Genomic DNA, 57,345 nt, shown 5'->3' with positions numbered 1-57,345 from the left:
GTCCCGCACCCGGTTGATGAAGCCGTCGTCGATGCCCGCGTCCGACAGGGCACCGGAGAGCGCTCCCGTGGCGGCACCGACGGCCGCCCCCAGCAGGGGCACGAAGAAGATCATGCCGAACAGCAGGCCCCAGAAGGCCCCGCCGAAAGCGCCCGAGGACGTCAGGTCGTTGGCCTGCCTGGTCTTCGGCTTCTTCTTGCCCTCGGGCCACGAGGCCGTCGCGGCGTCGTGGACGTTGATCAGCTCCTGGCTGGTCAGGGACGACAGCGTCCGGACTGCCTCCTCGGCTCCATCGGCATTGCTGAACTTCCAGACGGTCAGGGTGGCCATGGCGGTTCCTCTCGGGGTCAGGTGGCGGCCGGGGCGATGGTCCTGATGCGCCCCGCGATCATCAGCGACAGTCCCTCGGCCAGGACCTGGATACCGAGGATCACTCCGAGCACGGTGAAGCTGGCGGAGAAGAGGTTGAACAGCACCATCAGTCCCAGCAGTGTCGAGACGCCTCCGCCCAGGAGCAGCGCGGCACGTCCCGCCTCCTCCTGGAACGCCGCGACCAACCGGACCACGCCGGAGACGAGGAAGGTGGTGCCGGCGATCAGGGTGAGGCTCACCGCGGCGAGGCCGGGGTTGCGCACCATGACCAGTCCGAGGACGGTCAGCAGGCCGCCGGCGAGCAGCCCCGTCCAGAAGCCGTCCCTGCCGACGCCGATGACGCTCACCACGAGTGCCATCACACCGCTGAGGAGCATCGCCCACCCGAGGAAGAGGACCGACACCGCCGTGGCCACCACGACGTGCAGGAGCAGGACGATCGCGGCCAGGACCAGCAGGCCTCCCAGGACCAGGTCGCCCTTGGTCCGGCGTGCCTCCCAGGTGGGGCCGGTGGCAGCAACGGCGTCGGTCATGGGGACTCCTCCACGGGTCGGGACGGGTGTCTCGGTGCCGTGCCCGATTCTCCGCGTGGCGACCGCCCGCCGGCCTCGCCCGTGCCGGGTGAGATCGCGACGCCTCAGTCGGGGAGCCGGCGCATCTCGAGCACCGACAGGCCCAGGGTCTGGAACCGCGCGAGGATTCCGTGCAGGTGGGCGTCGTCCTCGACCTCACCGAAGAACACCGTGCCCCCGGCGGCACCGGTGGTCGCGGTCAGCTCGGGGAACGCCGCCCGCACCGTGTCCGATACGCGCACCCCGAGCAGGAACTCATAGCGCCACGTCCTCGGGGCCGGGGCGCCGACCGGTGCGACCATGACCGCCTCCTCACTACGGCATCCCCACTGTCCGGCGACGTGCGTCACCTCGCGTCATCCGTGCCGGGTGACCCGGCCTCACTGCAGGGCCGAGGTCAACCGGAAGACGTTCTCGCCGAACCGGGTGCGGCGGGGTCGTCGTTCCCACTCCTCGAGCAGGAGCTCCCGGGACCGGGCGCGGTAGCCGTCCTCGACCGCACGCATCGCGACCACGACATCGGTCCCCGTCAGCAGGGTGGACACCTCGTAGTTCAGCGCGAACGACCGCAGGTCCATGTTGCTCGACCCGAGGACCACCACGTCGTCATCGATGGAGAGGTGCTTGGCGTGCAGCACCAGCGGTGGCTCGTAGAGCCAGATCCGGACTCCCGCCTCCAGCAGCGCTCGGTAGTAGGAGCACTGCGCCTTGTGGACCATCAACTGGTCCCCCTCCTCCCCCACGAACAGCTCGATCTCGACCCCGCGGTGGGCGGCGGTGGTGACGGCGTAGAGCAGCGACTCGTCGGGCACGAAGTAGGGGCTGGTCAGGGATACCCGGCGGGTCGCGCCGTAGACCAGTGCGGTGAAGAGCCGCAGGTTGTTCTCGGCCACCACCCCGGGACCGCTGGGGACGACCTGACCGACGCCGGGGTCCGACGCGGCCGAATGGTCCACGGGCGCGGTGTTCCCGGCGGTCGGGGCCTCCCCCAGCAGTTCGCCGGTCTCGGTGTACCAGTCGGTGACGAACACCCCGTCGAGCAGCCGGGCGAGCGGCCCCTGGACGGTCGCCGTGAGTTCGACCCATCGCCGGCCGGCTCGCTGGTGCTGGGGCTTGTGGTAGCTCGGCTCGATCAGGTTCTGCGAGCCCGTCACGGCCCACGTGCCGTCGACCACCAGCAGCTTGCGGTGGTTGCGGAGGTCGGGACGACGCAGCTTCCCCGCGCGCAACCCCAGTGGCAGCATCGCCCGCCAGGCGACGCCGGCGTCGTCGAGTCGCCGACACATCTCCTCGCGCCCCGGCAGCTTGCGGCAGCCGAGGTGGTCGAACAGGAGTCGCACGGTCACCCCCCGCGCAGCCGCTGCGACCATCGCGTCGAACAACGGCTCGGTGGTCTCGTCCCACGTGGTGATGTAGGACTCCACGTGGACGCGGTGCTCCGCCCGGTCGACCAGCGCCGCCATGGCCGCAATCGACTCGTCGTAGTCGGTGTGGAGCACGACCGGCCCCGCCGGCACCGCGGGGAACGCCCCGAGTCGCCGGTTGAGGTGAAGCACGGAGGGCAGGTAGGCCGGCGCCTCCCCCGGGTCGGCGTCGGCGAGCTCCCCCACCCGTTCCCGGACCCGCCGCAGCGCCTCCGCCTGCCGCTCGCGACGTACGCGACCGACGTCGGTGCGGCCGAGCAACCAGAAGAGCAGGAACCCCACGACCGGCAGGGCGAGGATCATGACGAGCCACGCCGCGGAGGACGAGGGCTTGCGGCCCTCGGGGATGACGCCGAGTGCGACCAGGCGCAGCACCAGATTGAGCACCACCAGCCCGGCGCCGAGGGCAGCGACGACGAGGGTCACGGGGCCCTCCGGGTGTCGCCGAGGAGGAACTCCAGCTCCAGCGCGAGGTCGTCGAGGCCGGCGTCGTCCAACGCGGACCGCAGGTCGGCCAGGCCGGGGTCGGCACGCGGGCCGAGCGCCTCGACGTGCAGGGTGTCACCGCGCACCGAGGTGTCGGTGACGCTCCATCCGCGGTCCTCCGCCCACGCGGTGACCACGGGCTCGGCCGACCGCAGTGCGAACTCCTCCCGCGCGACCTGCACGCTGCCGCCCCCCAACGGCACGGAGACCAGGGCGAGCGAGAGCCCGACGGCGGCCAGCGTCCTGCCACGCAGCTCGCCGACGGGATGACCGGCGCGACCGACCTCGCGACGGATGTCGGAGACCAGGAGGAGCAGGGTTCCGGTCGCGATGATCGCGGCGACGTTGGTGCCGAACAGCAGGAGTGCGCCGAACGACTCCGCCCCTGCCCCCGACTCCAGGGTGAGGCCGACCACCGCCAGCGGCGGCACCAGCGAGATCGCGATGGCAACCCCGGGAAGGCTGTCGGAGACGTCTGACCGGATGAGCGCGAACGCCCCGACGAAGCCGGTCGCGAGTGCGGCCACCAAGTCGATCAGGCGCGGGCTCACCCGCCCCGCCACCTGGCCGTTGGACGCAGCCACCACGTCGGCCTGGGTGAGCAGGCCGATCGTGAACCCGACTGACACCACGAGCGCGGCTCCCCCCAGGACCAGCACGACTGCGCGCACCAACTGCCTGCGGTCGACCAGCACCATCGCGCAGGCTACGCCCAGGATGGGACGCATCAGCGGAGCCACGATCATGGCGCCGATGACAGTGGCGGTGGAGTCGGCCACGATGCCGGCCGCGGCGATGACGGCGGCCAGCACCAGCAGCACCCAGAACCCCGACAGGTCGCGGCGCGGGTCCCGCGACCCGACGTAGAGCGTCCCGGTGATCCGAGCGACGTCGCCGGCCTCCAGCCGCAGCGCCAGGTCCATGGCCTCAGTCGCCGGGCCGCGACCCGATCAGGCCGCCGATCCACCTGGTGGCGGGGTCGACGTCGACGAAGACCGCGCGCACCAGGAGGGAGAGCGGGACGGCGAGCACGGCCCCCAGTGGGCCGAGGATCCAGGACCACACGACCAGGGAGAGGAAGGTGACGCTGGCGGAGAGCCCGACGGCATCGCCCACCATCTTGGGTTGGATCACCGACTGGATGACGACGTTGACGACCGAGTAGGACACGATCACGGCCAGCATCAGGCCCGGCCCGCCCTCGAGGAGTGCCAGCACCGCCGGCGGCACCAGCCCGAGGACGAAGCCGATGTTGGGGATGTAGTTGGTGATGAACGCGAGGAGCCCCCACAGCAGCGCACCGGGTATCCCGAGGAGGTAGAGCAGCACGGTGTCGATCACGGCGACGACGAGTCCGAACCCGGTCGACACCAGGAGGTAGGTGCGGGTCCCGCTGGCGAAGGACTCCAGCGCCTCGACGATCGCCGGTCGGTTGGTCCTCACCTGTGCGAGGTGGCGACCGAAGGCGCCCGCGTCCAGGCTCAGGAAGAGCACCAGGGTCACCACGAAGGCGAGGTCGGTGGCCAGTGACGCCAGGCTCGCGAGGACACCGGTGACGAGACCGGCGAGGCGCCCGAGGTCGAAGGACTCGACGACGGCCTGCGCCTGCGCGCTGCCGACCCCGAGGTCGGCCAGGCGCGACGTGACCACGGCCAGGAGCTCTGAGAGCTCGTCCTGGTACTCCGGGACGAGGGACGCGAAGCGCGCGGCTGCCACCACCAGCGACACCGTGAGCAGCACCAGGACGACGTAGACGGCCAGGATCGACACCACCGTGCCCACCCACCGCGGGACGCCCCGTGCCGCCAGCCCCGAGCGGATGGGTGCCGACGCGATGCTGAGCACCACGGCCAGGAGCACCGGCGCGAGAATGTCCGACACCGCGCGCACCCCGGCGACCGTCACGGTGATCGCGGCGAGGCCGACCATGATCAGGACTCCGCGCGGCAGCCCGGACGGGGTCGGCAGGGTGGGGGCCGCGGGTGAGGACACCTGCCAAGACTGGAGGCTGCCGGACCGACTGCCCTCACCCGACGCGGGTGAAGGCAGGCCGACCGCCACTGCCTACCGTCGATGCGGTGAGGCCCGACTGGCGCGCTGCCTGCTCGGCCACCTGCCTGGTCCTGGCCGTGGTGCTGGTGCCGTTGTCGGTCACCGGCTGGTGGCTGCGCAGCACGCTCACCGAGACCGACGACTTCGTCGCCACGGTGGCACCCCTGGCCGAGGAGCCGGCGGTCCGGTCCGCGGTCGCCGACCTCCTCACCGAGCGGATCATGGAGGGCCTGGACGGGGTCGACCCGCTGCCGCGGGCCGCCGAGGCACTGGAAGCGCGCGGCGTGCCTCCGGAGCTCGCCCGGGTGTTGAGCCTGCTCGCCGAGCCCCTCCGGGAGCGGTTGGACGAACGCGTCTCGCGGGCCGCCCACTCCCTGGTCGCCAGCGAGGCGTTCGCCGACTCGTGGGCGTCCGCGAACGAGGTGGCCCACACCGAGCTGGTCGCGGTGCTCGAGGACGACAGCGACCTCGTCGAGCTCGGTGCCGACCAGACCGTCAGCGTGCCGGTGTCGACGCTGCTGGAGACGCTTCGCGCGCGCCTGGTCGAGGGCGGCGTCCCCGGCGCCGACCGGATCGAGGTCGCGGACGCCTCCTTCGCCATCGGATCGGTCGAACAACTCGAGAAGGCGCAGACCGGCTACGACGTGCTGCGCCGCTGGGGCCTGCTCCTCCCCTGGGCGTGCGCAGGCCTGCTCCTCGCCGGGGTGGCGCTGGCGCGGGATCGTCGGCGGGCGGTGATCCGTTTCGCCGGCGGCTCCCTGGCCGTCCTGCTGCTGCTCGTGCTCGGGCTGTCGGTCGGCCGCGAGCAGGTCCTCGGCGGACTCCCACCGGGCGCCTCGGCGGCCGGGGAGGCGGTGCTGGAGGTGGTGGCCGCCCGGTTGCGGACCGTGGCACGGCTCGGGATCGTGGTGATGGCGCTGGTGGTCGGCACGGCCCTGGTGACCGGTTCCGGCACCCGCGCACGTCGGTTGCGGAGCGCGGTGGCCGACACCTGGCGGCGCTGCTGGGCCGCTGTCACCGGTCACTCCCTGTCCGGCTGGATCGGCGTCGGCGTCGCCGCGTCGGCGCTCTTGGCCGTGCTGGTCCTCCCCGACCCCGGTCCGCTGCTGCTCGCGGTGCTGGTGGTCGTCGGGGGCGTCGGTGCCACCGTCGCGCGTGCGGCCCCGTGGAGCCGGTGAGCCCCCGGCGCCGGCACTCGTGGGCGCAGCGCGGCCGGCGGCTGTACGACGAGCTGGTCGACACACCTGCCGGACAGCTCCTGGTGGCGCTGCGCGAGGTGCAGTTGCGCGACCGTGCCCTGACCCTCGCCGGACAGGCCTTCATCGCCCTGGTGCCCCTGCTGATCGTGGTGGCGAGCTGGATCGGGACCACCGGCGGGGCCGAGGTCGCGGAGTGGCTCGTCGATCGTTTCGAGCTCTCCGGGGAAGCGGCCAGCGCCGCCCGCGCGCTCTTCTCGCGCCCGCCCGACCCCACGGGCGGCATCTCGGTGCTGGGACTGGTGATCCTCCTGGTCTCGGTCAACTCCTTCGGTCGCGCGCTCCAGCGGACCTTCGAGGCGGCCTGGCGGCTGCCGCACCGAGGACCGGGACGCGCCCTTCGCGGTGCCCTGGGGACCGCGACCTTGATCGCGAGCATTGCCGTCGTGGCGATCGTGACCGGGTTCTCCCGGGACCTCCCGGGTGGCCCCCTGCTGGCAGTGCCGGTCCAACTCGCGGTGGCGATCCCGTGTTGGTGGCTGCTGACGCGGCTGCTGCTCAACCTCCGTGTCGGCTGGCGCGCCTGCCTGCCCGGAGCCGTCCTGGGAGCGGTGTCACAGGTGCTGACCGGCTGGGCCGGCAGCATCTACGTCCCGCTGCTCATCGAGCGCGACGCGGCGCGGTACGGCGTGGTGGGCGTCGCCGTGGCGCTCGTCTCGTGGCTGGTCGTGATCGCGTTCGTGGCGGTCGCGAGCGCCGTGGCCGGCGCCTGGGCGAGCCGGATGCTGGTCGAGCTCAGAGCAGTCCCGCCCGCCGGGCCTCGCTGACCGCCTCGCGCCGGGAGGACACCCCCAGCTTGCGGTAGATGTTGCGTAGGTGGGTCTTGAGCGTGTTCACCGAGACGACCATGTCGTGGGCGATCTCGTCCACGGTGCGCAGTGTCGGCAGCTCGCGCAGGACGTCGACCTCGCGGTCGGTCAGCTGGACGTGGGAGGGACCACGCTGGGCCGCCACGTACTCGAGGACGCGCTGCACGACCTCCTCCTGTGGGCCCCAGGACCCCTGCCCCTCCGTCAGCAGGGCGAGCCCGTCCGCCTCGAGCCCGAGCAGTGGCCGAGGCGTCCCGAGCTGCTGGGCCAGGCCGAGCGCCCTGCGCAGCTCGCCGATGGCACGGAACCGGTGGTCCTGTGCCAACGCCAGTCGCACGGCCAGGACGTGGGCCTCGAGCAGGGTCAGCGGCCAGACCGCGGGGGCGTCGCCGTCGAGCACGGCAGCGAGGGCGTCCGTGCCCCGCGCGGGACGTCCGCGCGCGAGTTCGAGGTACGCCGATCCGAGGCGGGTCTCGGCCGTGGGGCCGAACTGGTGCAGCAGGCCCTCGACGACCTCCCGGAGGCGGTCCGTCCGGCCGAGGTGCAGGCTGACCCGCGCGTCGGCCAGCGCCACGCCTGCGACGAGGTCCGGCGCGAGGCGCGTCTCGCCCTCGTGACGCCAACACTCGTGCACCCAGTTGGTGTCGAGCTGCGCTGCACCTTCCACGACACCCTGCACGAGGCTGTCGACCGCCACCACCGTCGACGGGTCGTCGTCGGGATCGACCAACTCGGCCGCTCGTGCTCCGAGCGTGCGCGCACGGACGTCATCGAGGTCGAGGTGGGCCAGCCACCCCTCCAGCATGTGGAGCAGGGCGGCCCGCGGCGATCCCGTCCATCCACCGTCCTCGGCCACGGTCCGTGCCCGGCCCAGGTGTTCCCGCATGGCCGGGAAGTCACCCGTGGCCGCGTCGTGCCCCGCCTGGAAGGTCAGGGCGTCCACGAGCAGTGCACCGTGCGCCCGCCCCTCGGCGATGTCGACGGCCCGGCGCAGCAGGGGGCGGGAGTCGGCGAGCTCCCCGGCCCGCAGCAGTTCGGCGCCGTGGTGCAGTGAGTAGGACATCTCGACGTCGAGGCCGGGGTGGTCGGGGATCGCGACGAGGTCCCCGCACGGACGTCCCCGCCGGCGCCGTAGCAGCGCGCCCACGGACGCCTGGGCCGCTCGCAGGTCGTCGTCGTGCGCCTCCGGATGCATCTCGTGGAGTGCCGCGGCCGGTGCGGTGCGGCCCTGGTCGACCAGGGCGGCCGCACCGACCACGGCGGTCCACGGACCGGTGGCACCACGGAAGAGGCGGGATCCGAGTGCCTGCACGAGCTGTGGCGCGAGGCCGTCAGCGACGAGTCCCGGCCCCACAGCCGCCAACGTGGCCTCGAGCACCTCGCGGGACTGGGATGCCACGGCGTGCCGCACGGCGCGCAGGCCGTCGCCTCGATCGAGGAACCAGGCGGCGCTCACGATCTCCGCGTCGCGGGCGGCGGACGCGTCGCGACGGACCAGCTCGCCGTGGAGGTAGGCCCGCAGGATCGGGTGCAGGCGGTAGTCGGGGACGCCCGAGGTCCCCGAGGACTCACGCAGCAGGCCCGACCACCCACCGACCCGCGCCAGCACCTCCCCCGCGTCCTCGCACCCCGCCAGCCGGACCAGCAGCGCCAACGGCATGGGGTCGGCCACGGAGCAGCGCAGCAGCACCTGCTGGGCGTTGGTGTCCTGCGCCTGGAAGACCTCCCCGAAGAGCCGGTCGGCGAGCCCGTCCACGCCCGGCCAGTCCGCGTCGTCGAGGTCGCGGGACCGCTCCAGCGCCAGCGCCATGAGCTGCACCATGGTCGGCCAGCCCTCCGTGCGTTCCCAGACCAGGTCCTGCTGTTCCGGGGTGAGGTGGGGGCAGCACTCGGCGCACTCCTCGCGGGAGAAGGCCAGGTCGGGTGCGGCCAGCACGTCCAGCTCCCCGTGGATGCGGAGGTCCGTCAGCGCGGGCAGCGGTGGCCGCGTGCGGCTGAGGAGCACCAGGCGTAGCGAGTCCGGTGCCCCGGCGAGCAAGCGGTCGAGGTCAGGGATCGCACCGCCGCTGACCTCGTGCACGTCATCGAGCACCAGCACGATCGGGACCCCACCGAGCACGTCGAACAGCTCGGTCACGAACCCACGGCCGCCGGAGCGGTCCGGCAGGGGAAGGCGCCCGAGTGCCTCACCCACGGTCTCGTCGGTGACCCTCGTCAGGGCCGTCAGCACCCGCTGCCACAGCGAGCGCCGGTCGTCGCCGATGTCGCGCAGGTGGGTGAGCGCCACGGGCACGCCGACGGCCGGCTCCTGGAGCCAGGAACGGACCAGGGTCGACTTGCCGAACCCGGGCGGGGCCGCGAGCAGTGCATGGCGTGCTGCCGGATCGTGGCGCAGTCGTTCCAGGCGCGCGACCAGGCGCGACCGGTACACGACCGCTGCGTACTGCTGCCCCGTGGTCATGGGCGCCCTCGCCGAGATCTCCACCCCGGACCCTCCACCGGGGCTGGTGCGGCCATTCAACCCCACCCCGTCCGCCGGCACCACCCGTACCACCTCGACCGGCCCGTCCGGACCCTCGTCATCCGTCCCGGGTGACGCGCCGAACCCCGGGCGCCGAAACCATGGGACCGGGAGGTGGGCGAGATGCTCCGGAGGATCGCGATGCACTGGGTGCTCCTCGCCGTCGTGCTCGCCGCGGTCGCGGCCGTGTCCGAGGGGGTGGAGGTGAGCGGTGGCGTGCTCGGACTGGCGGTCGCGGCAGCCGTCGTCGGGCTGGTGAACGCCGTCGTCGGCCCCGTCCTCAGGCTGCTCACCGCCCCGATCACGCTGGTCACGCTGGGGCTGTTCTCGCTCGTGCTCAACGGCCTGCTGCTCGCCCTCAGCGCCTGGCTCACCGATGCCCTGTCGGTGGGCGGACCCGTCCGGACCGTCGTCGCCGCCGTGGCCATCTCCGTGGTCAATGCCGTCCTCGGCAAGCTCGTGCTGGACTGATCCCACCGTGCCCGACCGTTCTCGTCGCCGTTGGCGACCCGGCCGTCGGCCGTCGATGGCGGAGCTGCGCCCGGACGCCACCGCCGGGATCGTGCTGGGCGTGGAGAGCGTGCCCGACGGGCTGGCCAGTGGGGTCCTGGCCGGGGTGAACCCGGTCGCCGGTCTCTACGGGTACCTCTTCGGGATGGTGGGGGCCGCCGCCTTCACCAGCAGCACGTTCATGGCCGTGCAGGCGACCGGAGCGATGTCACTCGTCGTCGCCGACACCGACCTCGCCTCACGTCCCGACCCCGAGCGGGCGCTCTTCACGCTCGCGGTGCTGACCGGGGGCGTCATGGTGGCGTTCGGCCTGCTGCGGGGAGGTCGGATGCTCCGGTTCGTGCCGACTGCGGTGATGACGGGCTTCGTGAGCGCCGTGGGCGTCAACATCGTCCTCGGGCAGCTGTCGAACTTCAGTGGCTACGAGTCCGACGCCGCCAACCGCGTGCTGCGCGCGCTCGACCTGGTGCTGCATCCGTGGCGCGCCGACCCGTGGTCGGTGGCCGTCGGCACGCTCACGGTCGTGCTGATCATCGCGCTGGGACGCACCCGCATCGGTTCGCTCGGACTGGTCGTCGCCGTGGCGGCCGGGTCGATCCTCCCCGAGGCGCTGCAGCTCGACGTACGCCTCGTGGCCGACCTGGCCGACCTGCCGGGCGCGCTCCCGGCGCCCCGCCTGCCGGTCCTGGGCGACGTGGTCGTCCTGCTGCTTCCGGCCCTGTCGCTCGCCTTCGTCGGGCTGGTGCAGGGGGCAGCCGTGTCCGCCGGCATCCCCAACCCCGACGGACGACGGTCCGACACCTCGCGCGACTTCATCGGCCAGGGCGCCGGCAACGTCCTCTCCGGCGTCTTCCAGGGAATGCCCGTGGGAGGCTCCATGTCGGCCTCGGCGCTGGTGCACTCGGCCGGGGCGCGCAGCCGGCTCTCCCTGTTCATCGCCGGGATCACGATGGCGGTGGTCATCCTGCTCCTCGCCGACGTGGTCGGACGCATTGCCATGCCGTCACTGGCGGCGCTGCTCATCGTGGTCGGGATCCGGACAGTCAAGCCGGCCGCGCTCCTCTCCGTCGTCCGCACCGGACCGTTGCAGGTCAGCGTGCTGGCGGTCACCTTCACCCTGACCCTCGTCGTTCCGCTCCAGTTCGCCGTCGTGACCGGGGTCGGGTTGGCGATCGTGCTCCACGTGGCCAACCAGTCCAACCGGGTCGCGCTGCGTGCCATCGACCTCCGCACCGACGGCCGCTTCCGGGAGGCCGATCCGCCAGGGGTGCTCGCCGCGGACTCGGTCGTCGTGCTACAGCCCTACGGCAGCCTGTTCTTCGCCAGCGCTCCGGTCCTGGAGGCGCAGCTACCCGCGGTCACGGCCGGCAGTGAGCGTGCCGTGGTCGTCCTGCGGTTGCGCGGCGTCGACCAACTCGGACTGACCCTGCTCGACGTGCTGAGCCGCTACGGCTCCTCCCTCGCCTCGCGTGGCGGTGCGCTCAAGCTGGTGCTCGGCAACGAGCAGGTGCTGCGCCAGCTGCGCGGTGAGGGCCTGGTCGACCAACTCGGCGAGCACAACGTCTACCTCGGCACCGAATGGCTGGGCGAGACGGTGCGACGGGCCTGGAGCGACGCGATGGAGGACCAGGGCCGGCAGGAGTGATCCGGTCAGTCCAGGGTCGCAGCGACCACGTGCGGATGGATGCGCCCCTCGAACCGGGCGGCGAGGCCGGAGCGCTCCAACTGCCCGCGCGCCCGGCGGTGGATCCTCGCTAGCCGCAGCTCGACCCCGCGCTCGGCCAGGCGGCCGTCGAGGGCGAGCAGCGCCTCGGCACCGGTCGAGTCCAGGTCCGCGATCATCTCGGCGTCCAGGACCACCCGTCGGAGCAGGGAGCGCTCCTCGAGCAGCGTGTCGACGGCACGGACGAGCCGGTCGGCGTTGGCGTAGACCAGTGACGCCTCGAATCGGACGACGGCGACGTCGGGGTGGGTCAACGCAGGTGCGTCGTCCTCCACCTCACGGAAGGTCCCGTCCTCGCTCCGCCGGACCTCGACGACGTCAGGGAAGCTGGCGCGCCGCACGAGGAACACGAGGGAGAGCGCGACGCCCACGATCATCGCGGGCAGCGTCTCCCACACCAGCACGAGGACGTAGGTGGTGAGCCCCGCGGCGAAGTCCAACCGGTTGACCGACCACAGGTCGAGCACTCGGGACGGCTTGGCCGCGGGCAGCACCGCGGCGATGACCACGGCCGACACGACGGCCTCCGGCAACAGCTCGAACACCGGGGCGAGCACCACCAGGGTGAGCACCAGGATCGCTCCCGCTGACAGGTTGGCGACCTGGGTGCGGGCCCCGGCGGCCTGCGAGGCCGCCGACTTGGTGAGGCTGCCCGACACGGCCTGCCCGCCGAACAGCCCGGCCGCGACGTTCGCGGCGCCGGCGCCCACGAGCTCCTGGTCGCCGTCGACCTTCTCGCCGGTGCTGTCCGACACCGCGCTCGCCGCCGCGTAGCCCTCCGAGAAGCCCACCAGGACCAGCGCCGCCCCCGCCACCGTGACCTCGAGCCAGGTCCGGACGTCGATGCCGGGGAGTGCCGGGGCCGGCAGACCCTGCGGGATCGAGCCGAGCACCGCGATCGTGCCGTCGTCGAGCCCGAACGCCCACACCGCCGCAATGGCTCCGACGACCACGACCAAGGCTCCGGGCACGCGGGCCGCCCAGCGCTCGAGACCGACGAGCAGCCCCAGGGCGAGTACGCCGAGGACCACGGTGGCCGGATCCCACTGTCCGACACGTGCCACCACCTGCCCGGCTCGCACGACAGCGCTCTCGGCGTCGATCTCCACCCCGAGCAGGTCGTCGAGCTGGCCGATGATGATCGAGAGCGACAGACCCGCGACGAAGGCGTGCAGCACCGGTCGGGAGATGAAGTTGACGATCCACCCGAGCCGCAGCAGTCCCGCGAGGAGCAGCAGCAGCCCCGAGGACACGGCGAGCGCAGCTGTGAGGGCGACGGGGTCGGCTCCGTCGGAGGCGAGCTCCGCGACCAACGAGGCGCTCAGCGCCGCGACCGCGGACGCCGGCCCCACGACGAGGATCGACGTGCCGCCGGTGAGCGCGTACACCGCAACCGCGGCGATCGCGGCGTACAGGCCGACCTCCGGCGGAACCCCTGCGATGCCGGCGTAGCCGATGGACTCGGGGATCAGCAGTGCGGCGAGTGCGATGCCCGCGACGAGGTCCGGCCGCAGGTCCCTCCCCACGCGGTAGCGCGGCGCCCACCCCAGGATCGGCAGGAACGTGCTCGGGTTCCGGGCGGGTCGACGCGTCAGCCCACCCGCGTCCTGCTCGGAACTCACCCTCGGCACCGCCTCCGCATCGTGCCCTCCCCTCCGGAGCCTCCACCCTCACCGCGGGGCCACCGCACCGCCTCCCCCGCTGCGGGTGATCATCCTGCCGGGGTGAGGTGACCCGCCCCCCTCGCTGCTGGACTCGTGGCATGGAAGCAGCCGAGGTCCTCATCCCCCTCGCCCGCGTCGGCATGCTGGTCTTCGTCGTCGCCAGCATGCTCGGGACGGGGCTCTCCCTCACTTTCGGTGCCGTCGCGCGCCCGCTGCGCGACGTCCGCCTCGTCCTCGGCCTGCTGGTGGCCAACTTCGTCGTGGTCCCCGCCACCGGCGTGCTGATCGTCACGGCGCTGCCGGTCGACGAGGCCTCCCGGACGTCCCTGCTGCTCGTCGCCTGCGTTGCCGGTGCCCCGTTCCTGGCACCACTGGCCAAACTGGCCGGCGGCGACGCCGCCACCGCGGTCGGCAGCATGGTGCTGCTGATGGTGGTGACCGTGGCCTACGCCCCCGTGGTCGTACCGTGGCTGGTCCCCGAGGCCGCGGTCGCACCCGGTGAGATCGCCGGATCCCTGGTCTGGCTGATGATCCTGCCGCTCGCGATCGGGCTGCTGGTCCACGCCCGTCACCCCCACCATGCCGGCCGGTGGGCCCCGGGAGTCCAGCGGCTCTCGACGACCGGCCTCGTCCTCGGCCTGGCAGCCGCTCTGCTCGCCGGCTGGCGCGACCTCCTCGGCGTGGCGGGCACGTGGGTGCTCCTCGGCGTCGCCTTCCTGATACTGGCCGGCCTCGCGGCCGGCACGCTGTCGGGCCTCGGACGTCCGGGCAGCGAGCGGCGGGTCCTCGAGCTCGCCGCGGCCCAGCGCAACATCGCTGCCGCCATCGTGATCGCGAGCAGCCTCTCCCCCGACGTCGTGGTCCGGACCCTGGCCGCCGCCGTGGCGATGCCCGTGGTGCTCCTGCTCTTCGCCGCCGAGCTCGGCCGGCGCAGCGGGGACACCCCGGACGCGCCGGGGAACCCTGCTCAGCGAGCCTCCGGGAACACCTGAGCCCAGTCCCGCGCCATGCTCACCACGGTCCACCCCAGTGCGGAGCCCACCTCGGTGATCGGCTCCGCCTCGGCGAAGCTCTGGGCCACGCTGGTGTAGGCGACCTCACGGTCGGCGTCGTCGTGGTCGACCAGGAGCGCCAGGGACGGCCCGTCCTGACCGGCTGCCCACTCGAGCATCTCGCGATCGCCCCCGGAGTTGCCCGCAGCCAACCGGGGTCGCCGCCCGAGCTGGGACTGGATGGCACTCACCTTCGCCGCCCCCTCGTTGGGGCCCTTGTCGACCTCCGCCGTACGGCGCAGGCGTGGTCGTCCGCCCGCATCGCGGTCGTAGTCGTAGGCAATCATCGTCCCGACCACGAGTTCGGGCGGTACGCCGTAGAGGTCGTCACTGACGGCCCGCACGAACTCCGTGCCACCGCCGCTGACGATGCTCACCGTGACGTCGCGAGCGCGGAGGGCGTCGAGCAGCTCCAGCATCGGCTGGTAGACCGCCCAGCGATGCCGGCGGCCGAGGGTCGGATGCGGGGCACGCGCCATGAAGGCACCCACGCTGGCGGTGAACTCCTCCGGGGTCCAGCCCTCGCAGAGCTCGGTGAGCGCGAGCGCCACCCTCACCAGCCCGAGGTCGCCGATCGCCTCGGGGTCGCCGTCGAGGACCGCGGCGTACTCCGGCCGGTCCTGGATCGTCGCGTCCGCACGGTCCGCGGCCCGGAGCAGGTCGATCAGGTAGTCGAACTGCACGTAGGTCGGCCGCTCGCACCACAGCGTCCCGTCGTTGTCGAAGCAGGCGAGGCGGTCCGCCACCGGTACGTCGGTGACCGCGTCGAGGAACGCGACCACGGACTCGCGCACCGCGCCGGGACGCCACGAGGGAAGCGGGTCACCCATCGTCGCTCCCCGGGTCCCGCCGGACGCACCGGAAGCCGACGTGACTCATGCCGGTGTCGACCATCTGTGGCCGCCGGGCGGCCGGGCGGTAGCGCAGGCAGTAGCTGTCGGCGCACAGGTGGGAGCCCCCCTTGATCACCTTGCGGCCGGTCCGGAACTGCGGCTGCCGGGGGTCGAGGCTGCCCTCGAGATCTCCCCCGCGCGGGTCGACCGGTGCGCAGCAGGCCGTCTCCGCGGCCTCGGGGTGGCGGCTGGTCCACCAGTCCTCGGTCCACTCCCAGACGTTGCCGGCCATGTCGAAGAGCCCGAATCCGTTGGCGGGAAAACTGCCGACCGGCGCCGTGCGGAGGTGGCCGCTCTCCCTCGAGTGTCGCCAAGGGAAGTCGGGGCCGTCCCAGGTGTTGGCCATGATCCGGCCGTCGGGGCGCTTCTCGTGACCCCAGGTGTAGGGGGCGCCGTCGAGGCCGCCGCGAGCGGCGTACTCCCACTCGGCCTCGCTCGGCAGGTCGAGTCCGGCCCAGTCGGCGTACGCGCGCGCGTCCTCGTGGCACACCTGGACGACCGGATGGTCGGGGATCCGCTTGACCGAGCTCCCCGGACCGTACGGCGCGTGCCAGTGCGCCCCCGGCGTCCACGTCCACCACTGGCTGAGGTGGCGCAGGTCGACCGGACCGTCGGTGGGCGTGAAGACCATCGAGCCGGGGACCAGGTTCGCCGGTGGGGCACCGGGGAAGCCGGCTGGGTCGAGCGGTCGCTCGGCGACGGTCACGTAGCCGGTCGCCCGTACGAAGCGCGCGAACTCGGCGTTGGTCACCGGTGTCGGACTGATCGAGAAGGCACCGACCCGCACCGGGTGGGTCGGCGCCTCCTCCGGGTAGTGGTCGTCAGAGCCCATCCGGAACGCGCCGCCGGGCAGGGCGACGAGCTCGCGGCCCCGCTCAGGCGCTCGAGATTCCGGCACGCATCTTCTCCATGACCTTGCCCACGGTGAAGCTCGCCGACTCCTGGCGCGGTGGGAAGTCCTGCAGCGTCTGCAGCATCCGCGCGACGTAGGTCTGTGAGGGAACCAGGACCCAGGCGTGGTCCAGGAGCCAGTCGTAATAGGTGTTGGAGGTGATGTCGGCGCGCTCGAAGGGATCGGTGCGGAGGTTGAAGATCTTGGGCACGCGCAGCTCGGTGTAGGGCTCGGCCCACACGTTCAGCGTGCCGGTGGCGCGTTGCTCCATGAAGACGATCTTCCAGTTGTCGAACCGGAGCGCCGTCAGGTCGCCGTCGTCGGAGCAGTAGAAGAAGTGTTGCCGGGGGCTCGCCGCGACCGTCCCGGTGATGTAGTCGAGCTGGTCGTGACCGTCCAGGTGCACCCGGTAGGTCGAGCCGGCCAGGTCGGTGCCCTGCTTGAGCCGGTCCGCGACGTCGGCGTCGCCGGCGGCGGCGAGCAGGGTGACGAACCAGTCGTTGTGGCTGACGATGCCGTTGCGCACCGCGCCGGCGGGGAACCGGCTCGGCCACCGGACCAGCGCCGGCACGCGGTAGGCACCCTCCCAGTTGGAGTTCTTCTCGTTGCGGAACGGCGTCATGCCCGCATCGGGCCAGGTGTTCATGTGTGGGCCGTTGTCGGTGGAGTACATGACGATCGTGTCCTCCGCGAGGCCCTGGTCGTCGAGCCAGTCGAGCACCTCCCCCACGAGCTCGTCGTGGTCGCACATCGTGTCGTGGTACTCCGACTGCCACCGCCCGGCCTTCCCCCGGCTGCTGTCCTTGGCGTGGGTCCGGAAGTGCATGTGGGTGGTGTTCAGCCACAGGAAGAACGGGGTGTCCGCGTCCCGCGCCTCACCCATGAAGCGCAGCGCCTCGGGCAGCACCTCGTCGTCGATGGTCTTCATCCGCTCCTTGGTGAGCGGGCCGGTGTCCTCGATCCGGTGGGTGCCGTCTCCGTTGGCCCAGGAGTGGATCACGCCGCGTGGCCCGAAGTTCTTGCGGAAGTCGGGAAAGTCCTCCTCCGAGGGGTAGTCGTCGAGCTCGGGCTCCTCCTCGGCGTTGAGGTGGTAGAGGTTGCCGAAGAACTCGTCGAACCCGTGCATGGTGGGCAGGAACTCGTCGCGGTCGCCGAAGTGGTTCTTGCCGAACTGGCCGGTGGCGTAACCGAGGTTCTTCAGCGCGGTCGCGATGGTGGGGTCCTCGGCCCGCAGGCCGATGTCGGCTCCCGGCATGCCGACCTTGGTGAGGCCGGTGCGGTAGGGGTTCTGTCCGGTGATGAAGGCGGCGCGGCCCGCGGTGCAGCTCTGCTCGCCGTAGTAGTCGGTGAACCGCACTCCCTCGTCGGCGATCCGGTCGATGTTGGGCGTCCGGTAGCCCATCATCCCCTCGCTGTAGCAGCTGAGGTTGCTGATCCCGATGTCGTCGCCCCAGATGATCAGGATGTTCGGCATGTCCGACATGGCTGGCCCTTCTCGCGTGGGTGATCAAGCTCCACGTCGAACATAGGGAGCCCCGCCCCCCGGCGCCCTCACCCTGCGCGGGTGACTCACCCCGGCGGGGATCGCCGGGCCGGCGCAGGCGCCCTCACCGTTGGTGGGCGCCCGCCGGCTCCAGCAGGGCGACGCACTCCACGTGGTGGGTCATGGGGAACAGGTCGAAGGCCCGCAGCGAGCGGAGCCGGTAACCGTGCTCGGCGAACAGCGCCACGTCGCGGGCCAGGGCGGCCGGGTCGCAGGCGACGTGCGCGACCGCACGGGGCCGCCGCGCGACCACCTGCTCGACCACGCGACGCTTGGCGCCGGCACGCGGCGGGTCCAGCACGACCAGGTCGAACGGCTCGTCGTACGCCGCCTCGAGGGTGGCCCCGACGTCTCCGGCGGCCGCGGTCACGCCCGGACAGTTGACCTCGATCAGGTCGGCGGCACGACGGTCCCCCTCCACCGCGACCACGCAGGAGTCCTCACCGACCGCCTCGGCGAGGAACCGGGTGAAGAGGCCGACACCGGCGTAGAGGTCCAGGACCCGCTCGCCGGGTCGCGGCGCCAAGGCCTCGAGCACCGCCCGGACGAGCGTCTCCGGGGCGGCGGGATGGACCTGCCAGAAGCCGCCGTCGGCCACGGTGAACGAGCGGCCGTCGACGACGTGGCGCGGGCCATCCGGCGCCTCCAGCAGGCAGTCCTCGACCGGCACCACCTCGTGCGACCGGTGCCGCCGCATGCCGCGGCCGCCGTCCGGCAGCCGGGCGTAGCGGTGACGGGTCCGCCAGCGCAGCCCCTCCTCGTCCGGACCGGCGAGCGGGTTGGACACCTCCTCGACGACCACGGCGACGTCGAGGTCGGCCAGCCGCGCGAGCTGCTCCCGGACGACGTCGGCCTTCAGCGAACGCTGCCGCGCGGGGGCGACGTGCTGGAAGTCGCAGCCACCGCACAGTCCGGGGCCGGCCACCGGGCACGGAGGGACCACGCGGTCCGTGGCGGGCTCGTGCACCGCCACGGCGTCCCCGCGCCAGAACCGGTCGCCGGCAGTGCCCTCGGTGAGCTCGACAGTCACGACCTCGCCGGGCAGCGCGTGGCGCACGAACACGACGCGGGAGGCGCCGTCCTCGGTCGGCACCCTCGCCACGCAGTGGCCGCCGTGGGCGACGGGGCCGACGGTGACGTCGTACCGCTCCCCCACGACCGACCGGCCGCGCTGTGCTCGCCGGCGGGGGCGGCGTTGCCGGGCCTGGCGACGGCTCACGCGTCGGGACCCTCGTCGGGCACCCGGCCACCACGGAGGTCGCCCGGCTGTACCCGGAGGTCACCGCGCTCCTCCCGCTCGCGGGCGCGCTGGGAGGAGCGCAGCTGGTAGGGCACGGACGTGACCATGACGCCGGGGGTGAACAGCAGCCGCCCCTTCAGGCGCAGCGCCGTCTGGTTGTGCAGCAGCTGCTCCCACCAGCGCCCCACGACGTACTCGGGGATGTAGACCGCCACGACACCACGGGGGTTGGCCCGGCGGATCTCGCTGGCGTACTCGACGATCGGCTTGATGATCTCCCGGTAGGGCGAGTGCAGCACCTTCAGTGGTACGCCGGTGTTGCGCGTCTCCCACTCCTGCAGCAGCTGCGCGGTCTCGGCGGGGTCCACGGAGACGTAGATGCCCTCGAGTGCGTTGGGGCGCGACGCCTTCGCGAACGCGAGGGCACGCAGCGTGGGCTTGTGCAGCTTGGCCACCAGCACCATCGCGTGCACCCGGGTCGGCATCACCTTGTCCTCGTCGGCGATGGCGAGCTCGGCTGCGACCCGGTCGTAGTGGATCTTGATCGAGCGCATCAGGGTGAACAGCACCAGCATGGCCGCGATCGAGATCCAGGCGCCCTGGGCGAACTTGGTCACCAGCACCACCACGAGCACGACGGCGGTCACGGTGAGCCCGAAGGCGTTGATCGCGCGACTGCCCTGCATGGTGCGCCGGGCCGCCGCGGCCTTGGTGGTGCGCAGCAACCGCGTCCAGTGCCGCACCATCCCCGCCTGGCTGACGGTGAAGGCGACGAAGACGCCGACGATGTAGAGCTGGATCAGGCTCGTCACCTCGGCACGGAAGGCCACGATGAGCACGATCGCGGCGCCGGCCAGCAGCAGTACGCCGTTGGAGTAGGCCAGACGGTCACCACGCGAGGCCAGGGCCCGGGGCGCGTAGCCGTCCCCGGCCAGGATCGAGGCCAGCACCGGGAAGCCGTTGAACGCGGTGTTGGCGGCCAGCAGCAGCACCAGCATCGTGATGAGCGCGATGAAGACGAAGCCCGGCATGAAGTTGTCGAAGATCGTCTCCGCGAGCTGTCCCAGCACGGGGTCCTGGTGGAAGTCCTCTCCTACCGGTGAGCCGTCGGCGTTGAGCAGCCGGTCCTGGGGCTCCTCGGAGACCCGGACGTCGGTGAGGTTGGCCAGCACCACCACCGACACCGCGAGCGTCACCGCGATGGCGCCGAGGATCGACAGCGTCGTCGCCGCGTTGCGGCCCTTGGGCTGCTGGAACGCGGGCACGCCGTTGCCCAGCGCCTGCACGCCGGTCAGCGTCGCCGACCCCGACGCGAACGCCCGCAGCAACAGGAAGACCATCGCGGCCCCGCCGACCTCGTCGGCAGTGGAGTCCTGGGCGACAATCTGCAGGTCGGCGCTCGGCGCGTCGGGCAGGCCGCCGCCGAGGAACTCCCGCGCGAACCCCCACACGACCATCGCCAGCAGGCCCACGATGAAGAGATAGGTCGGCACCGCGAACGCCGTCTGCGACTCGCGGACGCCGCGCAGGTTGACCGCCGTCAGCAGCAGCACCGCACCGACCGCGATCCAGACCTGCTGGCCGGCGAACGCGTCGACCGTGGTGGCGGCGTACTGCGAGGCGGCCGAGATCGACACCGCGACCGTCAGGGCGTAGTCGGTCAGCAACGCGCTCGCCACCGTGAGGCCCGCCGTCGAGCCCAGGTTGGTGCGCGCGACCTCGTAGTCACCGCCACCGGAGCGGTAGGCCTGCACGTTCTGGCGGTAGGACAGCACCACCACGAACATGACGAACGCGATGACCAGGGCGATCTTCCACGAGAAGGCGTACGCCGACACGCCCGCGAAGGCGAGGATCAGGAAGATCTCGTCGGGGGCATAGGCCACCGAGGAGAGCGGGTCGTTGGCAAAGACCGGTAGCGCGATCCGCTTGGACAGCAGTCGCTCGCCGAGCTGCGCACTACGGAGCTTGCGCCCGACCACGATGCGCTTGGCTACGTCTCCGACACCCACGAGCCTCAACGCTATACGGTTGAGCCGTGCACGTCGTGATCATGGGCTGCGGCCGGGTCGGATCGACCCTCGCGCGCAGCTTGGAGGAACGCAACCACACCGTGTCGGTGATCGACTCCGACCCGGACGCCTTCCGCCGCCTGGGCCCCGCCTTCAACGGCGACAAGATCGCCGGGATGGGGTTCGACCAGGGGGTGCTGGAGAAGGCCGGGATCCGACGCGCCGACGCCTTCGCAGCGGTCTCCAGCGGCGACAACTCCAACATCATCGCCGCGCGTGTCGCGCGGGAGACCTTCGACATCGACCAGGTCGTCGCCCGGATCTACGACCCGGGACGCGCCGAGGTCTACCAGCGGTTGGGCATCACCACCGTCGCCACCGTGAAGTGGACCTCCGACCAGGTGCTGCGCCGCATCCTGCCCGCCGGCGCCGAGCCGGACTTCCGCGACCCGAGCGGCAAGATCCGCGTCGAGCACGTGATGGTGCCCGAGCGGTGGGTCGGGTCCGGGATCATCGACTTCCAGAAGCAGTCCAAGGCCCGGATCGCCTGGATCGACCGCCTCGGCGAGGGCATGCTGCCCACCGGCCAGACGGTGCTGCAGGAGGGTGACATGCTGCACGTGGTGATCCGCGAGGAGCTGGCGACGCGTGCCTACCAGTCCCTCGCCGACGGCCCCGGCCAGGACGAGTGAGGGAGGACGCGACATGCGGGTAGCCATCGCCGGAGCCGGCGCCGTGGGCCGCTCGATCGCCAGTGAGCTGATCGAGAACGGCCACACCGTCCTGCTCATCGACAAGGCACCGGGCGCCATCCGGCCCGAACGGGTGCCGGAGGCGGAGTGGTTGCTGGCCGACAGCTGCGAGCTGTCCTCGCTGGAGGAGGCGCGGCTGGACCGCTGCGACGTGGTGATCGCGGCGAGCGGCGACGACAAGGTCAACCTGGTCACCTCGCTGCTGGCCAAGACCGAGTTCGGCGTCCCCCGCACCGTGGGGCGGGTCAACCACCCCAACAACGAGTGGCTCTTCACCGAGGCGTGGGGCGTGGACGTCAACGTCTCGACACCGCGGATCATGTCGGCGCTGGTCGAGGAGGCCGTCGCCGTGGGCGACCTGGTGCGCCTGTTCACGCTGCGCCAGGGCGAGGCCAACCTGGTCGAGCTCACGCTGCCCGCGGAGTCGCCCTACGTCGGCAAGCCGGCGGGGCTGATCCCGTTCCCGGAGAACTGCGCGCTGGTCACGATCCTGCGCGACAGCCAGGTCTACGTGCCCACGCCGGAGCAGCCGATCGAGGCCGGCGACGAGTTGCTGTTCGTGGTGCCCGCCGCCCTCGAGGACGACCTGGAGCGCCTGCTGAACCCGGCCTCACACCCGGCCTGAGCCCGCACCGCCCTGCTCGGCGGCGGGCTCGGGCTCCAGCGGCGTCGCGTTGCGGGCGAGCAGCCAGATCATGGTGGCGAAGGACGCGATCCGGATCACCCAGCCCAGCCCCATCCGCAGGATGACGATCACCAGCACGGCGGTCTCGGCGTCGATAGTGCCGCCGTAGCCGAGCAGCCACACCGGCCCCTGCAGCAGCACACCGATCGCGCCGGGGGCCATCAGCACCCACGTCAGGCGGGTGCACAGCTTCACGACCTGCGGGTTGCGCCGCCACCCGAGCGGGTCCTCGGTCGCGGCGCCGATCATGAACCCCACGACCGGCCACCGCGTCAGGCAGGAGAGGGCGAGCACGATGCTGTAGCCCAGGCTGTAGAGGATGCCGGGCAGGAAGAACGCCAGCGCCTGGTCGGTCTCCGAACCTCCCGAGCTCGCCGCGATCCGCACGAAGACCCAGCCGATGCCGATCGCGAAGAGCGCGTTGAGCACGTACTGCAGGGTGCTGCGCTGCACCAGCCGCACCACCAGGGCCACCAGCGCCACGGCGAGGCTGGCCACCAGCGCCCACTGGAGCTCGGAGAAGATCAGCCACACCGCGGTGAAGGTGATGCCCGGGATGCCGGCCTCGAGCATCCCGCGGCGACCGCCCAGCGCGTGGGAGAGCTGGCGGCGCACCAGCGCCTCCACCGTCTCCACGTCCGGTGGCGGGGTCCAGTCGTCGGCGGCGGCCTCGGCCGCGGCGGCGCGCTCGTCGTTCACAGCAGCTCGTAGCGCGGGTTGTAGAGCACGCGGCTGCCGTCGAAGTTGCCGATCCGCCCGGTGACCTCCATCGACCGCCCGGGAGTGATGCCGGCGATCTTGCGGCGGCCGAGCCAGATCAGCGTGATCGTGCCGCTGCCGTCGTACAGCTCCGCCTCGAGGGCGGGTACGCCGCCACGCGGCCGCAGCGTCACGGTGCGCAGGGTGCCCCGCAGCTGGACGGGCGTGCGGTCGGGGGCGTCGGCGATGGTGTCGCCACCCTCGGACGCGAAGGTGCGTCGCAGGTCCTGGGCTTCCTGGTGGGTGGTGTTGGCCCACCTGCTGATGGTGCGTCGCAGTCGACTCTTCGCCACGCCGGTGCCTCTCGTCTCAGTCCGCCTGCTGGGTGCCCTCGGGCATCTGGAGGGGCAGCTGCTCCCCGACCGGCATGGCGTGGTCCCCCCGCCGGACGGCGACGTTGGTGATCGCCTCCTCCCAGTCCGCGGCGCCCTCGGGCTCCCGGGCGGGCGTGCCGAGCAGGGTCGCGCGCAGCAGCCAGCGCGGGCCGTTGATGCCGATGACGCGGGAGGTCTGGGTGCCGGTCTTGCCCTCGGCGGTGCGGACCTGCATCTCGTAGACCAGCTCGGTGCCGAAGGGGCCCTCGCGCTCGGAGGAGGTGCCGCCCTTCTGGGCGACGTCGGCGGCGATCTGGGGGCGGATGTCCTCCCACAGGTCGCCGTGGCGCGGCGCGGCGTAGGCCCGCAGCTCGACCGCACCCTCCTTGCCGGCGAGGACCACCGAGCGGACCTCGCCGGAGCCCTGGTCGACCTGCACGCGCAGGTCCTTGCCCCAGCCCGGGGCGACCACCAGGCCGCCGAGGTCGACGCGGGTCAGGCCGTCGTCAGGGAGCTCGGCGATGTCGTAGGGGCCCTCGGGCGACGCCTCGGCCGACGACGCCCCGGCGTCGGGGTCGTTGCCCGACGCCTCGTCGACGGCATCGGTCGACTCTGCCTTGCGGCGAAACCTCACTGCTGACCTCTCCTCGAGTCCGGTGACGGCGCGGCTGCGCCCTCCCCTGCGACGGCGAAGCCGCCGGTAGAACCGTAGCCGCCGGCGCCACGGGCCGTCTCGGGAAGGGTGGGGGTGGGCACGAACCGTGCGCGCTCACACCGCTGGATCACCAGCTGGGCGACGCGGTCACCCCGACGGAGCTCGATCGGCTCGGTCGGGTCGTGGTTGATCAGCAGCACCTTGATCTCGCCCCGGTAGCCGGCGTCGACGGTGCCGGGTGTGTTGACGATCGAGAGCCCGTGGCGGGCGGCGAGTCCGGAGCGCGGGTGCACCAGCGCGACGTACCCCTCCGGCAGTGCGATCGCGATCCCGGTCGGGACCAGGGCGCGCTCCCCCGGCGCGAGGGCAACGTCGACGGTGGTGAGCAGGTCGGCGCCCGCGTCACCGGGGTGGGCGTAGCTCGGCGGCGGCAGGTCCTCGTCGAGCAGCTGGACGGCGATCTCGAGCTCGGGATGGGCGGTCACGCCTCGACCCTACGCGCCGCGCACGCGCGCGGGATGGGACCATCGGCGGTGTGGAGAAGCCCCCGGAGTACCAAGAGCGCCTCAGCGTGCCGATCCGCTGGTGGGCCCAGGGGACGATGCTCGTCGCCAGCTTCTGGCTGGCGCTGGTGGTCGCGGTGCCCGAGCCGGTCGCCTGGACGGCCACGGCGATCGCCATGGCGTTGCTCGTGCTCGGCCTGTGGTGGTTCGGCGAGGCGCGGCTCCGGGTGGCCGGCGACTGGTTCGTCGCCGGACGGGCGCGGATCGAGGCGACGCACCTGGGGGCCGCCGACGCCCTCGACGCCGAGGAGACCCGCCGGGTGTCCGGCCCGGGGGCGGACGCCCGCGCACACCTGCTGTTGCGGCCCTACGTGCGCCGCGCGGTCCGGGTGGAGGTCACCGACCCGCGCGACCCGGCGCCGTACTGGCTGGTGAGCTCGCGGCATCCCGAGGCGCTGGCCGCCGCTCTCACGGCGCTGGTCAAGGGTTAGGGTCGCCGCATGGCGAAGAAGTCGAAGAAGGCGAAGGGCGACAGTTCCAAGACCTGGTCGATCTTCTCCACCGTGGCGGCACTGGGTGCGGCGAGGGTGGCGGCGACGGGACTCTCCACGGGGTGGAAGGCCGCCACGGGCAAGCAGCCCCCGAAGAACCCGGCCGACCCCGACGTCGAACTGCGCGAGGCCGTCGCCTGGGCCGTCGTGAGCGGCACCTTCATCGGCCTGGCACGGATGCTGGCCAGCCGGCGTGCGGCGAACTACTACCTGAAGTCGACCGGCGAGCTGCCCCCGCCGCTGCGCAAGGACTGAGGCCCCCCACCTCGGTCCGCAGCGTCCGGACGTGCGTGCCGGACTAGGCGCAGTCCTTGCAGATCATCTTCTTCTCATCAGCCAGCTGGCTGCGGTGGTGGACCAGGAAGCAGCTGGTGCAGGTGAACTCGTCGGACTGGCGCGGCTTGACCTCGACCGCGAGCTCCTCGTGGGAGAGGTCGGCGCCCGGCAGCTCGAAGGACTCGGCGGCCTCGGCCTCGTCCTCGTCGACCTTCCCGGAGTTCTTCTCGTGTCGACGCGCCTTGAGTTCCTCGAGGCTGTCCTCGGACTCGGACTCCTCGTTCTTGCGTGGTGCGTCGTAGTCAGTCGCCATGACTGCGGTCTCCCCTCAGCGAAGCCGGATTGCGTGAGCAGCGCGGCAGATTGTGCACCATCGGGACCGGGGTCGGTACACCGGTCCGATGCAGGTGGTGCCAACGGTGTGGTTCGGGCGGTTATTCCCGCACGAATCCCGCGGATCGTACGGCGTCCAGGAAGGTCGTGTAGCCATTTTCGGGCGCCGCCACGAGCAGGTCGCGACCGCCGGCCCCGGGCAGTAGCTCCGTCCGTGCCCCGGCCAGCCGCGCGATGAGGGCACCGGCGGCGTGGTCCCAGAGGTTCACGCCCTCCTCCACGTAGGCGTCGAGGGCTCCCTCGGCGAGGTGGCACAGCTCCAGGGCGCACGACCCGTGGCGCCGGATGTCGCGCACCTCGGGCAGCAGCCGTGCCGTCGTGGCGGCCTGCTGCTCGCGCACCTCCCGGCGGTAGCCGAACCCGGTGGCGACCAGGCGTTGCGCCAGCGGCACCTCCTCCCGCACGCGCAGCGCGACCCCGTCGCGCGTCGCGGAACCGCCGCCGGCCAGGGCCGCGTCCACGTGACCGACGTAGGCGACGCCGCTGGCCGCGTTGAGGACCACGCCCGCCACGACCTCGCCGTGGACCTCCCCGGCGATGGAGACGGCGTACTCCTCCAGGCCGTAGAGGAAGTTCACGGTGCCGTCGATGGGGTCGATGATCCAGCGCACGCCGGAGGTGCCGGGCACGTCATCGCCCTCCTCGCCGAGGAAGGCGTCGTCGGGGCGGGCCGCGGCCAGGCGCGCCCGGATGAGCTCCTCGGCCGCCTGGTCGGCGGCCGTGACGACGTCGACGTCGCTGGACTTGGTGGCGGCGACGCCGACCCGGCCGGCATGGTCCTGCACCAGGTCGGCCGCCTCGCGGGCAACGTCGAGCGCAAGGGCGGCCAGCGCGGCGGCGTCGGGCTCAGCCACGACCGCAGCACCCCACGGGGCAGCGGTCCCACAGCGCGCCGATCTCGCCCTCGGCGGCGCGGGTGACGGGCTCGTCCCGCTCGGCGGCTGCCCGCTCCAGCAGCAGGTCCCGCACGGTCGCGACGAAGCGGGGGTCCACGCCGGCGGTGCCGGCCCGGCGCACGGGCAGCCCGAGCCGGTCGGCGGTGGCCATGGCCTCGGTGTCGAGGTCGTAGATGACCTCCATGTGGTCGGACACGAACCCGACCGGCACCATCACCACCGCGGCCGCGCCCTCGGCGTGCAGCTCCTCGAGCCGGTCGTTGATGTCGGGTTCGAGCCACGGCGTGTGGGGCGACCCGGAGCGCGAGCAGAAGGCGAGCTCGTGGTCGTGCTCGTTGCCGGTCTCCCGGGCGACGCGCTCGGTCACGACGGCCGCGACGTCGCGGTGCTGGGCGACGTAGGCGCCCCCGTCGGGCCCGCTGTGGTCGTTCATCGCGGTGGGGATGGAATGGGTGACGAAGACCAGGCGGGCCTGCGCCCGGACGTCCTCGGGCAGGTCGGCGAGCGCCTCGAGGGTGCAGTCGGTCACCGACGCCACGAACCCGGGGTGGTTGAAGTAGTGCCGCAGCTTGTCCAACTGGGGCGGCGCCTCCACACGGTCCGCGGCCTCGGCGAGGTTCTCGCGGTACTGCCGGCAGCTCGACCACGACGAGTAGGCGCTGGTGACGAAGCACGCCGCGCGGCGTACGCCGTCCTGCGCCATCTGCGCCACCGTGTCGGTGAGGTAGGGGTCCCAGTTGCGGTTGCCCCAGTAGACGGGCAGGTCGATCCCCGCCCCGTCGAGGTCGGCACGCAGCGCCGTGAGGAACTCACGATTCTGGTCGTTGATCGGGGAACGTCCACCGAAGAGGTAGTAGTGCTCCCCCACCTCCTCCAGCCGCTCCCGCGGGATCCCCCGGCCCCGGGTGACGTTCTCCAGGAACGGCACCACGTCGGCCGGCTTCTCCGGCCCCCCGAAGGAGACCAGGAGGAGGGCGTCATAGGGAGCGACGGCGCTGCGGGGGTCATCCGATGTCGACACCCCACCATCCTAGGGAGCCCCCGGACACCGTCCACGAGCGCTACCGTCGCCCCATGAGCACGGGCGACTCGTGGCGCAACTGGTCCGGCCTCGCCGCCGCGCACGGGATCCGCACCCGTACGCCGGCGACCACCGACGACGTGGTCGCCGAGGTCGAGCGTGCCCGGGAGTCCGGGACGACGGTCAAGACGGCGGGGACCGGCCACAGCTTCACGCCCATCGCCCGCCCCGAGCACACCCTCCTGCTGCCCCACGGCATGACCGGCCTCCTCGCCGTCGACCACCCAGCCGGGACGGCGACGGCCTGGGCGGGAACCCGACTGAAGGACCTCAACGCCGCGCTCGCCCGGCACGGCCTGGCCCTGCACAACATGGGTGACATCGCCGACCAGACCCTCGCCGGGGCGATCTCGACCGGCACCCACGGCACGGGCGGGCGGACCGCGAGCCTGTCCGCGCAGGCGGTGGCGCTGGAGCTGGTGACCGGGGAGGGCGAGGTGCTGCGTGCCTCGGCCCGGGAGAATCCCGAGGTATGGGAGTTCGGGCGGCTCGGCCTCGGAGCACTGGGCGTGCTGACCACCGTCACCTTCGCCGTCGAGCCGCTGTTCTGCCTGCGCGCCACCGAGCAGCCGATGGGCTGGGACGAGGCGCTGGCCCGCTTCGACGAGATGGCCGCCGAGCACGACCACGTCGACATGTACTGGTTCCCCCACACCGACCGGATGCTGACCAAGCGCAACGACCGGCTCGACGTCGACCCCGGGGACGCCGAACCGCTCCCCCGCTGGCGCGCCTGGCTCGACGACGACCTGCTCTCCAACAAGGTGTTCGGTGCCCAGACAGCGCTGCTCAACCACGCGCCCGCCGCCGTCCCGCGCGCCAACCGGCTGGCCGCTCGCCTCCTCGGGGCGCGCACCTACTCCGACGTGGCCCACCGGGTCTTCACCACCAGCCGTGAGGTCGTCTTCAAGGAGATGGAGTACGCCGTCCCCCGCGAGGTCGGCCTCGACGTGCTGCGGGAGGCACGGCGGCTCATCGACGCCTCGGACCTGAGGATCAGCTTCCCGGTCGAGATCCGGGTGGCGCCGGCCGACGACGTGCCGCTCTCCACCGCGTACGACCGGGACTCGCTGTACCTGGCCTTCCACACCCACCGCGGTGCCGACCACGCGTCGTACTTCTCCCTGATCGAGGCGATGCTGCGCGCCCACGGCGGTCGCCCCCACTGGGGCAAGCTCCACACGCTCGGTCCGGACGACGTGGCCGCGCTCTACGACCGCCGCGACGAGTTCGTGGCGCTGCGGGACCGACTCGATCCCGACCGCGTCCTCACCAACGACCACCTGCGCCGGATCCTGGGCAACTGACCGGGCCGGGGTCCGGCCGTCGTCGGCACACACCCCACGCACCCCCGGTGAGCCTGCCGTGGGGGTGTGTCCGGCTGGCGTAGGCTCGCCCCAACCCCGACCCGCACCACCACGACCAAGGATCCCGCCCATGTCGCACCTCTCCCTCGCCGGAGTGAGTGAGGACGGGCGCCGCCTGCTCCTGGTGAGCGACCGGGGCACCGAGTTCACCCTCGACATCACCCCCGGGCTCCGTGCCGCGCTGCGCGGACAGACCACTCGACTCGGCCAGTTGGAGATGCAGATGAGCAGCACCCTTCGCCCCCGCGACATCCAGCACCGGATCCGTGGCGGTGAGTCGCCCGAGGAGGTCGCCGAGGCCGCGGGCAGCACCGTCGACGCGATCATGGCCTACGCCGCGCCGGTCCTCGCCGAGCGCCAGCACATCGCCGAGCGGGCCCAGAAGTCCTCGCTGCGCCGGTCGGGTGACAGCGCCGGCGCGAGTCACCTGCGCCAGCTCGGCGAGGCGGTGACGGCCCACCTCGCCGCCAACGACGCCCGCCCGGACCAGGTCTCGTGGGACTCCTACCGCCGCGAGGACGGACGCTGGGTGCTCACCGCGGACTTCGTGCTCGCCGACAACGCCGGCACCGCGAAGTTCGTCTTCGACGCGCCGGGCAACTACGTCACCGCCGACAACGACGATGCCCGCCTGCTCATCGGCGACACGCCGCCGCCGGCACCGGCCCGCGTCGAGGGACAGCGTCACCTCTCGGCCGTCGCCGACCAGCTGCCCTTGGGCGATGACGCGCTCGACATGGTCCGCGACGGCGAGGACGGTGCCCCGGTGCCGGACGAGCCGATCGCGGACACCACGCCGCCCCCTGAGCCGGCCGCGGAGGGCGAGGACGAGGACAAGGAGCCGGAGCCCGCACCGGCGCCGCCGCAGCGGCGTACGCCGCCGAAGAAGCGTGGCCGGGCGTCGGTGCCGAGTTGGGACGAGATCATGTTCGGCGGTTCGAGCGAGTGAGGCCATGCGCCGGCGCGGGCGCACTCGTCGGCGAGAAGGTCGAGTAGCCCCGCGGCCTGACCTGCGTGGTCGCGACGGGCGTGTCGAGACCACCGAGCAAGGTCTCCCATCCGGAGCTACTCGCGCGTAGGCTCCTGCCATGTCCTACCTCGTGACCGGCGCCACAGGCTTCATCGGACGACACCTCGTCGGCGAGCTCCTCGCCCGACGCGAGGGACCGATCCACGTGCTGTGCCGCGAGTCCTCGCTCCCGCGCGTGGAGGCGCTGATCCGGCAGTGGGGATCGGACCGCGTCCGCCCGGTCACCGGTGACCTCGGTCGGCCCGACCTCGGCGTGGACCAGGCGTGGATCGACGAGCACGCCGGGACGATCGACCACTTCTTCCACCTCGCGGCGATCTACGACATGACCGCCGACGACCGCACCAACGAGCTCCTCAACGTCGACGGCACCCGCCACGCCCTGGGGCTCGCGGGCCTGGTGGGAGCGGGCTGCTTCCACCAGGTGTCCTCGGTGGCGGCGGCCGGCGACCACCCCGGCCGCTTCGACGAGTCGATGTTCGACGAGGGCCAGCCGCTCCCCTCGCCCTACCACCGCACCAAGTTCGAGTCCGAGCGCATCGTGCGCGAGGAGTGCCCGGTGCCATGGCGCGTCTACCGGCCCGCGATCGTCGTCGGCGACTCCCAGACCGGCGCCATCGACAAGATCGACGGCCCCTACTACTTCTTCGGTGCGATCAAGGTGCTGCGCGACCGCCTGCCGGCCTGGCTGCCGCTGGTGGGCGCTGACCTGGGCGACACCAACCTGGTGCCGGTGGACTACGTCGCCTCGGCGATGGACCACCTGGCGCACCTGGCCGATCGCGACGGCGAGGCCTTCCACCTGGTCAACCCCGACCCGCAGCCGGTCGTGGAGATGATCAACACCTTCTGCGCTGCGGCCGGTGCGCCACGCTTCGCCACCCCGGTGGACCGGGCGGTGACGTCACGGGCAACCGGGCTGCTGCCACGACCGATCCAGCCGCTCAGCGTCTTCACCCGGGTCGTGCGCAGCGCGCCGGCACGCCTGCTGTTGGACCAGACCCTGGGACGCCTCGGCGTGCCCGCGGAGGTGGTCGGCCACTCCTCCTTCACGCCCGCCTTCGACTCCCGCGAGACCGAGCGGGCCCTCGCGGGCTCCGGCATCGGCGTGCCCGACCTGGAGTCCTACGCACGCACGCTGTGGTCCTACTGGGAGGAGTACCTCGACACCTCCACCGGCGACAGCGCCAAGAACCGGGCGGCGCTGAAGGGGAAGCGCGTCGTCATCACCGGGGCATCCTCGGGCATCGGCAAGGTGACCGCACTCAAGGTGGCCCAGGCAGGCGGCATCCCGGTGCTCGTCGCCCGCGGCAAGGACAAGCTCGAGGCCACCAAGGCCGAGATCGAGATGCGGGGCGGCACGGCCCACGTCTACGCCTGCGACCTCTCGGACCTGGCGGCGATCGACGACCTGTGCACCCAGCTGGGCGAGCTGGACTCGGTCGACTTCGTCATCAACAACGCCGGGCGCTCCATCCGACGCTCGCTGCGGCTCTCCCAGGACCGCTTCCACGACTTCGAGCGCACGATGCAGCTCAACTACTTCGGCGCGATCCGGCTGGTGATGGGCCTGATGCCGATCATGCAACGGCAGAAGTCGGGCCACGTGGTCAACATCTCCTCCATCGGGGTGCAGACCAACCCGACGCGCTTCTCGGCCTACGTCGCCTCCAAGGCGGCACTGGACTCCTGGAGCAACGTCGTGGCCAGCGAGGTGGTCGGCAACGGCATCACCTTCACCGGGATCCACATGCCGCTGGTGCGGACCCCGATGATCGCCCCCACGAAGATCTACGACAAGTTCCCCACGATCTCGCCCGCGCAGGCCGCGGACGTCGTGATCCGGGCACTGGTCGACAAGCCCCACGAGATCAACACCGCCCTGGGCACCGTCGGCGCGGTCGCGCACACCGTCGCCCCCAAGGCCGCGTTCCGGGTGCTCAACGTCGCCTACCACGTCTTCCCCGACAGCGCCGCGGCCAAGGGGCAGTCGGCGCCTCCGACGCCACGCACCGCCGAGGGGCAGGTCGACGGCGCCGAGCCCGGCGGCCGTGAGAGCGAGCAGCTGATGATGGCCAAGGTCTTCAAGGGCGTGCACTGGTAGGCCTGTGGAGGGCCCCGGCGACGACGCCGGACATGAGGCACGCTGCGGTCCATGCCCCATCACGCCCGCACCGCTCCCGGGATCACCGAGCCCCTCACCCGTCCCCTGGCGCGGCTGCTGCGTGAGGCGGTGCTGGAGCATGCCACCACCGAGCGGCGTCGCGCCTTCGCCCCGGTGCTGCACGCGGGCGTGCCGGGCCGCGCGGCACGGACCTTCGCCGTCCTGCGTGGCGACGAGCTCGACCCCGCCCTGCGGGTCGACGTGGTGGAGGCCCTGGTGCGTCCGACGGTGTCGCGCGGCCGGGTGCCGTTGCTGTGGCTCACCCGACCCGACGCCGCCGCCGAGGTCGACGGCGAGGCCCAGGTGGACCGGGACTGGGTGGCGGCGACCGCCGCAGCGGGCGCCGAACTGGGGGTCCTGCTCGACCTGGTGGTCGTCACCAAGCACGGCTGGCGCGACCCGCGCACCGGGGTGGCGCGCCACTGGAAGCGCATCCGCCGGCGGCCCTGAGCCGCGGTGCCGCGGCGGCGGTCACCGGCGCACGTCGGGCAGGTCGGCGTCCGGTGGCACCGCCCGCTCCAGCGCGAGGGCCACTCGGGCGGCGACCGGGTCGGCGGAGTCGACCTCACGGCACCGGTCCACCGCGATCCAGGCCAGCGCACCGTCGCCGGCACGCCAGGCGGCCAGCGCGAGGATCGCCGCGGGAGCACCGGACGCGACGGCCGGGGCGCGGCGTACGACGTCGCTCCAGAAGGCGACGTGTCCGGTCGCGGTGCGACGGGTGACGGACTCCGCGACCCGGTCCCGGACCGAGCGGGTGGGCAACGACGCCACCAGGTGCGCCACGTCGTCGACGTCGGCCGGGGTGCCGTCGGCGACGTGGTCGGCCACCAGACCTGCCGCCCACTCGCCGTCGATCGTCGTGGCCCCGGACGTGCGGGCGTGGCGGTCGAGCAGTCGGGCGACCGCGTCGCGCCCGGTCACATCGGGATCGAGCGTCGCCGCGAGCTCCGCACGACTCCCGCGGGTCACCATGCCGGCTGCGACCGCGGCCGCGGTGAACCGGTGGCGCGCCAGGTCGATCGGCACCCCCGTCTCCCGCAGCCTCCGGGGTCCGGTCAGCGGGTGGTAGCGCCCAGGGACCACTCGTAGGCCATCCAGGACCTGCAGGCCGCGCCGCGCACAGTGCCGCCGGAGGGCCCGCCAAGCGCGGTCGACGGCAGCGGCGTCCTCGGAGTGGAACAGCAGGGCGACCCCACGGGTGCCCTGCCCGAGCGCAGCCGAGACGAGGGTGTCGGCGAGTTCGTCGGCCGCGGCACGGTCGAGGTCGCGGCGGCCGGGCAGGTCCACGCGGGCGTGGAAGGGCCGCGGGCCGACCAGTCCCTCCAGCACCACCGAATCGGTCGGCGTGAAGCCGAGCACGATCGGGGCGAGCGCGACCAGGTCGGTCGCGTCGCGCACGGTGAAGGTCGGGGTGTCCGGGGTCGTGTGGGGTGTCGTCGTGGTCATGCCGGTGACGATGCGGGTCGCCCACGACATCCGCGGTGCGGTGGGCGATGCCCTGTGGACGGGGGCCGGGCGGAGCGCGAGGTGTGGACCACGACCGGCGCACGCCGTGGCGCACGGGGCGGAGGGCAGGGGGTGTCCGTGCCCACCGCTACCGTGGGTGGGTGCGCGCGACCGCTTCGATCCTGCACCTGGATCTGGACGCGTTCTTCGCCGCGGTCGAGCAGCGCGACAAGCCCTCGCTGCGCGGCAAGCCCGTGGTCGTCGGCGGGGTCGGCGGCCGCGGCGTCGTGGCCACCGCCTCCTACGAGGCACGGGCCCACGGGGTGCGGTCGGCGATGTCGACCCGGGAGGCGCGGGCACGCTGCCCCCACGCGGCGTACCTCAGCGGCCGGTTCACGGCCTACCGCGAGGCCAGCGCCGCCGTCATGGCCCGGATGCGCGCCCTCTCCCCGCTGGTCGAGCCGCTCTCGCTCGACGAGGCGTTCCTCGACCTCGCCGAGGCCGACCTGCCTGACCTCACCATCCCGACGGTCACCCGCGCCGCGGAGCGACTGCGCGAGGAGATCGCGAGCGCGACGGGTGGCCTCACCGCATCGGTGGGCATCGCGACCTCCAAGTTCGTCGCCAAGGTGGCCAGCGACCTGGACAAGCCCGACGGGCTCGTGGTCGTCGCACCGGGCACCGAGCGCGACCTGCTGCGCCCGATGCAGGTCTCGGTCATCCCCGGGGTGGGCCCGGCCACGCTGGAGCGGCTGCGTCGCATCGGGATCCACACCGTGGCCGATCTGGAGGGCGTCGACGAGCCGGAGCTGGTCTCGCTCCTGGGGTCGGCGCACGGGACCGGCCTGTTCCACCTCGCGCGCGCCGAGGACGACCGTGCCGTCGTGCCCGAGCGCGAGGCCAAGTCGGTGAGCGCGGAGGGCACCTACGAGACCGACCTCACCGACCGACGCGTGATGGCGGCCCTGCTGACGAACCAGGCCCGCAGCGTCGCCGGGAGGCTCCGCAAGGCCGGTCTGTCGGGGCGCACCGTCACCCTGAAGACCCGGTTGTACGACTTCACCACCCTCAACCGGTCGGTGACGCTCCCCTCCCCGACCGACGATCCCGCCACCATCGCGCGGCAGGCCCACCGGCTGCTGGAGGAGCTCGACCCGGTCGGCGGCGTGCGCCTCCTGGGTGTCGGCGTCTCCGGCCTCGCGGACTGGATCCAGGAGGAGCTCTTCGCACCCGAGGACGACGCCGCGGAGCCGGAGGCGCCGACGGCCGAGGACGCCGCCGTGGCCGAGGCCGGCGTACGCCGCCACCACGGGTGGGCGCCGGGCCAGGACGTGGTGCACACCGAGCACGGCCGGGGCTGGGTCTGGGGTGCCGGACGCGGCATCGTGACGGTCCGCTTCGAGACCGCCGACACCGGGCCCGGTCCCGTCCGGACCTTCCCCGAGGACGATTCGGCCCTCTCCCGCTGGGAGCCAGCACCGACGGAGTGAGGTCACCCCTACTACCGTGGCGACGTGCCTGCACCGAACCAGCCGCCCCGGCCCGAGCCCCGCCCCGTGACCACCACCCACCACGGTCGCGAGCGCATCGACGACTACGACTGGCTGCGCGACGCCGAGGACCCGGAGGTCCGCGCCCACCTCGAGGCCGAGAACGCCTGGACCGAGCACCGCACGGCCCACCTCGCGGACCTGCGTGAGCAGCTCTTCGGCGAGATCAAGGCCCGCACCCGCGAGACCGACCTCTCGGTGCCGACCCGGATCCGTGGCCACTGGTACTACGGCCGCACCTTCGAGGGCCGCCAGTACGGCGCCACCTGCCGCGTGCCCGTCGCCGACGAGGACGACTGGACGCCGCCGCAGCCCGCCGAGGACGCCGCGCCGGACCGTCCCGCCCTGCCGGGCGAGGAGGTGCTGCTGGACCTGGACGCGCTGGCCGAGGGCCACGACTTCTTCTCCCTCGGCGGCTCCACGGTCAGCCCCGACGACCGGCTCCTGGCCTACGCGACCGACGTGGTCGGCGACGAGCGGTTCGTCGTCCGGGTGCTCGACCTCGGCACCCGCGAACTGCTCGACGACGAGCTGACCGGCGTGCTCGGCGGCGTCACGTGGGGCGCCACGCCGGACCACTTCTACTACTCCACCGTCGACGCCGCCTGGCGGCCGGACAAGATCTGGCGCCACCGGCTCGGCACCCCGCAGGAGCAGGACGAGCTGGTGCACCACGAGACCGACCCGCAGTTCGGCGTCGGCGTCGGCCGCACCCGCTCCGAGCGCTACGTGGTGATCGCGTGCTCCTCCAAGATCACCTCCGAGTGGCACCTGATCGACGCCACCACCGCCGACGCCGCGCCGTGGTGCTTCGCCCCCCGCGAGACCGGCGTCGAGTACGGCATCGAGCACGCCGTCATCGGGGGCGAGGACCGCCTGGTCGTGCTGCACAACGCCGCAGGCCCCGAGTTCGAGCTCGGCCTGGCGCCGGCCGCGCCCACGCCCCGCAGCGCCTGGACGCCCCTACTGCCCCACGACACCGCGGTGCGGCTGGAGGACGTGGACGCCTTCGCCGGACACCTGGTGGTCGAGCAGCGCCGCGCCGGCCGCCCCGAGGTCCGGGTACTCGCGCTGGGGGCGGACCCGGCCAAGCCGATCGCCGCCGACCGCGTCGTGGAGTTCCCCGGCGAGCTCGCCACCGTCGGCGTCGGCGCCAGCCCGTCGTGGCACCAGCCCACCATCCGCGTCGGGATGACCAGCCTCGTGCAGCCCCCGGCCGTGCACGACTACGACCTGCACACCGGAGACCTGGTGCTGCGCAAGCAGGCGCCGGTCCTGGGCGGCTACGACCCCGACGACTACGTCGAGCACCGGCTCTGGGCGACCGCCCCCGACGGTGTCGAGGTGCCCATCTCGCTGGTGGTGCGGCGTGACCGGCAGCCCGGGGACGGGCCGGTGCCGCTGCTGCTCTACGGCTACGGCGCCTACGAGATCTCCACCGACCCGCACTTCTCCGTGGCGCGACTGTCGCTGCTCGACCGCGGCGCGGCGTACGCCATCGCCCACGTGCGGGGCGGTGGCGAGATGGGGCGCCGGTGGTACGACGACGGCAAGCTCGAGCACAAGCAGCACAGCTTCGACGACTTCATCGCCTGCGCGCGCCACCTCGTCGACACCGGATGGACGACCCCGGAGCGGCTGGTCGCCGAGGGCGGGAGCGCCGGCGGCCTGCTCATGGGCGCGGTCGCCAACCAGGCACCCGACGCGTTCGGCGGCATCGTGGCCGGCGTGCCGTTCGTGGACAACCTGACCACCATGCTCGACGCCTCGCTGCCGCTGACCGTGGTCGAGTACGACGAGTGGGGCGACCCGGCGTCGGGCCCGGAGGTCTATGACCGGCTGGCGGCGTACGCCCCCTACGACAACGTCGCTGACCTGCCCTACCCGCCGATCCTGGCCGAGACCTCGCTGCACGACACCCGCGTGCTCTTCGCCGAGCCGGCCAAGTGGGTGGCGCGGCTGCGGGAGCGGGCTCCCGGGGCCGAGGTCCTGCTGCGCATCGAGATGGCCGCCGGCCACGGAGGCGTCTCGGGCCGCTACCGCGCCTGGCACGACCGTGCCTTCAGCCTCGCCTGGATGCTGGACCGGATGGGGCTCTCCTGAGGCGTTCCTGAGGTTCCCTGAGACTTCGCTGAGATTCCGCGGAAGCGGCAACTCTGGGCACCTGCCACTCGTCTGTCCCTACACAGACCATCCCGGCGCCCGACCGGGAATCCCGGCACGCGAGGGCGTGTTGGCACGAGTGGAGGAGGTTGCCATGACCATCACGATGGCACCAGTGAAGACGCGCAACGACCGCGAGATCGAGGGCCGCGACAGCGTCGGGCTCTACCTCGACGAGATCGCCCGCACGCCCCTGCTCGATGCCGCACGCGAGGTCGAGCTCGCGAAGACCATCGAGGCCGGGCTCTACGCGCAGCACCTGCTCGACACCGGTCGGGTCGGCCGCCGCAAGGGCGGTGCCCCGAAGTCGGCCACCCAGCAGGAGCTGGAGTGGTTGGCCGCCGAGGGTGAGCGCGCGATCGACGACTTCATCAACGCGAACCTGCGGCTGGTGGTCTCCATCGCCCGCAAGTACGGCCGCGCACAGATGCCCATGCTGGACCTGATCCAGGAGGGCAACACCGGCCTGATCCGTGCGGTGGAGAAGTTCGACTACGCCAAGGGCTACAAGTTCTCCACCTACGCGACCTGGTGGGTGCGGCAGGCCATCACTCGCGGCATCGCCCAGCAGGCCCGCGTCGTACGACTCCCCGTGCACGTGGTCGAGGAGCTCAACCAGGTCAGCGGCGCCCGCCGCACCCTGGAGCGCGAGCTCGGCCGCGAGCCGGAGCCCGAGGAGATCGCCGCGCAGCTGGACAAGGACATCGAGCGGGTCCTGGACCTGATGGCCTGGAGCCGGGAGCACGTCAGCCTCGACACGCCCGTGGACGAGGACGGGGACACCTCGCTGGGTGACCTGATGGCGCAGGAGACCTCGCCGGGTCCGGACCTGACCTTCCTGGACTCCGAGGCCCGGGAGCGGCTCACCACGCTCGTGGAGCAGCTCGACGACCGGTCGGCCGACATCGTGCGTTCGCGCTACGGGCTGGTCGACGGACGTCAGCACAAGCTCGCCGACATCGGCAAGAAGCACGGCATCTCCGCCGAGCGGGTCCGCCAGCTGGAGCGCGAGGCACTGCAGCAGCTGCGCCGGATCGGCGACCCCGACCTGGCGGCCTGACGCCTCGGCCGGCGCCCGGCGCCCCCTAGGCGTCGGTCGAGGTCAGGTCGTCGTAGATCTCGACAACACGGGCACGTAAGTCCTCCGGCGTGCCCGTGTTGTCGATCACGTGGGTCGCGATCGCGGCCCGCTGCTCCGGCGTGGCCTGGGCATCGATCCGGGAGTGGGCGTGGGTCTCCTCCCACCCGCGGTGGCGCACCATGCGGTCCACCTGTACCTCGCGGGGTGCGTGGACGACGATCACCGCGTCGAAGGTGTCCGCGCGACCGGACTCCGCGAGCAGCGGGATGTCGTGCACGACCACCGCACCCGGCGGCGCGGACTCCTCCAGCTCGATCGTCCGCTCGAACACCAGCGGATGGATGATCGCCTCCAGCTCGCGGCGCTTGGCCTCGTCGGCGAAGACGATCTCGCCGACGGCGGGACGGTCCAGGTCGCCCTCCGGGGTGAGGACCTCCGGGCCGAACGTCGCCACGACGCGGGCCAGCCCGTCGGTGCCCCGGGCGACGACGTCGCGGGCGAGCTGGTCGGCGTCGATGACGACCGCGCCGAGCCCGGAGAGGATCGCCGACACCGTGCTCTTCCCCGAGGCGACTCCCCCGGTCAGTCCCACGCGCATGCGTCGGACCCTACTGTGACTCCTCGCCGTGCTGGCGCGGCGGCACCAGTGCCACCGCCACGAACCCGGTGTCGGGCAGCGACGACTTCTCGGTGACGACCTCCAGCTCGCCGTCGCGCACGGCGAAGAGCAGCACGGCGTCCTCGCCGTGCTCGGCACGGAAGCGGCCCAGGTCGAACTCGGTGGTGATCTTGGTGCGCGTCACCCGCCAGTTCGCGGCCAGGCGGGCCTCCAGGTCGTCGTGGGTGAGCGGCGGGTCGAACGGCGTCCGTGCGGTCAGGTGCGAGGCGGCCACCTGCCGGCGGCTGGCGGGCGCGTCGCCGACCGGTGCGTCGCCGCGGCGTACCTGGAAGACGTGGGCGCGGCCCAGCACCTGTGCGAACTCGCGGGCCGCCGTGGCGTTGACCTCGTCCTCCGAGGTCGTGGCGATCAGCCGGCCCATGCCGGCCAGGTCCAGGTCCCGGACGGCGTAGTCGCTGAGGATGTTGGCGACCACGGTCCGCAACCCCGCCTGGCGTGCGCGCCCGAGGTCGGCGTAGACCCGGTCGACCACGACGCAGGGCACGTCGAGCTCCTCCAGTCGCTGCGCCGCCTGGACCACCCATTCCTTGCCGCCGACGAAGAGCACACCCTGCGGCGAGGTGGTCGCCAGGCCCAGTCGTTCGGCGAGCCGGCCCACGCCGAGCCCGTAGAACGCGACGGTGCACACGATGACCACGAACACGATCGGCACGAGGGCCTCGGCCTCCGTCGCGAGGCGGGTCAGCTCGTCCGCCCGCGGCGCCCGGTTCTCCTCGGCCTCGTGGGCGACGTGGGCGAACTCGAGGGCGAAGATGCTCGCCACGGCCGCGGCGACGATCCCTCGCGGTGCCATACCGGCCAGCAACCGCTTCTCCGCGCTGGTGACCCTGGTGCCCCACAGGCCGAGGACGATGCTCACCGGCCGGACCACGATCACCAGCAGCACCACGAAGACCAGCGCCTGCCACCACACCGCACCCAGCTGCTCCGGCGTCACCCGACCGGCGAGCACGACGAACAGCACGCCGACGAGCAGGACCTGCAGGTGCTCGGTGAACTCCTGCACGTGGTGCAGGTGCAGTCGCTCCCTGTTGCCCAGGTAGATGCCGAGCAGGGTGACGGTGAGCAGGCCCGACTCGGCCTGCACGGCGTTGGAGACGGTCAGGGCGCCGATGGCGGCGGACAGGCAGGCCACGCCCTGGAGGTGGTCGGGGATCACGTGGCGCACGATCAGGAGCTCGAGCGCATAGCCGACCGCCAGCGCCAGCGCCACGGCGAGTGCCACCGTGATGCCCAGGGCGGCGGCGAGGTCGCCGGCGGTGCCCTCGCGTCCGCCGGCGATGACGCCCTGGAAGACCAGCACGGCCAGCACCGCACCGATCGGGTCGACCACGATGCCCTCCCACCGCAGCAGCGAGGAGACGCGCCGGGTGGGACGCAGCATCCGCAGGATGGGGGCGATCACCGTCGGGCCGGTCACGACCAGGATCGCGCCGACCAGCAGCGCGAGCTGCCAGGCGACCCCGACGGCGATCGCCGCGAGCGTGGTGAGCGTCCATGCGATGGCGACCGTGACCGTGCACAGCCGCAGCACCGGACGCCCCAGGTCGCGCAGGTCCCGCCAGTGCAGCGACAGGCTGCCCTCGAAGAGGATGATGCCGACCGCGATCGTCACACCGTCGAAGAGCACGTCACGCCCCAGGACGGACTCGGGGCCCACCACCTGGCCCAGGCCGAAACCGACGACGAGCAGCAGCAGGATCGAGGGGACGCCCAGCCGCCAGGCGATCGTCTGGGCCGACGCGGCGAGCACCACCACCAGCGCGAGGTACGGCGCCGGGCCCAGCCCGGCGAGGTCGTCGAGCACCGAGGAGGCGGCCAGGGCATCGAGCACGGGGTCACGCTAGCGGGTGGTGGACACCGACCGGTCCGGACAGCCACCGGTCGGCATGGCGTAGCGTCTGCCGCCCCACCACGACACGGAGGTGCCATGCAGCTGCCCGGCCCCGAGGATCGGGTCGCCCTCCTCCTGCCCGGCTCGCACCGCTACGTCGACGCCGTCATCCGGTTGCTGACCGCGGGCGCCTTCCCGATCCCGCTGGACCCGAAGCTGACGGCGACCGAGCGCGCGCGGATCCTGGGCGGCTTGGCGCCGCACCGGGTGATCACCAGCGAGTCCGAGCTCGACGAGCTGCTCGCGGTGCTTCCGCCGGCGGGGCTCCCGCGCGGTCGACCCATGCACTGCACCAGCGGCACCACGGGAACCCCGAAGGGTGTCTACTCCGGCCTGCTGGACGACGACTCCGCGCGAGCACTGCTGGAGGAGGAACGCGACCTGTGGGACTTCCGGGCCGACGACGTGCACCTCGTGCTGAGCCCGCTGCACCACTCGGCGCCGCTGCGCTTCGCGATGGGCACCGCGCTGGCCGGGGGCCGCGTGCTCCTGCCCGGACCGTTCGACCCGGCCACGGTGACCGAGGCGATCCTCGCGGACCGGCCGACCTCGATGTTCTGCGTCCCCGCGCACCTGCAACGCCTCTTCGCGCACTGGGACGTCGTGGGCGTGCCCGACCTCTCGTCGTTCCGGCTCCTCGCCCACGCCGGCGCCCCCTGCCCGCCGGAGGTCAAGCGCCGGCTCCTGGAGCTCTTCCCGCCCGGCTCGACGTGGGAGTTCTACGGCTCCACCGAGGGCCAGTTCACCGCCTGCCGCAGCGAAGAGCAGCTCGAGCGGCCCGGCACCGTCGGGCGGGCACGACCCGGCCGGACGTTGAGCGTCGACCCCGACCACACGCTGTGGTGCGTGGTCCCCGAGCACGCCCGTTTCCGCTACTTCGGCGCACCGGAGAAGACGGCGGCGGCCTGGCGCGAGACCGACGCCGGTCCGGCCTTCACCGTGGGAGACCACGGCCGCATCGACGAGGACGGCTACGTCCACCTCGAGGGGCGGCGGGAGGACCTCATCATCACCGGCGGTGTCAACGTCTACCCCGCCGAGGTCGAGGCGGTGCTCAGCGAGCACCCGGACGTCGCGGACGTCGCCGTGTACGGCGTACCGGATCCCGAGTGGGGGCACCGCGTGTGTGCCGCCGTCGTCGGAGGAGCCGACGAGGAGGCGCTGCGCGACTTCGCCCGCGAACGGCTGGTGCCGGCCAAGCGCCCCAAGGACTACCGCACGCTCACCTCGCTGCCGCGGACGTCGACGGGCAAGGTGCAGCGCTTCGGCCTCGCCGACGACCACGCCGGCTGAGCACTCTCAGGAGGCCTCGGCGCGGAACGTCCGTCGGTAGTGGGCGGGACTGACGCCGCGGACACGGGAGAAGTGGTGCCGCAGCGCCTGGGCGTTGGGGAAGCCGACCTCGGTCGCGATCCAGTCGACGGGACGGTCGCTGCGCTCGAGCAGCTCCTCGGCCGCGGCGACACGCTGGCGAGTCACCCACTGGTGGGGCGTCGTACCGACCTCGTCGCGGAAGCGGCGGGCGAAGGTGCGGGGCGACATGTGCACCCGACGCGCGAGGGAGGCGACGTTGTGGGCCTCCTCCAGGTGGGTCGCCACCCACTCCAGCAGCGGACGCAGCACCTCGGACTCGCACTCCGGCACCGCTCGGGCGATGTACTGGGCCTGGCCCCCGTCCCGGTGCGGTGGCACGACGATCCGCCGGGCGGCCGTGGCGGCGACGGCGGCGCCGTGCTCCTGCCGCATCAGGTGCAGGGCGGCGTCGAGTCCGGCGGCCGAGCCCGCTCCGGTGATCAGGTTGCCGTCCTGGACGTAGAGCCGGTCCGGTTCGACGGTGGCCTCGGGGAAGCGGGCGCTGAGCTCGGCGGCGTGCCGCCAGTGCGTGGTGCAGCGGCGACCGTCGAGCAGCCCGGCGGCGCCGACGGTGAAGGTGGCCGTGCAGTGGGCGAAGACGTGCGCCCCGCGGGCATCCGCGGCCCGCACCAGGTCCAGGACAGCCGGATGGGGCGTGAGGTGGTTGCGGTGCGGGGCGAGGCACAGGAGGTCGGCGTCGGCCGCGGCCTCCAGGCCGTCCTCGACGACGATGTCGAACCCGCCACTGCCACGGACGCGCCCGGGCTCCGGAGCGACGACGACGAAGTCGAAGACCGGGTTGTCGTCCTCGGGGTGGTAGGGCTCGTTCCACACCTCGCACATCGCGCCGAGCCCGAAGGGCTCGACACCGTCCTGCACCACCACGGCGACCGACCTCACGGGAGGTGATGCTGCCACGAGGAGTGGCAGGAAATCAAGGGAGGCCGTCATTCCTGCCACTGGTGGCAGGAAGTGGACGAGAGAAGACTTCCTGCCATGACCCTTCTCCTCGTCCTCGCCCTCCTCACCCTGGTCGCGGTGGCGCTCACCGCACGCGGGGTCCACACCGACGACCGGGGGTTCCGTTCCCCGCCGGCCTCGCACCGGATCGACCTCGACGCCGTCGCGCCGCGCCACCGGCTCGACGGCGGCCGCTGACGACCGGCACGTCGCGCGCGCCAAGTCGCGCGCGCAAAAAAGGCCGGCGGCCCCGACCGTCGTGGTCGGGGCCGCCGCTGACCGGGACCGAGCGCTGGACGCGCTCGGACTCAGTCTCAGTTGCCGGTGAGCTTCTCCCGCAGCGCCTGCAGCGCCTCGTCGGAGGCCAGCGAGCCGCCGTCCTCCTCGACGTCGCCACCGCTGCTCGCGGACTCGGAGCCGGAGGAGTACGAGGTGGCCTCGCCCGCCTCGACCTCGGCCTCCTTGGCCTCGGCCTGCTGCTTGACGTGGGCCTCCCAGCGCGCGTGCGCCCGGGCGTACTGCGCCTCCCAGGTCTGGCGCTGCTCGTCGTAGCCCTCGAGCCACTCGCCCGTCTCGGGGTCGAAGCCCTCGGGGTAGATGTAGTTGCCCTGCTCGTCGTAGGTGGCCGGCATGCCGTACAGCGTCGGGTCGAACTCGTCGACGTCGATCGCTGCGGTGGTCTCGTTGGCCTGCTTCAGCGACAGCGAGATCCGGCGACGCTCGAGGTCGATGTCGATGATCTTGACCATGACGTCGTCGTTGACCTGCACGACCTGCTCGGGGATCTCCACGTGGCGCTCGGCCAGCTCGGAGATGTGGACCAGGCCCTCGATGCCGTCCTCGACGCGGACGAAGGAACCGAACGGCACCAGCTTGGTGACCTTGCCGGGCACGATCTGGCCGATCTGGTGGGTCCGGGCGAAGTGCTGCCAGGGGTCCTCCTGCGTCGCCTTGAGCGACAGCGAGACCCGCTCGCGCTCCATGTCGACGTCGAGCACCTCGACGGTGACCTCGTCGCCGACGGTCACGACCTCGCTCGGGTGGTCGATGTGCTTCCAGGAGAGCTCCGAGACGTGCACCAGGCCGTCCACACCGCCGAGGTCGACGAACGCACCGAAGTTGACGATCGAGGACACGACGCCCTTGCGGATCTGGCCCTTCTGCAGCTGGGTGAGGAACCCGTGGCGGACCTCGGACTGGGTCTGCTCCAGCCACGCGCGGCGGGAGAGCACGACGTTGTTGCGGTTCTTGTCCAGCTCGATGATCTTCGCCTCGAGCGTCTGGCCTACGTAGGGCTGCAGGTCGCGCACGCGGCGCATCTCCACCAGCGAGGCGGGGAGGAAGCCGCGCAGGCCGATGTCGAGGATGAGACCACCCTTGACGACCTCGATGACGGTGCCCTCGACGACGCCGTCGGCCTCCTTGATGCCCTCGATGGTGCCCCAGGCGCGCTCGTACTGGGCGCGCTTCTTGGACAGGATCAGGCGGCCTTCCTTGTCCTCCTTCTGGAGGACGAGGGCCTCGACCTCGTCGCCGACCTCGACGACCTCAGCGGGGTCGACGTCGTGCTTGATGGAGAGCTCGCGCGAGGGGATGACGCCCTCGGTCTTGTAGCCGATGTCGAGCAGGACCTCGTCCCGGTCGACCTTGACGATGGTGCCGCCGACGATGTCGCCGTCGTTGAAGTACTTGATCGTCTGGTCGATGGCGGCGAGAACGTCCGCCTCCGAACCGATGTCGTTGACGGCGACCTGCGGGGCACTGTCGTCGTACTGGCTGGGAAGCGGGGTCGAGATGGTGGACGTCATGGAGTGGTTGGATCCTCAGGTGGACAGGTGTCGATGGACGTGCCTGCGGAACTGCAGGCACACGAGTACCAAGAGTACGCGCGCGGAGTGACACGGTCCAACTCGCGGCCGGGCGCCGACGGCGTACGCTCGCGGGGTGCAGCACAGCATGTCCCCTCCCCCGGTCGTCCCGCCCGCCGCCGCACAGCAGCCGGGGGGTCCGGAGTGGCCGCAACCCGCCGTCACCGCCGAGCGTCGCATGGTCGACGAGGCCGCGTCACGACGGGCCAACGGGCCGGACTGGGATCGCTACGCCGACGAGTACCAGGCCACCCACGGCCCGTTCCTGGGTGACGCCGGGTTCCTGTGGGGCCCCGAGGGCCTCCGAGAGGAGGACGCAGGGATCCTGGGCGACGTCACGGGGCGCCAGGTGCTCGAGGTCGGATCGGGTGCGGGGCAGTGCTCGCGATGGGTGCGGGCCCGTGGCGGGCACGCCGTCGGCCTGGACCTCTCCCACCGCCAGCTCCAGCACTCGCGCCGGCTCGACGACGCCACGGGGATCACGGTCCCCAGCGTGCTGGGCACGGCCACCGACCTGCCGTTCGCGGCCGACACCTTCGACGTCGTGTTCTGCTCCTTCGGGGCGCTGCAGTTCGTCGCCGACATCGAGGTCGCGGTGGCCGAGACGGCCCGCGTCCTGCGCCCGGGTGGTCGGTTCGCGTTCTCCATCACCCACCCCACGCGGTGGATGTTCCCCGACGACCCCACCGAGGAGGGGCTGACGGCGAGCCAGAGCTACTGGGACCGGACGCCGTACGTCGAGACCGACGACGAGACCGGTCAGGTGGCCTACGTGGAGCACCACCGGACGCTGGGCGACTGGGTCGCCGTCCTGGCCGGCGCGGGGTTCCGGATCACCACCCTGCTGGAGCCGGAGTGGCCCGACGGGCATGACCGACCGTGGGGTGGCTGGTCCCGCGTGCGGGGCCAGCTCACCCCCGGTACGGCGATCTTCGGGGCCGACCTGCCCGGGGCCTGAGCCCGGAGGGTCAGGCGTTGACCAGGGGCCGCTCGGCGACGTGGGCCGAGGCCGGACGGCGACCTCGCACCGTCAGGAGGCCGCCGACACCCAGCAACAGGATGCCGCCGATGATCCCGACGAGCGGGACCGTGGTGGTGATCAGGCCCATGCTGGAGATGTTGTCCTCGGCGTCGGCCACGTTGGCCGCGACCTGCTCGTCGGTGAAGGACAGCTGGAGGTCCAGGGCCGGCGTACCGTCGGCGAGCGTGCGCTGCTGGTCGTCGGTCTGGTCGATGATCGACCCCGTCCTGGGCTCGACGAAGATCTCCTTCACCGCGGTGTAGGTGCCCGGGACCCCCTCCGAGATCTCGATCGGCTCCTCGTCCAGCGTGACGCGATAGACGTAGGTCTCCAGGCCGTCGATCGACTCGGTGCGGTCATAGACCGCGTCGACCGCGGCACCGACCGTGCCGTCCCAGTACGGGTAAGTCTCCTTCTCGGAGTCGAAGGGGAACTTGTTCACCAGCCCCTCGACGGCGTCGGCGTCGGCCGGCAGCGTGTTCTCGGGCAGGTCCTCGGTGGCGACGCCCTCCGCGGTGACGCGGTCGGTGGCGAAGGTGCTGATGCTGGCCGTGATCAGGTTCGGGTCGTCCCCGGAGACGCACTCGCCCTCGGTGCCGAACACGACGCACTGCGTCTGGGCCCAGACCGCGGTGTCGTCGGTCGAGACGTCGGAGTCGACCCGCGTCAGGCTGACGGCATAGACAGGTCGGGGGTCGAAGTCCCCGGTGGCGGTGTCCAGCTTGGCGGCCTCGCCCCCGAGATTGGTCGTGGTGTTGACGTCCAACGGCGTCTTCTTCACGACTCCGGGGGCCCAGATCATCGCCACCAGACCGGCGACCAACAAGAACCCACCCACGCCGGCAAGCACCGGCCCGATGATTTTGCGCATGTGTCTCTCTTCCCTCCCGCGCTCCCCTCCCAAGGAGCGCAGCCGCGGCGGACCCGCGTTGCTACTGGGCAGTATGGCACGAGTCACACGGACGAAACACAAGGACGCACGAATAGTCCTGTGCGATAGTCAGCGCCGTGTCCTCACCGGGTCCCGCGCCCTCCGGCGCTCGCGTCGTCGTCGGGTGTGCGGTGGTGATGATCGTCGCCCACCTGGGGTTCCTGGCCTGGGCGCTCTCCCCGAGCTGGTTCTACCTCGACGACTTCTTCCTCATCGGTGACGCGCCGAGCGGCCTGAGCCTGTCCTACCTCCTGGAACCGCACGACAGTCAGCTCATGTCCTTCGGCAGGGCCGTGGCATGGTTCGTGGCGACCGCCGGCGGCGGCCACTGGTCGGTGGCAGCGGCCCTCACCCTTGCGCTGCAGGCCGCGGCAAGCGCCGCCTGCGCCTGGGCACTGGTGACCCTGTTCGGAGTCCGAGGATGGGTCCTCGCCCTGCTCGGGGTGTACCTCTCGAGCGCCATGACCATGTCGGCGACGATGTGGTGGGCCGCGAGCCTCAACGCACTGCCCCTCCAGATCGCGGTCTTCTGCTCCGTCGGGTGCTGGTTCCGCTACCAACGAACCCGACGGGTCCGGTGGCTGCTCCTGACGCTGCTGGCCATCGCGTTCGGTCTCAGCGCCTACGTCAAGGCGCTGTTCCTGATCCCGCTGCTCGGCGGCATGACCCTGGCCTACTTCGCCGACGGCGGGTTGGGCCAGCGGGTGGCGACCGTTGTCCGTCGGGACCGGGTCGCCGTCGGCGCGGCCGTGGCCGGCGGCGGCGCCTACCTCGCGTACTACCTGGTGAATACCCCCCGCTTGGCCTCCGACGTTCCCGCCGACGTCGTCGGTCCGCTCGCGGAGCGGATGCTCGGTGAAGCCCTCTCGGTGGGCCTCCTCGGCGGGCCGTGGCGCTGGAACGGCGAGAACCCACCGGTCGGACTCGCGGATGCACCGGACGCGGTGGTCTCGCTCGCGTGGGTCGTGTTGATCGCGCTCGCGGTCTTCTTCGCCTTGCGACGCGAGCGCACCGGACGCGCATGGGCGTTGCTCATCGGCTACGCGCTCGCCTCCTTCCTGATGGTCCTCGTGACCCGCGCGCCCATCGTCGGCAGCATCGCCGGGCTGGAGTACCGGTACCTCAGCGACGTTGCCTGCGTGTGGCCGATCGTCCTCGGACTGGTCGCGCTGCCACTGGATGCGAACCCGCGAGGGAGCTCTCCACGCCCCGACCCCTTGCTGCGCGTCGCCCCCACTCCTCTCGTGGCAGGCGTCGCGCTCACGGCGCTCCTGGTGTCCGGCGTCGTCAGCTCGTCGCTCTACGTCGGGCCGTGGCACGACGACAACGACGCCGACCAGTACTTCCACGCCGCCACATCGACACTGCGCGACACGGGACCGATCGACCTCGCCGACCAAGTGGTGCCGGACCGCGTGATCCCTGGATACCAGTTCCCTCGCAACCGACTGGCCGAGCTGTTGCCGCTCTTCGTCGACGAGGCCCGGTTCCCCGACATGAGCGGCGACCTGGCCGTGATCGACGACAGCGGCACCCCCCGGCGCGCGACGATCGACGTCGCGGTGAAGACCCCACCTGGCCCGGACGGCGACTGCGGCAATCGGGTCGACGCCACCGGCGGAATCATTCGCCTCGATGCGCCGACCATTGACTACCCGTGGTGGGTACGGGTCGGCTACCTCTCCTTCGCCGAGGACGTGATCGCGATCGACATGGCCGGACAGTCCTTCACCGTGCCGGTGCGCCGGGGACTGCACAGCACCTTCCTCCGCGTCGATGGCATCATCTCGACGATCCGGGTCACCGGCGTGGCGCCGGACAACGCGGTGTGCGTGGACGTGGTCGAGATCGGTGAACCCGAGCCGGGAGGGCCGCTGTGAGCAGTCACCACACCAGCCGTCACGCCGCTGCGCGCCACGATCTGGTGCCCCCACCGCCGGAGACCGCGGTGGACTTCCCGGTGCTCGACACCCTGCGTGCGGTGGGAGCGTTCGCCGTCCTCACCACCCACGTCGCGTTCTGGTCCGGCGCCACCTTCGTCCCGGGGCTCCAGGGCACGCTGCTCGCCCGGCTCGACGTGGGTGTCGCGATCTTCTTCGTGCTCTCGGGGTTCCTGCTCAGTCGCGGTTGGATCCTTGCCGCCACCCGAGGTGGACGCGCCCCGAGGACCCGCAGCTACCTGTGGAAGCGGGTCGTCCGGATCTTCCCGGTCTACTTCGTTGCTGCGGTGCCCGCCCTGTGGCTGCTGCTCGACAACCGTGACCTGGACGTCGGCGATCGCATCAGCGCGCTGCTCCTGCTCTCGACGACGACCGGTGGCTCCTTCCCGAGCGGCCTGACCCACATGTGGAGCCTGGCCGTGGAGATGGCGTTCTACCTAGTCCTCCCGCTCCTCATGCTGGTCCTCGTCGGTCGGCGGGGTTGGTCAGCGCGGCGTCTCGTGGTCGGTGTGGCCCTCCTGTGGCTGGCCGCGATCTGGTGGCACCTCGACCTCGCGGACCGCATCCAGGACCACGTCGCGGGAACGACCACGCTGTGGCTCCCGGCCTACATCGGCTGGTTCGCCATGGGCATCGGGCTCGCAGCGGTACAGGTGTGCCACGACGACGCGCCGAGCGGGTGGACCCGCGGGCTCGCGACGCTGGGGCGCCAGCCCGGGGCTTGCTGGACACTCGTGGCGGGCCTGCTCCTCCTCTCCGCCACGCCGCTGGCCGGGCCCACACAACTGGTGCCAGCCGACGACGCAGCCGCCCTGACCAAGTCGGTGCTGTACGCCGGGATCGGCTTCCTGATCGTGCTGACAGGAGTCTTCACCTCGGCGGCCTCTCGCTACGTGCAGGTGTTGACGCTGCCGTGGCTGCGACGGCTCGGATGGATCTCCTACGGGGTCTTCTGCCTCCATCTCCCGCTGCTCCACTTCGTCATGTGGGTCACCGGATGGCCGTTGTTCGAAGGCCGAGGCATCCCGATCTGGTTGCTGACGGTGGCGCTCAGCCTGGTGACCGCCGACCTCGTCTATCGGTTCGTCGAACGGCCGGCGCTGCGGTGGAAGCGTCTGGTGCGGTAGCGCCCTGCACCGATCGCGACTCCCACCACGGGGAACAGCAGCACGTACCCGGGCCAGGCGCGCTCACCGGCCCAACCGCCGGCGCTCCCCCACGGCTCCAGCGCCTGGACGCACGCGACAGCGAGGGCGGTGCCGCCCAGCAGCCAGGGCACCGAACTTCGAAGGGCATCCGGGCCACGCCACGCCGCGAGGAGCACCGCCGCAGCGATGAGCCCGATCGCGAAGCCGGTCCAGCCGGCGACCCACCCGGCAACGAGCAGGGCCAAGGAGAGCATGGCGAGGGGCGGTACCGGCCGCTCCCGGAGCGGTGGCGGATCATCGCGCCAGCGGCGACTCCACAGCACCAGGAGTGCGAGGAGTGCGATGGCCAGGGCGCCGGCGAGCAGCCCACCGCGGTACGGCGCATCGGCGGCGTACTCGACCCGCACCGGGGCGGCGCCCTCGCCCGGGGGCAACCACCACCCCTGCTGCCATCCGTCGACCGGCAGCGACGCCAACGCAGCGGTGCCACGGGAAGCGACCCAGCCGTCGTTGAGGTTCTCCCGGAGCGCGACGACACGGTCCTCCCCATCGGTCCCTGCTGTGCGCGCGGTGGCTCCGGACCAGTCCCCGTCGACACCGCGGCCGGCGGAGAGCTCGGCCTGGCCGTCGAGGCGCTGCAGCAACACCGACTCGGGCAGGAACGTCGCCGACGCCTCGACGTCGACGTCGAGCTCACCGGCCGGCACCGTGAGACCCTCAGTGGACTCCCCCGTCGTCGATGCCTCACCGGTGCACACCCGCGCCGTTGCCTCCCGTCCCGCGAACAGGTCGGCAGGAGCGGCCCGGACCGCCGTCTCGTAGCGCACGCCCTCCACCTCGACTGCCGGACCGCTGCCGCAGCCGAGGTCGGCCTGTTGCCGGGACAGCTGCAACGGCAGCGGCGCCCGGTCGCCGAGCCGGACCTCGCCGATGCCCACCCCGAGCTCACGGCCCTGACCGTCGAAGTCGAGCCCGCGCGCCTGGTCGGTTCCCAGCACCTCGATTCGCAGCCGGTCCGTCCGCAGGGGGGCGAAGCGGGCCTGCCCGTCCGCCAGGGCCACCTCGCGCTCACCGCCGGGCCAGACCAGCCGGACGCGCGTGGGCAGCTGGGCTGCCGTCCCCGGGTCGAGCGCCATGCGGATCCGGTCGACACGACGCTGACCGACCCAGGTGACCGTCAGCGAGGGCCTGAGGTCGTCCGGGTCCGCCAGCCATGAGGTCCCGGGGTCACCGTCGATGGCGGCGAGCGCGGACGCCCGGGGATCCGGCACCCCGGTCGACGATGCCGACGCATCCACCAGCTGGCCGCGCGTCAGGAGGCGCTCCAGTGCTGTGCCGGGACGGGGCGCAACGGTCACCTCGGCGGACCACTGTGCGGACTCCTGGAGCCCGAAGGTCCGTCGGATCGCATGCGGTTCCTCGTCGGTGCGCTCCCGCCCGGGCACGCACCCGATGCGGTCCGACACCCGTAGACATCCACTGCGGTGGTCGTCGTCGCGTCGCAGCAGCACCGCGTCGGGGTCGCCCCAGCTCGCGGGCACCGACGGCAGCACGAGGCGTCGTTCCACGCTGACGCCGGGCAGGAGCACCTCCCCGATCTCCAGTCGCCCGCCGGCGCCGTTCACCGACTCGAGTCGGATCCGATCGGTTGCGCCCTCGGGCAGGGCGAAGGTGCGCGTCTCCCCCGGCCCGACCGTGAGGGAGTCGCTCACACCGGAAGGCGTGCGCACCCGCACCACCTGTCGTTCCGGTGCCGCGGGGCCGCCGGTCACCCGCACCTCGGAGCTCGCGAGCGGTGTGTGCAGTCGCACCTCCCACCATGCCGACTCCTCCTGCCACGGTTGGGACGTCCACGCCGTCGCCGGGTCCCCGTCGAGGGCCGCCCACCGGTGCTCGCCACGACGCGCTCCTCCCACCGTGCCGGCCTCGGCACTGGAGGACGACGCCGCAACGGAGGCGACCCCGTCCACTCGGGCAACGGTGGACCACTCGTCCCACCCGTCGGCCAGGAAGTCCCGGGAGGGCCGGTCCTGCGGCTCCGGGTCGTCTGCGGCGCGGGCCGCGGAGACACCGTCGTGGATACGTCCGAACGCGCGGGTGCGGGACCGGAGTCCGTCGGTGAGCACCAACGGCGTACGTCTGTTGTCGGGAAGGCCGCCGGCCAGGTACGTCGGCAGCTCGTCGGGGAGGTCGCCCGCGAGCACCGCGGGTGTCGAGGGCGAGAGTCCCCACTCCGTCAGGTCTGCCAGGTCCTCGGGTCCCCCGGCCACGACCGCCACGTCCGAGGCCGCGACCTGGGCCGACGCCGAGGGCACGCCGAACACCTCGACGGCGGGGTGGGGTGCCTGCCACCCGCCGTTGACGACGATGCGCTCACCGTCCTCGCCCTCCAATGACGGCTCGCCGCCGATCTCCGGGCCGAACGTGGCCACGCGGGTCAGGCCGGGCGAGTCCGCGATGGCCTGGCGGACGACGGCGGGATCGGGGACGTCGTCCTGGTGGGTGAGGTCGTTGCGCAGCACCACGTGGCCGACGCCGGCACGCGCGAGGAACCTGGTCAGCGCCGCGGACCCCTTGCCCTCCGCGAGCCGCCGCTCGACCTCGTCGAGCATCCGCACGTTGCCCTCGGGCGCCAGCGGCACCGCGTTGCGCACCGCCCACCGCGACGACGCGAGGGCCTGGAGGGGCTCGTCGTCCGTCGTGCCCCACTGGTAGTCACCGAACGATGACCCGGGAACCAGCAGTGCGGTGCGATCGTCGTCGCGTGCCGCGAGCCAGTCCGCGGTCTCCTGCCAGTACCCGGGGATCGCCGACGGGGCACCGGCGGGCGCGATCCGGCCGGCCATCGCCGGCAACGCCGAACCGGCCACGGCGACGAGCGCCATCCCGACCACCGCGACCCGGTTCACTCGAACCGCGAGGTCGGTCGGCCGCGTCGCGAGGACGTGGTCGACGACGAAGGCGAGGCCGAGCACCAGCGGTAGCCGCACGATCGGATCGAACTTGTGCACGTTGCGCAACGGGGCCAGGACGCCGTCCAACAGTGACCGGACGTCCCCGACGAACCACCCCTCGACCGCGCCGTAGTGGCCCGCAGTCACCATCACGACCCCCACCAGCAGGCTCGCGGCAAGGAAGGCGCGGTGGCGGGTCGAGGGCAGCAGCATCCCCGCGATCCCCAGCATCAGCAGTACGCCGCTGTCCAGCGCGAGGAGCGAGGTCGTGATGAGGTCGTGGCCCGCCCGGGACCCCGGGTCGATGTAGGGCACCCAGTTCGACGTGCCGCGCAACGTGTCGAACAGGGTCGTGGGAAACGTCGTGACCTGGGTGGTCTCGATGTAGTCCAGGAACGCCGGACTGTAGGCGCCGAGCACGAAGAGCGGGACCAGCCACCACACCGTGCCCAGGAAGGTGAACACGGGCCACCACACCATCAGCGCGCGTCGCCGGGGTCCCGGTTCGCGGGTCAGCAGCCAGACCACGCCCATCGGGAGCACCGCGAAGGTCGCCGCCGCGTTGACGCCGCCGACGAGCGCCACGCCGAGACCGGCGAGCGCAGCCCAGCGTCGTGGCGATCCCGCCTCGGTGCCGCGGACGAGCGCCAGCAGCACCCAGGGCGCGATCGCGCTGGGCCACGCCTCGATCGAGATCGGGCCGAGCGTGGTGAGCATCCGAGGTGACAGCGCGTAGGCGAAACCCGCCACCAGGCAGGCGAGATCGCTGCGTACGCCGAAGGCCCTGGCGACCTTGGCGGCGCCCACGAGCGCCGTCGACATCACCAGCGCCAACCACAGGCGCTGCACGACCCACGCGGGCAGGTCCACCAGCCACCCCAGGGCGAAGAAGGGTCCCATCGGCCAGAAGTAGCCGTACGCCTGGTTCTGCAGCTGTCCGAACGCACCCTCGGCATCCCAGGCATGCAGCGCCCGGCCGAGGAAGTCCAACGGTGCGACGCCGAGGTCGAGCTTGGTGTCGGAGACGAGCAGGCCCGGGTCCTGCACGAACGCCACGCCGGTCAGCAACAGGCAACTGGCCCACAGGCGGATGCGGAAGGTCGAGCTCACAGGGGTACTGCTCACTTCTTCCGCAGCACCAGAACGAGGTTCCAGGTCACGACCTCACGGAGCACGGGGACGCGGGTGAGCCACCACGCCCATCGCGGGTTGTAGCGCGGCGCCGACTCCAGGACCTCCGCCCTCCCCGACGCGACCACCACGTCGGCCCAGCGGAGCCCGGCGGCGACGGTCACCGGGAACAACGACTCCCCGAAACGGTTCTTCGGCTCGTGGCCCAGGCGACGGGCGTAACGCCGGCGCGCGCGATGGCCACCCAAGTAGTGCCACGGCGCGGTCTCGTGTCCACCCCACGGCCCCCACCACACCGTGTAGCTGAGGAACACGGTGCCGCCGGGGCGGGTCACCCGGAGCATCTCCTCGGCCATTCGCCACGGATCCACCACGTGCTCGAGCACATTGGAGGAGAAGCAGACGTCCACCGCGTCGGTCGCGAAGGGAAGTTGCATGCCGCTGCCGACCACCGTCCCCGGAGCGACCTCCCCCGCGCCGGCCAGCTCGCCGACATCGGAGTCCAGCGCCCAGTACCGGGCCCCGGCGTGCTCGAACGCGCGACGGAAGTAGCCGGGGCCGCCACCGACGTCGAGCATGGTGGCCGCTGCGAGGTCACAGTGGCGCGCGAGGTGAGCGGCGGAGTCCTCGGCCATCGCGGTGTAGAACCGGGCCGGATCGCTCTGTTCGAGCCGGAACTCCCGCAACAGGCGGACGGAGCGCCGCAAGGTCGGACGGTGCGACACATCAGTCCGCGAAGCGTTCAGCACAGCGGCTACCGTACGGTAGGATCCCCGTTTCATGGAGGTTTGGGAGGACCTCCAGGGGAGGGATGTCGTCTTTCTCAGTTGGCGCGATGCGCGCAACCCTGAGGGAGGTGGCGCGGAGCTCTACCTGGAGAACATCGCAACTGGGTTGGCCCGGCACGGGTGCCGCGTCACCGTGTTCACTGCTGCCTACGACGGCGGCGCGGCCGACGAAGTCGTCGACGGCGTGCGCTACGTCCGTCGCGGATCACGGCTCAGCGTCTACTGGGAGGGAATGCGAGCCCTGCGACGCGGGGACCTCGGCGATCCCGACGTGGTCGTCGACATCCAGAACGGCTTGCCCTTCTTCTCCCGCCTGGTCACCCGCAGGCCCAGCATCGTGCTGGTCCACCACGTGCACCGGGAGCAGTGGCCGGTCGTCTTCCCCGGCCCGGCCGGTCGTGTCGGCTGGTGGATCGAGCGTCGTTTCGCGCCCTGGCTCTACCGACACTGCCAGTACGTTGCCGTCTCGCGGGCGACGCGGGACGAGCTCTGCGACCTCGGCGTCGACCGCTCCCGGATCGCCGTGGTGCACAACGGCACCTCGGTCGCCCCACTGACCGGCGGAGAGAAGGCCCGCACACCGACGGTGACCGTCGTCGGTCGCCTCGTCCCGCACAAGCAGGTGGAGCACGCCGTCGACGCGGTGCGGGCGGCACGTGCCCAGTTCCCCGACCTCCGGCTCGAGATCGTCGGCGACGGTTGGTGGCGCAGCGAGTTGGAGACCTACGTCGACCAGCGCGGCGCCCGGGAGTTCGTCTCCTTCCTCGGCCACGTCGACGAGGCGGAGAAGCACTCGGCGTACAAGCGCTCCTGGCTGCTGCTCCTGCCCTCGCTGAAGGAGGGGTGGGGCCTGGTGATCGGCGAGGCGGGGATGCACTCCACGCCCACGATCGCCTACCGCGCCGCCGGAGGCACGCGGGAGTCCATCGACGACGGCGTCTCGGGCGTGCTCGTGGACGACCCCGAGGAGTTCACCAACGCCCTGCGGGAACTGCTGGGCGACGAGATGCGGCGCAAGGAGATGGGCAAGGAGGCCCTGGCGATGAGCTTCGCCTTCTCCTGGGAGCGCGCAGAGGAGGCGTTCGGCTCCGTGGTCCACTCCGCGGTGCGTGGCGAGGTGGTCGCCGCTGACGAGATCGCGCTGGCGCCGCGGGTCGAGCCGCGGCGACTCGCCTCCTGACCCACACCACTCCGAACACACACGAACGGCGGGCCGCACAGCGGCCCGCCGTTCGTTGCAGCGCTGTCAGTTCGAGCCGTACTCGATGCTCACGTTGCCGACGTTCACCGGAGACTCCTCCGGGGTGCCGGTCTGTGCGTTCACGAGGCCGACGACGCTGGCTGCGGCCAGTCCGCCACCGACGAGCACGCTCACGATGGCTGCGATGGTCGTGGATCCCACGTTGCTACCTCCCCTTGTCGCCGATCACGATATCACCCGCGCCGCCTCCTCCGTGCCATCAACGAACACGCGACGGCAAGGAGCACGATCGGCCCCGTCCACGCGGTCGCCATCGCCGTTGCCTCGACTCGGGGCGTGCCGCGATCGACGACACCGCGGAGTGCGATCACCACGACCCGCTCGTCCGCAGCGAGCCGATCGCCGGCCACCTCGTCGACGTCGGTCCCACCGGGCGCGGCCAGGTCCACCACGACGATGCCGATGCCCGAGCGCGCCAGCGCACGGGACCGTTCCTCCGGCGTTGGTCGCGCGAGCGCCTCCCTGACCGTGTCGACTCGCGGATCCTCGCCGGCCACGACGGTGCCCGACACGACCAGGTCGTCGCCCGCGACGTAGTCACGCGGGAGGTAGCGCCCCCACGGGTCCAACACTTTGCGGCCCTCGTTCCAGGGCGGCTGCCGGTAACTGGTCAGGGGCAACAGCACGACGTCACCGTCCTGCGCACGCCCGCCCGCGGCGTCCACTGCGACGCGGGCACGCTCGTAGGAGGCGGGATAGGACACCGCGGCCACCCTCCCCGACACCC

52 protein-coding genes (2 of these 52 running past the window's edge) are annotated in these 57,345 nt (G+C 72.2%); 22 read left to right on the top strand and 30 right to left on the bottom strand.

What is annotated here, in order from left to right; translation table 11 throughout:
- From KUV85_RS03895 to KUV85_RS03870, 6 genes are all read right to left on the bottom strand, one after another.
- Window positions 1-330, bottom strand: the 5' portion of a protein-coding gene (locus tag KUV85_RS03895; protein WP_219961909.1) for a DUF1269 domain-containing protein. Its footprint begins 162 nt before the window's first position; only the first 330 of its 492 coding nucleotides appear in the window; the start codon lies at window positions 328-330; the stop codon falls past the left edge of the window.
- 17 nt (window positions 331-347) lie between these two features.
- The gene (locus KUV85_RS03890) at window positions 348-905 is read right to left on the bottom strand and encodes an HdeD family acid-resistance protein (RefSeq protein WP_219961908.1); all 558 of its coding nucleotides are present in this window, start codon (window positions 903-905) and stop codon (window positions 348-350) included.
- A gap of 104 nt (window positions 906-1,009) precedes the next feature.
- Entirely contained in the window at window positions 1,010-1,246 is a 237-nt protein-coding gene (locus KUV85_RS03885) for a hypothetical protein (RefSeq protein WP_219961907.1), read from the bottom strand.
- Window positions 1,247-1,324: 78 nt separating this feature from the next.
- Window positions 1,325-2,794 (bottom strand): phospholipase D-like domain-containing protein, encoded by a 1,470-nt coding sequence (locus KUV85_RS03880; RefSeq protein WP_219961906.1) that lies wholly within the window; start codon window positions 2,792-2,794, stop codon window positions 1,325-1,327.
- A complete protein-coding gene (locus tag KUV85_RS03875; protein WP_219961905.1) occupies window positions 2,791-3,777 on the bottom strand; it encodes a DUF389 domain-containing protein in 987 nt (328 codons plus the stop codon). Before KUV85_RS03875 ends, KUV85_RS03880 begins: the two co-directional genes overlap by 4 nt.
- A gap of 4 nt (window positions 3,778-3,781) precedes the next feature.
- On the bottom strand, window positions 3,782-4,846 hold the full coding sequence (locus tag KUV85_RS03870) for an AI-2E family transporter (RefSeq protein WP_219961904.1): 1,065 nt from the start codon (window positions 4,844-4,846) through the stop codon (window positions 3,782-3,784).
- An 86-nt stretch (window positions 4,847-4,932) separates the two neighbouring features.
- On the opposite strand from KUV85_RS03870, the gene KUV85_RS03865 reads away from it, so the two are divergent.
- Window positions 4,933-6,084 carry a hypothetical protein gene (locus tag KUV85_RS03865; RefSeq protein WP_219961903.1) on the top strand — a complete coding sequence of 384 codons (1,152 nt, stop codon included), beginning with the start codon at window positions 4,933-4,935 and terminating at the stop codon, window positions 6,082-6,084.
- A complete protein-coding gene (locus tag KUV85_RS03860; protein ID WP_219961902.1) occupies window positions 6,081-6,929 on the top strand; it encodes a YhjD/YihY/BrkB family envelope integrity protein in 849 nt (282 codons plus the stop codon). Before KUV85_RS03865 ends, KUV85_RS03860 begins: the two co-directional genes overlap by 4 nt.
- Here KUV85_RS03860 and KUV85_RS03855 read toward each other — a convergent pair.
- On the bottom strand, window positions 6,898-9,432 hold the full coding sequence (locus tag KUV85_RS03855) for a LuxR C-terminal-related transcriptional regulator (protein ID WP_219961901.1): 2,535 nt from the start codon (window positions 9,430-9,432) through the stop codon (window positions 6,898-6,900). The genes KUV85_RS03860 and KUV85_RS03855 overlap by 32 nt on opposite strands.
- A 183-nt stretch (window positions 9,433-9,615) precedes the next feature.
- On the opposite strand from KUV85_RS03855, the gene KUV85_RS03850 reads away from it, so the two are divergent.
- Complete coding sequence (locus tag KUV85_RS03850) at window positions 9,616-9,963, top strand: phage holin family protein (protein WP_219961900.1); 348 nt, start codon at window positions 9,616-9,618, stop codon at window positions 9,961-9,963.
- A 55-nt stretch (window positions 9,964-10,018) separates the two neighbouring features.
- Window positions 10,019-11,647, top strand: a complete 1,629-nt coding sequence (locus KUV85_RS03845) for a SulP family inorganic anion transporter (protein ID WP_219961899.1) — start codon at window positions 10,019-10,021, stop codon at window positions 11,645-11,647.
- Between the two features lie 5 nt (window positions 11,648-11,652).
- On the opposite strand, the gene KUV85_RS03840 is transcribed toward KUV85_RS03845, so the two are convergent.
- Window positions 11,653-13,347, bottom strand: a complete 1,695-nt coding sequence (locus KUV85_RS03840; protein ID WP_219961898.1) for a SulP family inorganic anion transporter — start codon at window positions 13,345-13,347, stop codon at window positions 11,653-11,655.
- 140 nt (window positions 13,348-13,487) lie between these two features.
- On the opposite strand from KUV85_RS03840, the gene KUV85_RS03835 reads away from it, so the two are divergent.
- A complete protein-coding gene (locus KUV85_RS03835) occupies window positions 13,488-14,381 on the top strand; it encodes a bile acid:sodium symporter family protein (protein WP_219961897.1) in 894 nt (297 codons plus the stop codon).
- On the opposite strand, the gene KUV85_RS03830 is transcribed toward KUV85_RS03835, so the two are convergent.
- The 5 genes from KUV85_RS03830 to KUV85_RS03810 all read right to left on the bottom strand — a co-directional run bounded on the left by KUV85_RS03830 (window position 14,357) and on the right by KUV85_RS03810 (window position 21,021).
- Window positions 14,357-15,271, bottom strand: coding sequence for an HAD family hydrolase (locus tag KUV85_RS03830; RefSeq protein WP_219961896.1), 915 nt, complete (start codon window positions 15,269-15,271; stop codon window positions 14,357-14,359). The genes KUV85_RS03835 and KUV85_RS03830 overlap by 25 nt on opposite strands.
- On the bottom strand, window positions 15,264-16,232 hold the full coding sequence (locus tag KUV85_RS03825; protein WP_219961895.1) for a formylglycine-generating enzyme family protein: 969 nt from the start codon (window positions 16,230-16,232) through the stop codon (window positions 15,264-15,266). The genes KUV85_RS03830 and KUV85_RS03825 overlap by 8 nt, the downstream gene beginning before the upstream one ends.
- The gene (locus tag KUV85_RS03820) at window positions 16,210-17,709 is read right to left on the bottom strand and encodes an arylsulfatase (RefSeq protein ID WP_219961894.1); all 1,500 of its coding nucleotides are present in this window, start codon (window positions 17,707-17,709) and stop codon (window positions 16,210-16,212) included. The genes KUV85_RS03825 and KUV85_RS03820 overlap by 23 nt, the downstream gene beginning before the upstream one ends.
- A 124-nt stretch (window positions 17,710-17,833) precedes the next feature.
- Window positions 17,834-18,988 carry a class I SAM-dependent RNA methyltransferase gene (locus KUV85_RS03815; RefSeq protein ID WP_219961893.1) on the bottom strand — a complete coding sequence of 385 codons (1,155 nt, stop codon included), beginning with the start codon at window positions 18,986-18,988 and terminating at the stop codon, window positions 17,834-17,836.
- Window positions 18,985-21,021, bottom strand: coding sequence for an APC family permease (locus KUV85_RS03810; protein ID WP_219961892.1), 2,037 nt, complete (start codon window positions 21,019-21,021; stop codon window positions 18,985-18,987). The genes KUV85_RS03815 and KUV85_RS03810 overlap by 4 nt, the downstream gene beginning before the upstream one ends.
- Window positions 21,022-21,062: 41 nt before the next feature.
- On the opposite strand from KUV85_RS03810, the gene KUV85_RS03805 reads away from it, so the two are divergent.
- Both KUV85_RS03805 and KUV85_RS03800 read left to right on the top strand, forming a co-directional pair.
- On the top strand, window positions 21,063-21,713 hold the full coding sequence (locus tag KUV85_RS03805; RefSeq protein WP_425299395.1) for a potassium channel family protein: 651 nt from the start codon (window positions 21,063-21,065) through the stop codon (window positions 21,711-21,713).
- 13 nt (window positions 21,714-21,726) lie between these two features.
- Window positions 21,727-22,398 (top strand): potassium channel family protein, encoded by a 672-nt coding sequence (locus tag KUV85_RS03800; protein WP_219961890.1) that lies wholly within the window; start codon window positions 21,727-21,729, stop codon window positions 22,396-22,398.
- On the opposite strand, the gene KUV85_RS03795 is transcribed toward KUV85_RS03800, so the two are convergent.
- Genes KUV85_RS03795 through dut form a run of 4 tightly spaced genes read right to left on the bottom strand, consistent with a single transcriptional unit; the run spans window position 22,384 to window position 24,671 of the window.
- Window positions 22,384-23,157 (bottom strand): DUF3159 domain-containing protein, encoded by a 774-nt coding sequence (locus tag KUV85_RS03795; protein WP_219961889.1) that lies wholly within the window; start codon window positions 23,155-23,157, stop codon window positions 22,384-22,386. The genes KUV85_RS03800 and KUV85_RS03795 overlap by 15 nt on opposite strands.
- Window positions 23,154-23,510: an OB-fold nucleic acid binding domain-containing protein gene (locus KUV85_RS03790; RefSeq protein WP_237690194.1), complete on the bottom strand. Its 357-nt coding sequence runs from the start codon at window positions 23,508-23,510 to the stop codon at window positions 23,154-23,156. The genes KUV85_RS03795 and KUV85_RS03790 overlap by 4 nt, the downstream gene beginning before the upstream one ends.
- A gap of 16 nt (window positions 23,511-23,526) precedes the next feature.
- The gene (locus KUV85_RS03785; RefSeq protein ID WP_219961888.1) at window positions 23,527-24,165 is read right to left on the bottom strand and encodes a DUF3710 domain-containing protein; all 639 of its coding nucleotides are present in this window, start codon (window positions 24,163-24,165) and stop codon (window positions 23,527-23,529) included.
- On the bottom strand, window positions 24,162-24,671 hold the full coding sequence (gene dut / locus KUV85_RS03780) for a dUTP diphosphatase (protein ID WP_219961887.1): 510 nt from the start codon (window positions 24,669-24,671) through the stop codon (window positions 24,162-24,164). The genes KUV85_RS03785 and dut overlap by 4 nt, the downstream gene beginning before the upstream one ends.
- A 50-nt stretch (window positions 24,672-24,721) precedes the next feature.
- Here dut and KUV85_RS03775 point away from each other — a divergent pair, with 50 nt between their 5' ends.
- Window positions 24,722-25,180: a DUF3093 domain-containing protein gene (locus tag KUV85_RS03775; RefSeq protein WP_219961886.1), complete on the top strand. Its 459-nt coding sequence runs from the start codon at window positions 24,722-24,724 to the stop codon at window positions 25,178-25,180.
- A gap of 9 nt (window positions 25,181-25,189) precedes the next feature.
- The gene (locus tag KUV85_RS03770; RefSeq protein ID WP_219961885.1) at window positions 25,190-25,495 is read left to right on the top strand and encodes a DUF4235 domain-containing protein; all 306 of its coding nucleotides are present in this window, start codon (window positions 25,190-25,192) and stop codon (window positions 25,493-25,495) included.
- Between the two features lie 43 nt (window positions 25,496-25,538).
- Here KUV85_RS03770 and KUV85_RS03765 read toward each other — a convergent pair whose 3' ends face one another.
- The 3 genes from KUV85_RS03765 to KUV85_RS03755 form a co-directional block, all read right to left on the bottom strand.
- A complete protein-coding gene (locus KUV85_RS03765) occupies window positions 25,539-25,829 on the bottom strand; it encodes a DUF4193 domain-containing protein (protein WP_219961884.1) in 291 nt (96 codons plus the stop codon).
- Between the two features lie 121 nt (window positions 25,830-25,950).
- Window positions 25,951-26,763, bottom strand: coding sequence for an inositol monophosphatase family protein (locus tag KUV85_RS03760; RefSeq protein ID WP_219961883.1), 813 nt, complete (start codon window positions 26,761-26,763; stop codon window positions 25,951-25,953).
- A complete protein-coding gene (locus KUV85_RS03755; RefSeq protein ID WP_219961882.1) occupies window positions 26,756-27,826 on the bottom strand; it encodes a ferrochelatase in 1,071 nt (356 codons plus the stop codon). Before KUV85_RS03755 ends, KUV85_RS03760 begins: the two co-directional genes overlap by 8 nt.
- A gap of 53 nt (window positions 27,827-27,879) precedes the next feature.
- On the opposite strand from KUV85_RS03755, the gene KUV85_RS03750 reads away from it, so the two are divergent.
- The 4 genes from KUV85_RS03750 (at window position 27,880) to KUV85_RS03735 (ending at window position 32,897) form a co-directional block, all read left to right on the top strand.
- Window positions 27,880-29,193: a D-arabinono-1,4-lactone oxidase gene (locus KUV85_RS03750; protein ID WP_219961881.1), complete on the top strand. Its 1,314-nt coding sequence runs from the start codon at window positions 27,880-27,882 to the stop codon at window positions 29,191-29,193.
- 130 nt (window positions 29,194-29,323) lie between these two features.
- Window positions 29,324-30,202 (top strand): septation protein SepH, encoded by an 879-nt coding sequence (gene sepH, locus KUV85_RS03745; RefSeq protein ID WP_219961880.1) that lies wholly within the window; start codon window positions 29,324-29,326, stop codon window positions 30,200-30,202.
- A gap of 139 nt (window positions 30,203-30,341) precedes the next feature.
- The gene (locus KUV85_RS03740; RefSeq protein WP_219961879.1) at window positions 30,342-32,387 is read left to right on the top strand and encodes an SDR family oxidoreductase; all 2,046 of its coding nucleotides are present in this window, start codon (window positions 30,342-30,344) and stop codon (window positions 32,385-32,387) included.
- Between the two features lie 51 nt (window positions 32,388-32,438).
- Complete coding sequence (locus KUV85_RS03735) at window positions 32,439-32,897, top strand: hypothetical protein (protein ID WP_219961878.1); 459 nt, start codon at window positions 32,439-32,441, stop codon at window positions 32,895-32,897.
- Between the two features lie 21 nt (window positions 32,898-32,918).
- On the opposite strand, the gene KUV85_RS03730 is transcribed toward KUV85_RS03735, so the two are convergent.
- Complete coding sequence (locus KUV85_RS03730; RefSeq protein WP_219961877.1) at window positions 32,919-33,896, bottom strand: DUF4192 domain-containing protein; 978 nt, start codon at window positions 33,894-33,896, stop codon at window positions 32,919-32,921.
- Between the two features lie 161 nt (window positions 33,897-34,057).
- Here KUV85_RS03730 and KUV85_RS03725 point away from each other — a divergent pair, with 161 nt between their 5' ends.
- From KUV85_RS03725 to KUV85_RS03715, 3 genes are all read left to right on the top strand, one after another.
- Window positions 34,058-35,386: a DNA polymerase IV gene (locus KUV85_RS03725; RefSeq protein WP_219961876.1), complete on the top strand. Its 1,329-nt coding sequence runs from the start codon at window positions 34,058-34,060 to the stop codon at window positions 35,384-35,386.
- A 24-nt stretch (window positions 35,387-35,410) separates the two neighbouring features.
- Entirely contained in the window at window positions 35,411-37,549 is a 2,139-nt protein-coding gene (locus KUV85_RS03720) for a S9 family peptidase (RefSeq protein WP_219961875.1), read from the top strand.
- A gap of 154 nt (window positions 37,550-37,703) precedes the next feature.
- On the top strand, window positions 37,704-38,669 hold the full coding sequence (locus KUV85_RS03715) for a sigma-70 family RNA polymerase sigma factor (protein WP_219961874.1): 966 nt from the start codon (window positions 37,704-37,706) through the stop codon (window positions 38,667-38,669).
- Window positions 38,670-38,694: 25 nt separating this feature from the next.
- Here the strand turns inward: KUV85_RS03715 and coaE are convergent, their stop codons facing one another.
- Complete coding sequence (gene coaE, locus KUV85_RS03710; protein WP_219961873.1) at window positions 38,695-39,288, bottom strand: dephospho-CoA kinase; 594 nt, start codon at window positions 39,286-39,288, stop codon at window positions 38,695-38,697.
- 10 nt (window positions 39,289-39,298) lie between these two features.
- A complete protein-coding gene (locus tag KUV85_RS03705) occupies window positions 39,299-41,203 on the bottom strand; it encodes a cation:proton antiporter (protein WP_219961872.1) in 1,905 nt (634 codons plus the stop codon).
- A 96-nt stretch (window positions 41,204-41,299) separates the two neighbouring features.
- Here KUV85_RS03705 and KUV85_RS03700 point away from each other — a divergent pair, with 96 nt between their 5' ends.
- A complete protein-coding gene (locus tag KUV85_RS03700; RefSeq protein ID WP_219961871.1) occupies window positions 41,300-42,556 on the top strand; it encodes a class I adenylate-forming enzyme family protein in 1,257 nt (418 codons plus the stop codon).
- 6 nt (window positions 42,557-42,562) lie between these two features.
- On the opposite strand, the gene KUV85_RS03695 is transcribed toward KUV85_RS03700, so the two are convergent.
- Entirely contained in the window at window positions 42,563-43,516 is a 954-nt protein-coding gene (locus tag KUV85_RS03695) for a GlxA family transcriptional regulator (protein ID WP_219961870.1), read from the bottom strand.
- A gap of 96 nt (window positions 43,517-43,612) precedes the next feature.
- Between KUV85_RS03695 and KUV85_RS03690 the strand changes: the two genes are divergently transcribed.
- Window positions 43,613-43,774: a hypothetical protein gene (locus tag KUV85_RS03690; RefSeq protein WP_219961869.1), complete on the top strand. Its 162-nt coding sequence runs from the start codon at window positions 43,613-43,615 to the stop codon at window positions 43,772-43,774.
- A gap of 116 nt (window positions 43,775-43,890) precedes the next feature.
- On the opposite strand, the gene rpsA is transcribed toward KUV85_RS03690, so the two are convergent.
- Window positions 43,891-45,384 carry a 30S ribosomal protein S1 gene (gene rpsA, locus KUV85_RS03685; protein ID WP_219961868.1) on the bottom strand — a complete coding sequence of 498 codons (1,494 nt, stop codon included), beginning with the start codon at window positions 45,382-45,384 and terminating at the stop codon, window positions 43,891-43,893.
- 148 nt (window positions 45,385-45,532) lie between these two features.
- Between rpsA and KUV85_RS03680 the strand changes: the two genes are divergently transcribed.
- Complete coding sequence (locus tag KUV85_RS03680; RefSeq protein ID WP_219961867.1) at window positions 45,533-46,402, top strand: class I SAM-dependent methyltransferase; 870 nt, start codon at window positions 45,533-45,535, stop codon at window positions 46,400-46,402.
- A gap of 10 nt (window positions 46,403-46,412) precedes the next feature.
- Here KUV85_RS03680 and KUV85_RS03675 read toward each other — a convergent pair whose 3' ends face one another.
- Window positions 46,413-47,336, bottom strand: a complete 924-nt coding sequence (locus KUV85_RS03675; protein WP_219961866.1) for a DUF3068 domain-containing protein — start codon at window positions 47,334-47,336, stop codon at window positions 46,413-46,415.
- 137 nt (window positions 47,337-47,473) lie between these two features.
- Between KUV85_RS03675 and KUV85_RS03670 the strand changes: the two genes are divergently transcribed.
- Window positions 47,474-49,276, top strand: a complete 1,803-nt coding sequence (locus KUV85_RS03670; RefSeq protein ID WP_219961865.1) for a hypothetical protein — start codon at window positions 47,474-47,476, stop codon at window positions 49,274-49,276.
- Window positions 49,273-50,463 carry an acyltransferase family protein gene (locus tag KUV85_RS03665; RefSeq protein WP_219961864.1) on the top strand — a complete coding sequence of 397 codons (1,191 nt, stop codon included), beginning with the start codon at window positions 49,273-49,275 and terminating at the stop codon, window positions 50,461-50,463. The genes KUV85_RS03670 and KUV85_RS03665 overlap by 4 nt, the downstream gene beginning before the upstream one ends.
- Here KUV85_RS03665 and KUV85_RS03660 read toward each other — a convergent pair.
- Window positions 50,412-54,548, bottom strand: a complete 4,137-nt coding sequence (locus KUV85_RS03660) for an alpha-(1->3)-arabinofuranosyltransferase domain-containing protein (protein WP_219961863.1) — start codon at window positions 54,546-54,548, stop codon at window positions 50,412-50,414. The two genes, KUV85_RS03665 and KUV85_RS03660, sit on opposite strands and share 52 nt — an antisense overlap.
- Before the next feature lie 11 nt (window positions 54,549-54,559).
- Window positions 54,560-55,276 (bottom strand): class I SAM-dependent methyltransferase, encoded by a 717-nt coding sequence (locus KUV85_RS03655; RefSeq protein WP_219961862.1) that lies wholly within the window; start codon window positions 55,274-55,276, stop codon window positions 54,560-54,562.
- Window positions 55,277-55,349: 73 nt separating this feature from the next.
- On the opposite strand from KUV85_RS03655, the gene KUV85_RS03650 reads away from it, so the two are divergent.
- Window positions 55,350-56,537, top strand: a complete 1,188-nt coding sequence (locus KUV85_RS03650) for a glycosyltransferase family 4 protein (RefSeq protein WP_219961861.1) — start codon at window positions 55,350-55,352, stop codon at window positions 56,535-56,537.
- Window positions 56,538-56,603: 66 nt separating this feature from the next.
- Here the strand turns inward: KUV85_RS03650 and KUV85_RS03645 are convergent, their stop codons facing one another.
- On the bottom strand, window positions 56,604-56,759 hold the full coding sequence (locus KUV85_RS03645) for a hypothetical protein (protein ID WP_219961860.1): 156 nt from the start codon (window positions 56,757-56,759) through the stop codon (window positions 56,604-56,606).
- A 32-nt stretch (window positions 56,760-56,791) separates the two neighbouring features.
- Window positions 56,792-57,345 carry the final stretch of a hypothetical protein gene (locus KUV85_RS03640; RefSeq protein WP_219961859.1) on the bottom strand. It continues 1,132 nt past the right edge of the window, so 554 of the gene's 1,686 nt are visible here — the last part of the coding sequence; the start codon falls outside the window, past its right edge; the stop codon is at window positions 56,792-56,794.

The sequence above is a fragment of the Nocardioides panacisoli genome, assembly GCF_019448235.1.
Classification (GTDB): domain Bacteria; phylum Actinomycetota; class Actinomycetes; order Propionibacteriales; family Nocardioidaceae; genus Nocardioides; species Nocardioides panacisoli_A.
The sequence above is the reverse complement of the archived record's forward strand: the minus strand, read 5'-3'. Positions and strand labels throughout refer to the sequence as shown.

What these genes read in the sequence shown, in the direction of transcription:
- sepH (WP_219961880.1), top strand. Translation starts at nt 29,324, where the DNA reads ATGTCGCACCTCTCCCTCGCCGGAGTGAGTGAGGACGGGCGCCGCCTG.
- KUV85_RS03740 (WP_219961879.1), top strand. Translation starts at nt 30,342, where the DNA reads ATGTCCTACCTCGTGACCGGCGCCACAGGCTTCATCGGACGACACCTC.
- KUV85_RS03700 (WP_219961871.1), top strand. Translation starts at nt 41,300, where the DNA reads ATGCAGCTGCCCGGCCCCGAGGATCGGGTCGCCCTCCTCCTGCCCGGC.
- KUV85_RS03770 (WP_219961885.1), top strand. Translation starts at nt 25,190, where the DNA reads ATGGCGAAGAAGTCGAAGAAGGCGAAGGGCGACAGTTCCAAGACCTGG.
- KUV85_RS03800 (WP_219961890.1), top strand. Translation starts at nt 21,727, where the DNA reads ATGCGGGTAGCCATCGCCGGAGCCGGCGCCGTGGGCCGCTCGATCGCC.
- coaE (WP_219961873.1), bottom strand. Translation starts at nt 39,288, where the DNA reads ATGCGCGTGGGACTGACCGGGGGAGTCGCCTCGGGGAAGAGCACGGTG.
- rpsA (WP_219961868.1), bottom strand. Translation starts at nt 45,384, where the DNA reads ATGACGTCCACCATCTCGACCCCGCTTCCCAGCCAGTACGACGACAGT.
- KUV85_RS03715 (WP_219961874.1), top strand. Translation starts at nt 37,704, where the DNA reads ATGACCATCACGATGGCACCAGTGAAGACGCGCAACGACCGCGAGATC.
- KUV85_RS03750 (WP_219961881.1), top strand. Translation starts at nt 27,880, where the DNA reads ATGAGCACGGGCGACTCGTGGCGCAACTGGTCCGGCCTCGCCGCCGCG.
- KUV85_RS03735 (WP_219961878.1), top strand. Translation starts at nt 32,439, where the DNA reads ATGCCCCATCACGCCCGCACCGCTCCCGGGATCACCGAGCCCCTCACC.
- KUV85_RS03805 (WP_425299395.1), top strand. Translation starts at nt 21,063, where the DNA reads ATGGGCTGCGGCCGGGTCGGATCGACCCTCGCGCGCAGCTTGGAGGAA.
- KUV85_RS03885 (WP_219961907.1), bottom strand. Translation starts at nt 1,246, where the DNA reads ATGGTCGCACCGGTCGGCGCCCCGGCCCCGAGGACGTGGCGCTATGAG.
- KUV85_RS03855 (WP_219961901.1), bottom strand. Translation starts at nt 9,432, where the DNA reads ATGACCACGGGGCAGCAGTACGCAGCGGTCGTGTACCGGTCGCGCCTG.
- KUV85_RS03890 (WP_219961908.1), bottom strand. Translation starts at nt 905, where the DNA reads ATGACCGACGCCGTTGCTGCCACCGGCCCCACCTGGGAGGCACGCCGG.
- KUV85_RS03765 (WP_219961884.1), bottom strand. Translation starts at nt 25,829, where the DNA reads ATGGCGACTGACTACGACGCACCACGCAAGAACGAGGAGTCCGAGTCC.
- KUV85_RS03680 (WP_219961867.1), top strand. Translation starts at nt 45,533, where the DNA reads ATGTCCCCTCCCCCGGTCGTCCCGCCCGCCGCCGCACAGCAGCCGGGG.
- KUV85_RS03835 (WP_219961897.1), top strand. Translation starts at nt 13,488, where the DNA reads ATGGAAGCAGCCGAGGTCCTCATCCCCCTCGCCCGCGTCGGCATGCTG.
- KUV85_RS03875 (WP_219961905.1), bottom strand. Translation starts at nt 3,777, where the DNA reads ATGGACCTGGCGCTGCGGCTGGAGGCCGGCGACGTCGCTCGGATCACC.
- KUV85_RS03675 (WP_219961866.1), bottom strand. Translation starts at nt 47,336, where the DNA reads ATGCGCAAAATCATCGGGCCGGTGCTTGCCGGCGTGGGTGGGTTCTTG.
- KUV85_RS03845 (WP_219961899.1), top strand. Translation starts at nt 10,019, where the DNA reads ATGGCGGAGCTGCGCCCGGACGCCACCGCCGGGATCGTGCTGGGCGTG.
- KUV85_RS03690 (WP_219961869.1), top strand. Translation starts at nt 43,613, where the DNA reads ATGACCCTTCTCCTCGTCCTCGCCCTCCTCACCCTGGTCGCGGTGGCG.
- KUV85_RS03730 (WP_219961877.1), bottom strand. Translation starts at nt 33,896, where the DNA reads ATGACCACGACGACACCCCACACGACCCCGGACACCCCGACCTTCACC.
- KUV85_RS03820 (WP_219961894.1), bottom strand. Translation starts at nt 17,709, where the DNA reads ATGTCGGACATGCCGAACATCCTGATCATCTGGGGCGACGACATCGGG.
- KUV85_RS03830 (WP_219961896.1), bottom strand. Translation starts at nt 15,271, where the DNA reads ATGGGTGACCCGCTTCCCTCGTGGCGTCCCGGCGCGGTGCGCGAGTCC.
- KUV85_RS03650 (WP_219961861.1), top strand. Translation starts at nt 55,350, where the DNA reads ATGGAGGTTTGGGAGGACCTCCAGGGGAGGGATGTCGTCTTTCTCAGT.
- KUV85_RS03850 (WP_219961900.1), top strand. Translation starts at nt 9,616, where the DNA reads ATGCTCCGGAGGATCGCGATGCACTGGGTGCTCCTCGCCGTCGTGCTC.